49 protein-coding genes (1 of these 49 only partly in view) are annotated in these 54569 nt (G+C 67.5%); 29 read left to right on the top strand and 20 right to left on the bottom strand.

Annotation, left to right across the window (positions count from 1 at the left end):
* Positions 1-631 precede the first annotated feature (631 nt).
* The 3 genes from ABD231_RS01265 to ABD231_RS01255 form a co-directional block, all read right to left on the bottom strand.
* The gene (locus tag ABD231_RS01265) at positions 632-2212 is read right to left on the bottom strand and encodes an ABC-F family ATP-binding cassette domain-containing protein (protein ID WP_344144198.1); all 1581 of its coding nucleotides are present in this window, start codon (positions 2210-2212) and stop codon (positions 632-634) included.
* 161 nt (positions 2213-2373) lie between these two features.
* Positions 2374-3045 (bottom strand): FadR/GntR family transcriptional regulator, encoded by a 672-nt coding sequence (locus ABD231_RS01260; protein ID WP_344144195.1) that lies wholly within the window; start codon positions 3043-3045, stop codon positions 2374-2376.
* Between the two features lie 22 nt (positions 3046-3067).
* Entirely contained in the window at positions 3068-4033 is a 966-nt protein-coding gene (locus tag ABD231_RS01255; protein ID WP_344144193.1) for a helix-turn-helix transcriptional regulator, read from the bottom strand.
* Between the two features lie 66 nt (positions 4034-4099).
* Here ABD231_RS01255 and ABD231_RS01250 point away from each other — a divergent pair, with 66 nt between their 5' ends.
* The 4 genes from ABD231_RS01250 (at position 4100) to ABD231_RS01235 (ending at position 9152) form a co-directional block, all read left to right on the top strand.
* Positions 4100-4387, top strand: a complete 288-nt coding sequence (locus ABD231_RS01250) for a hypothetical protein (RefSeq protein ID WP_344144191.1) — start codon at positions 4100-4102, stop codon at positions 4385-4387.
* 9 nt (positions 4388-4396) lie between these two features.
* The gene (locus ABD231_RS01245) at positions 4397-4807 is read left to right on the top strand and encodes a DUF3052 domain-containing protein (RefSeq protein WP_344144189.1); all 411 of its coding nucleotides are present in this window, start codon (positions 4397-4399) and stop codon (positions 4805-4807) included.
* A gap of 393 nt (positions 4808-5200) precedes the next feature.
* Entirely contained in the window at positions 5201-8974 is a 3774-nt protein-coding gene (locus ABD231_RS01240; protein WP_344144186.1) for a multifunctional oxoglutarate decarboxylase/oxoglutarate dehydrogenase thiamine pyrophosphate-binding subunit/dihydrolipoyllysine-residue succinyltransferase subunit, read from the top strand.
* Position 8975: 1 nt separating this feature from the next.
* A complete protein-coding gene (locus ABD231_RS01235; RefSeq protein WP_344144184.1) occupies positions 8976-9152 on the top strand; it encodes a DUF6104 family protein in 177 nt (58 codons plus the stop codon).
* Positions 9153-9196: 44 nt separating this feature from the next.
* Here ABD231_RS01235 and ABD231_RS01230 read toward each other — a convergent pair whose 3' ends face one another.
* Entirely contained in the window at positions 9197-9553 is a 357-nt protein-coding gene (locus ABD231_RS01230; protein WP_344144182.1) for an ArsR/SmtB family transcription factor, read from the bottom strand.
* Positions 9554-9667: 114 nt separating this feature from the next.
* On the opposite strand from ABD231_RS01230, the gene ABD231_RS01225 reads away from it, so the two are divergent.
* On the top strand, positions 9668-10903 hold the full coding sequence (locus ABD231_RS01225; protein ID WP_344144180.1) for a sodium:proton exchanger: 1236 nt from the start codon (positions 9668-9670) through the stop codon (positions 10901-10903).
* A gap of 152 nt (positions 10904-11055) precedes the next feature.
* Here the strand turns inward: ABD231_RS01225 and ABD231_RS01220 are convergent, their stop codons facing one another.
* Positions 11056-11358, bottom strand: coding sequence for a WhiB family transcriptional regulator (locus ABD231_RS01220; protein ID WP_344144177.1), 303 nt, complete (start codon positions 11356-11358; stop codon positions 11056-11058).
* A 233-nt stretch (positions 11359-11591) separates the two neighbouring features.
* Here ABD231_RS01220 and ABD231_RS01215 point away from each other — a divergent pair, with 233 nt between their 5' ends.
* Complete coding sequence (locus tag ABD231_RS01215) at positions 11592-12128, top strand: CHAP domain-containing protein (protein ID WP_344144175.1); 537 nt, start codon at positions 11592-11594, stop codon at positions 12126-12128.
* Here ABD231_RS01215 and ABD231_RS01210 read toward each other — a convergent pair.
* From ABD231_RS01210 to ABD231_RS01200, 3 genes are all read right to left on the bottom strand, one after another.
* Positions 12101-12628 (bottom strand): GNAT family N-acetyltransferase, encoded by a 528-nt coding sequence (locus tag ABD231_RS01210; protein ID WP_344144173.1) that lies wholly within the window; start codon positions 12626-12628, stop codon positions 12101-12103. The genes ABD231_RS01215 and ABD231_RS01210 overlap by 28 nt on opposite strands.
* A gap of 1 nt (position 12629) precedes the next feature.
* A complete protein-coding gene (locus ABD231_RS01205; protein ID WP_344144171.1) occupies positions 12630-13598 on the bottom strand; it encodes a zinc-binding dehydrogenase in 969 nt (322 codons plus the stop codon).
* Positions 13599-13765: 167 nt separating this feature from the next.
* The gene (locus tag ABD231_RS01200) at positions 13766-14962 is read right to left on the bottom strand and encodes an NAD(P)-dependent malic enzyme (RefSeq protein WP_344144168.1); all 1197 of its coding nucleotides are present in this window, start codon (positions 14960-14962) and stop codon (positions 13766-13768) included.
* A 230-nt stretch (positions 14963-15192) separates the two neighbouring features.
* Here ABD231_RS01200 and ABD231_RS01195 point away from each other — a divergent pair, with 230 nt between their 5' ends.
* The 8 genes from ABD231_RS01195 to ABD231_RS01160 all read left to right on the top strand — a co-directional run bounded on the left by ABD231_RS01195 (position 15193) and on the right by ABD231_RS01160 (position 21721).
* On the top strand, positions 15193-16035 hold the full coding sequence (locus ABD231_RS01195) for a transporter substrate-binding domain-containing protein (protein WP_344144166.1): 843 nt from the start codon (positions 15193-15195) through the stop codon (positions 16033-16035).
* Positions 16032-16853 (top strand): amino acid ABC transporter permease, encoded by an 822-nt coding sequence (locus tag ABD231_RS01190; RefSeq protein ID WP_344144164.1) that lies wholly within the window; start codon positions 16032-16034, stop codon positions 16851-16853. Before ABD231_RS01195 ends, ABD231_RS01190 begins: the two co-directional genes overlap by 4 nt.
* 1 nt (position 16854) lies before the next feature.
* Positions 16855-17640, top strand: coding sequence for an amino acid ABC transporter ATP-binding protein (locus ABD231_RS01185; RefSeq protein WP_344144162.1), 786 nt, complete (start codon positions 16855-16857; stop codon positions 17638-17640).
* A 178-nt stretch (positions 17641-17818) separates the two neighbouring features.
* Positions 17819-18724: an ABC transporter substrate-binding protein gene (locus ABD231_RS01180; protein WP_344144160.1), complete on the top strand. Its 906-nt coding sequence runs from the start codon at positions 17819-17821 to the stop codon at positions 18722-18724.
* Positions 18724-19689, top strand: a complete 966-nt coding sequence (locus ABD231_RS01175; protein ID WP_344144158.1) for an amino acid ABC transporter permease — start codon at positions 18724-18726, stop codon at positions 19687-19689. The genes ABD231_RS01180 and ABD231_RS01175 overlap by 1 nt, the downstream gene beginning before the upstream one ends.
* Positions 19689-20459, top strand: coding sequence for an amino acid ABC transporter ATP-binding protein (locus ABD231_RS01170; protein ID WP_344144156.1), 771 nt, complete (start codon positions 19689-19691; stop codon positions 20457-20459). The genes ABD231_RS01175 and ABD231_RS01170 overlap by 1 nt, the downstream gene beginning before the upstream one ends.
* A gap of 75 nt (positions 20460-20534) precedes the next feature.
* Complete coding sequence (locus tag ABD231_RS01165; protein ID WP_344144154.1) at positions 20535-20927, top strand: ATP-binding protein; 393 nt, start codon at positions 20535-20537, stop codon at positions 20925-20927.
* The gene (locus ABD231_RS01160; RefSeq protein WP_344144152.1) at positions 20924-21721 is read left to right on the top strand and encodes an RNA polymerase sigma factor SigF; all 798 of its coding nucleotides are present in this window, start codon (positions 20924-20926) and stop codon (positions 21719-21721) included. Before ABD231_RS01165 ends, ABD231_RS01160 begins: the two co-directional genes overlap by 4 nt.
* A gap of 2 nt (positions 21722-21723) precedes the next feature.
* Here ABD231_RS01160 and ABD231_RS01155 read toward each other — a convergent pair whose 3' ends face one another.
* Positions 21724-22137, bottom strand: coding sequence for a hypothetical protein (locus ABD231_RS01155; RefSeq protein ID WP_344144149.1), 414 nt, complete (start codon positions 22135-22137; stop codon positions 21724-21726).
* A gap of 411 nt (positions 22138-22548) precedes the next feature.
* Here ABD231_RS01155 and ABD231_RS01150 point away from each other — a divergent pair, with 411 nt between their 5' ends.
* Positions 22549-22800, top strand: a complete 252-nt coding sequence (locus ABD231_RS01150; protein ID WP_132169366.1) for a WhiB family transcriptional regulator — start codon at positions 22549-22551, stop codon at positions 22798-22800.
* A 57-nt stretch (positions 22801-22857) separates the two neighbouring features.
* On the opposite strand, the gene ABD231_RS01145 is transcribed toward ABD231_RS01150, so the two are convergent.
* Positions 22858-24336, bottom strand: coding sequence for a sensor histidine kinase (locus ABD231_RS01145; protein WP_344144147.1), 1479 nt, complete (start codon positions 24334-24336; stop codon positions 22858-22860).
* An 85-nt stretch (positions 24337-24421) separates the two neighbouring features.
* Between ABD231_RS01145 and ABD231_RS01140 the strand changes: the two genes are divergently transcribed.
* Entirely contained in the window at positions 24422-25327 is a 906-nt protein-coding gene (locus ABD231_RS01140; protein ID WP_380160069.1) for a DUF2785 domain-containing protein, read from the top strand.
* On the opposite strand, the gene ABD231_RS01135 is transcribed toward ABD231_RS01140, so the two are convergent.
* Positions 25314-26288, bottom strand: coding sequence for an endonuclease/exonuclease/phosphatase family protein (locus ABD231_RS01135; protein WP_344144142.1), 975 nt, complete (start codon positions 26286-26288; stop codon positions 25314-25316). The genes ABD231_RS01140 and ABD231_RS01135 overlap by 14 nt on opposite strands.
* Before the next feature lie 84 nt (positions 26289-26372).
* On the opposite strand from ABD231_RS01135, the gene ABD231_RS01130 reads away from it, so the two are divergent.
* From ABD231_RS01130 to ABD231_RS01120, 3 genes are all read left to right on the top strand, one after another.
* On the top strand, positions 26373-26648 hold the full coding sequence (locus ABD231_RS01130) for a DUF3311 domain-containing protein (RefSeq protein ID WP_344144140.1): 276 nt from the start codon (positions 26373-26375) through the stop codon (positions 26646-26648).
* Positions 26645-28300, top strand: coding sequence for a monocarboxylate uptake permease MctP (mctP, locus tag ABD231_RS01125; protein WP_425554134.1), 1656 nt, complete (start codon positions 26645-26647; stop codon positions 28298-28300). Before ABD231_RS01130 ends, mctP begins: the two co-directional genes overlap by 4 nt.
* Positions 28301-28431: 131 nt before the next feature.
* Positions 28432-29058, top strand: a complete 627-nt coding sequence (locus ABD231_RS01120; RefSeq protein WP_344144138.1) for a DUF5317 domain-containing protein — start codon at positions 28432-28434, stop codon at positions 29056-29058.
* Here ABD231_RS01120 and ABD231_RS01115 read toward each other — a convergent pair.
* Positions 29020-30291, bottom strand: a complete 1272-nt coding sequence (locus ABD231_RS01115; protein ID WP_344144136.1) for an HD-GYP domain-containing protein — start codon at positions 30289-30291, stop codon at positions 29020-29022. The genes ABD231_RS01120 and ABD231_RS01115 overlap by 39 nt on opposite strands.
* Positions 30292-30296: 5 nt before the next feature.
* The gene (locus ABD231_RS01110) at positions 30297-31640 is read right to left on the bottom strand and encodes an HD-GYP domain-containing protein (RefSeq protein ID WP_344144134.1); all 1344 of its coding nucleotides are present in this window, start codon (positions 31638-31640) and stop codon (positions 30297-30299) included.
* Between the two features lie 338 nt (positions 31641-31978).
* Here ABD231_RS01110 and ABD231_RS42115 point away from each other — a divergent pair, with 338 nt between their 5' ends.
* The 3 genes from ABD231_RS42115 (at position 31979) to ABD231_RS01100 (ending at position 37350) form a co-directional block, all read left to right on the top strand.
* A complete protein-coding gene (locus ABD231_RS42115) occupies positions 31979-32053 on the top strand; it encodes a 50S ribosomal protein bL37 (RefSeq protein WP_369759046.1) in 75 nt (24 codons plus the stop codon).
* Positions 32054-32393: 340 nt separating this feature from the next.
* Entirely contained in the window at positions 32394-34898 is a 2505-nt protein-coding gene (locus tag ABD231_RS01105) for a helix-turn-helix domain-containing protein (RefSeq protein WP_344144132.1), read from the top strand.
* 7 nt (positions 34899-34905) lie between these two features.
* Positions 34906-37350: a helix-turn-helix domain-containing protein gene (locus tag ABD231_RS01100; protein ID WP_344144129.1), complete on the top strand. Its 2445-nt coding sequence runs from the start codon at positions 34906-34908 to the stop codon at positions 37348-37350.
* Positions 37351-37369: 19 nt separating this feature from the next.
* On the opposite strand, the gene rsrA is transcribed toward ABD231_RS01100, so the two are convergent.
* The 6 genes from rsrA to ABD231_RS01070 all read right to left on the bottom strand — a co-directional run bounded on the left by rsrA (position 37370) and on the right by ABD231_RS01070 (position 43283).
* Positions 37370-37648, bottom strand: coding sequence for a mycothiol system anti-sigma-R factor (rsrA, locus tag ABD231_RS01095; RefSeq protein ID WP_344144127.1), 279 nt, complete (start codon positions 37646-37648; stop codon positions 37370-37372).
* Complete coding sequence (locus ABD231_RS01090) at positions 37645-38268, bottom strand: sigma-70 family RNA polymerase sigma factor (RefSeq protein WP_344144125.1); 624 nt, start codon at positions 38266-38268, stop codon at positions 37645-37647. The genes rsrA and ABD231_RS01090 overlap by 4 nt, the downstream gene beginning before the upstream one ends.
* Before the next feature lie 127 nt (positions 38269-38395).
* Complete coding sequence (locus ABD231_RS01085; protein ID WP_344144122.1) at positions 38396-39037, bottom strand: alpha/beta hydrolase family protein; 642 nt, start codon at positions 39035-39037, stop codon at positions 38396-38398.
* Between the two features lie 787 nt (positions 39038-39824).
* Entirely contained in the window at positions 39825-40616 is a 792-nt protein-coding gene (locus ABD231_RS01080; protein WP_344144120.1) for an SOS response-associated peptidase, read from the bottom strand.
* A gap of 47 nt (positions 40617-40663) precedes the next feature.
* Positions 40664-42265 carry a hypothetical protein gene (locus ABD231_RS01075; protein ID WP_344144118.1) on the bottom strand — a complete coding sequence of 534 codons (1602 nt, stop codon included), beginning with the start codon at positions 42263-42265 and terminating at the stop codon, positions 40664-40666.
* Between the two features lie 163 nt (positions 42266-42428).
* The gene (locus ABD231_RS01070; protein WP_344144115.1) at positions 42429-43283 is read right to left on the bottom strand and encodes a hypothetical protein; all 855 of its coding nucleotides are present in this window, start codon (positions 43281-43283) and stop codon (positions 42429-42431) included.
* A gap of 268 nt (positions 43284-43551) precedes the next feature.
* Between ABD231_RS01070 and ABD231_RS01065 the strand changes: the two genes are divergently transcribed.
* The 7 genes from ABD231_RS01065 to ABD231_RS01035 all read left to right on the top strand — a co-directional run bounded on the left by ABD231_RS01065 (position 43552) and on the right by ABD231_RS01035 (position 53822).
* Positions 43552-45771: a sigma-70 family RNA polymerase sigma factor gene (locus ABD231_RS01065; protein WP_344144113.1), complete on the top strand. Its 2220-nt coding sequence runs from the start codon at positions 43552-43554 to the stop codon at positions 45769-45771.
* Positions 45772-46031: 260 nt separating this feature from the next.
* Positions 46032-47321: an aspartate--tRNA(Asn) ligase gene (aspS, locus tag ABD231_RS01060; RefSeq protein WP_344144112.1), complete on the top strand. Its 1290-nt coding sequence runs from the start codon at positions 46032-46034 to the stop codon at positions 47319-47321.
* A complete protein-coding gene (locus ABD231_RS01055) occupies positions 47322-48182 on the top strand; it encodes a phosphotransferase family protein (protein WP_344144110.1) in 861 nt (286 codons plus the stop codon).
* A 7-nt stretch (positions 48183-48189) separates the two neighbouring features.
* Entirely contained in the window at positions 48190-49446 is a 1257-nt protein-coding gene (locus ABD231_RS01050) for an ArgE/DapE family deacylase (RefSeq protein WP_344144108.1), read from the top strand.
* Between the two features lie 16 nt (positions 49447-49462).
* Positions 49463-52189 carry an ATP-binding protein gene (locus ABD231_RS01045; RefSeq protein ID WP_344144106.1) on the top strand — a complete coding sequence of 909 codons (2727 nt, stop codon included), beginning with the start codon at positions 49463-49465 and terminating at the stop codon, positions 52187-52189.
* A 137-nt stretch (positions 52190-52326) separates the two neighbouring features.
* Positions 52327-53043 (top strand): alpha/beta hydrolase, encoded by a 717-nt coding sequence (locus tag ABD231_RS01040; protein WP_344144103.1) that lies wholly within the window; start codon positions 52327-52329, stop codon positions 53041-53043.
* Positions 53043-53822 carry an alpha/beta fold hydrolase gene (locus ABD231_RS01035; RefSeq protein WP_344144100.1) on the top strand — a complete coding sequence of 260 codons (780 nt, stop codon included), beginning with the start codon at positions 53043-53045 and terminating at the stop codon, positions 53820-53822. The genes ABD231_RS01040 and ABD231_RS01035 overlap by 1 nt, the downstream gene beginning before the upstream one ends.
* Positions 53823-53846: 24 nt before the next feature.
* On the opposite strand, the gene ABD231_RS01030 is transcribed toward ABD231_RS01035, so the two are convergent.
* Positions 53847-54569, bottom strand: partial view of an aminoglycoside phosphotransferase family protein gene (locus ABD231_RS01030; RefSeq protein WP_344144097.1) — the 3' portion only. Its footprint extends 141 nt past the window's final position; only the last 723 of its 864 coding nucleotides appear in the window; the start codon falls outside the window, past its right edge; the stop codon is at positions 53847-53849.

The raw sequence follows: 54569 nt of genomic DNA, 5'->3' as shown, positions 1-54569 counted from the left end.
ATCCCATCAAAGACAGCGTCGTCAGTGCTCAAGCGAGTCATCCGCCAAGAGCCACAACCATCATCACTGTGCTCAAGGTGAGCCGGCCGGTCGACCTTGAGCACGGTTCGACCGTTTCGGCGGGGGTCAGATGGTTGATGGGTGCTCAAGTTGGGGCCGCCTTTGGCGGTCGAATGGTGCAGGCCGAAAGTTCTCGGCCGGGGACGTGTGCTGTTGCTCATCACCGCTTCCGGCCGACTACAAAGACAGGGTGGCTGGTCGCCGCGGTGGCTGGGGTGGATGGCGAGGCCGGTGACCGCGGCTCGACGTTGCCTTGGGTTGCCGGGCTTTGGTTGCTGTGCGGAAAGACTCGGGTTGCCAACTGGTCCGCCTCAGCCCCGATACACCTCATGGGTTCCCCCAACTCGAGGGATAACCACCGAGTCGGGGGGTTGCCCCCTGAGATTCTCGAGGGGCAACCCCCGAACTCAAGCGATAACCACCGAGATGGGGGGTTGCCCACCGAGATGGGGGGTTGCCCACCGAGATGGGGGGTTGCCCACCGAGATGGGGGGTTGCCCACCGAGATGGGGGGTTGCCCACGGAGGTGGGGGTTGCCGCGCGGCGTGGGGGGTGACCCGCGCGGCGTGGGTTAGAGGGGGTCGATGGTTTGGAGGGACTCGGGGGTTAGTTCGAGCCAGCGGGTGATGCCGATGTCGCGGAGGAACGGGAGGTCGTGGCTCGCGATGATCAGGGCGCCCTGGTACGACGCGAGGGCGTCCTTGAGTTGCGCGACGCTGGCGAGGTCGAGGTTGTTGGTCGGCTCGTCGAGCATCAGCAACTGCGGTGGCGGCTCGGCCAGCAGCAAGGCCGCCAGTGTCGCCCGGAACCGCTCACCACCGGACAGCGTGCTGACCAGCTGATCCGCAGCCCGGCCGCGGAACAGGAACCGGGCCAACCGCGACCGCCGCTCCTGGTTTTCGTGGCCTGGGGCAAGCAATGCCACGTTGTCCACAATCGACAGGTCTTCGCGCAGCAGGTCGAGCCGCTGCGGCAGATAGCGGAACGGCACGACCGGCAACGACCCACTGGTGATCGACTGCAGCAGTGTCGTCTTGCCCGCGCCGTTCGGCCCGGTCAGCGCGATCCGCTCCGGTCCACGGATCTCCAGGTCGACCAGCGCTCCGGTCCGCAACGAGTGCTCCTCGAGCCGCAGGACTACACGCCCAGCCGGTACGGCGGTCTTCGGCAGATCGACGCGGATCGTCTCGTCGTCGTGGACCTTCGCCTCCGCATCGGCCAGCGCATCTTGCGCCGACTCCAGCCGATCGCTGTGCATCCCGATGTGCTTCGCCGCCGACACCTGCGCACTTCGCTTCAGGTTGCCGGCCACGATCTTCGGGATCCCGCCCTTCTCGAACGCCCGCTGGCCGCGCGCCTGACGTTGGTCGGACTTCATCCGCGCCTCGATCAGGTCCTTCTTCTGCTTACGCAGATCGGACTCGGCCGCCCGCACCATCCGCTCGGCCGCCTCCTGCTCGACTGCGACAGCCTCCTCGTACGCCGACAGGTTGCCGCCGTACCAGGTGATGTCGCCCTTGCGCAGGTCGCCGATCTGGTCGACCCGGTCGAGCAGATCGCGGTCGTGGCTGACGATCAGCAGCGAACCGCGGAACTGATCGACGGCGTCGTACAGGTGCCGTCGGGCGCGCAGATCGAGGTTGTTGGTCGGCTCGTCGAGCAGCAGGACATCCGGACGCCGCAGCAGTTCTGCCGCGAGACCGAGCAGGATCGTCTCGCCACCGGACAACTCGCCGACCGACCGGTCGAGGCCGATCGACCCGAGACCGAGCTTGCCGAGCAACGCCTCGGCCCGCTCCTCGGCATCCCACCCGTCGCCGACGATCGCGAAGTTCTCCTCCGACGCGTCGCCGGACTCGATCGCGGTGATGGCACGCCGGACCGCGTCGATACCGAGCGCCTGGTCGACCCGCAGCGCGGTGTCCAGGGTGAGGTCCTGCGGCAGGTAGCCGAGTTCGCCGTTGACCCGGATCGTCCCGCGCTGCGGGTTGAGCCGGCCGGCGATCAGCCGGAGCAGCGTGGACTTGCCGGTGCCGTTGCGTCCGACCAGGCCGGATCGCACCGGACCGGCGACGAAACTCAGCCCGTCGAACAGCACGTCGCCGTCAGGCCAGGCGAAAAAGAGGTCAGTACAAGACAGGGAATGACTCATCAGGTGCTCCAAGAGGTCTTCAAGGAGACCGCACACATCCCGAGAACCGGGCAGCGGTCATCAACAGTCGAAGGAAGACCTCAGATGCGCAACCTGCACCCCTGTCGTAGGCAATGTGACCTGACTACTGTACGACGCCCGCCGAGCACGAACCAAGGTATTTACGGCGCTTGGCGCAGCCAGGTCTCGACACCGGCGATGTGCGCGGTCATCCAGGCACGCGCGGCTTCGGCGTCGCCGAGCTGGATGGCGTCGAGGATGGCGGTGTGTTCGGCCAGCGTGCGTTCGACCGCGCCGGCCTGGGTGACACCGCGCCAGATGCGGGCTCGCTGGGTCGCACCGGAGATGCCGTCGAGCAGTGAGCAGACCACCTGGTTCCCGGTCGCCTCGGCGATGCCACGGTGGAAGCGCAGGTCGTTCGCGACCAGGTCCTCGACCCCCGCATCCGGCGGCAGGTCGGCGCACAACTGCCGCAGCGATGACAACTGCTCGGCCCCGATCCGCGCTGCTGCCAACGCAGCCACGCCGGGCTCCAGCAACCGCCGCACCTCGAAGAACTGCAGCACCGAGTCGTCGCGGTGCAGGTCCACCATGAAGTTCAGTGCGTCGAGTAGGTGTGCCGAGTCCAGACTGGTCACGTACGTGCCGTCGCCGTGCCGGACATCGAGCACATTGACCAGCGTCAGCGCCTTGACCGCCTCCCGCAACGAGTTGCGCGACAACCCCAGCCGCGCGGCCAGATCCGCCTCTTTCGGCAACCGGTCACCCGGCCCGAGCTCCCCCGAGGTGATCATCCCTTTGATCTTGACGATCGCCTCATCCGTCAGCGCCATTGCGTCAGTATGCCGTCAGCGCCTAGCCCGTCCCAGCGATGCGGGCCAGAAGTGCGCCCCGGGTCGCCGTACCGGTCTTCGCGAGCACCGCCTTCACGTGGTCGTTCACCGTGTGCTGGGACAGCACCAGGCGGCCGGCCAGACCGCGTGAGTCGATCCCAGTGGCCAGTTCGGTGAGCACCTCCCGCTCCCGCGGGCTGAGCCCGTGCGCCAGACCGAACACCTCCAGCCGCTCAGCCGGAGTCGAGTCCTCGATGCTGACCACGATGTCTGCTTGCCCGGTCGCCCGGGCTGCGCGCAGGGTGATCCAGCGCCCGGCCCCGAGGTGCACCCGGGACCACGCTGGCCCGACGGGCGCCCCCTGCTCGGCAGCGATCAGCGCAGCCGCCAGGTTGTACGCCGCGGCCGGGATGGCCGGGATCGCCTCGTCCGGTGGATTCAGCTGCTCCAACGCCTCCAGCGCGGCCGGCGTCCGCACCCACACCGTCAACTCAGGACCCAGTACGACGATCGCCGGGCCGCCCGACGCCCGCTGCGGTGCCGCGGCAAAGGTGCGCGCCTGCGCCCGCCGCAGCCCAGTAGTCAGCACAGGCGCCAGTGCGGCAAGGCAATCCCGCTCTGTCCGAGTGAACGGAGTAGAGCGCCACAAGTCGAGCCAAGCCCAGCACCCGAACCGGTCCCAGCACGCCACGGTCAGGATCTCGGCGGACTCACCCCGGAACGCCATGACCGGCGTACCAGCGGCTCGTAGGTCGGTCCAGCGAGTCCCGCGCTCCAGATAGCGCCACCGCACCAGCCCCGGCAGGTCCTTCCACTGCAACCCCGGTACGTCGGCCAAGGGCGCCGTACCGACGCAGGTCACCGGATCGGTCAGCACCCAGACATGTCCGTCGAAGGGCACGACCGGGCGCACCGCGGCCAGCACCTGCTCCCGCAGCGCCTTCGCATCGAGCGCGCCGGAACACAGCCGCTCCACCCGGTCCAGCACACCCCGAGCGTAAATCCCCAGCTTGGGGGATGGGAACGCACCGCACCCGGCGCGCACGCTGGCCGCATGATCACACTGCACATCGAGAACACCATCGAGGACTACGCCGCCTGGAAGGGCGCCTTCGACCGCTACGACCGGGCTCGCCGCGAGCACAACGTGCTCAGCTACCGAATCAGCCGCCCGGCCGAGGACACCACGAAGGTCTTCATCGACCTCGACTTCGCCGCCCGGACCGATGCCGCGGGCTTCGTCCAGCTGCTCGAGAAGATCTGGCAGACGCCGCTCTCGCACGCGGTCTCCGCGGATCACGCTGTCCCCGAGGTCCGGGAGGTTCTGGAGGAGCGGCGTTAGCATCCGAAGATGACCGCCACGCCGGGCTACTCCGGTAAGCCGCTGGCCGTGAAGCTCGGGATCAAGCCCGAGCACACGGTGCTGGTCGACAACGCCCCCGAGGGGTTCACGATCGAGGGACTCCCCGCCGGTACGACGACAGTACGGCGGCCCGGGCGGTCGCCGTACCCGGTCGTGGTGATGTTCTGTCCGGATCGCGCTCGGCTGGCCGGGCGGCTGCCGGTGTTGCTGGAGCGGACCGAGACGGCCGGGATGATCTGGATCGCCTGGCCGAAGCGGTCGTCCGGCGTACCGACCGATCTGGACGAGAACGGGATCCGCGAACTGGCGCTGCCACTGGGTGTCGTGGACGTGAAGGTGTGCGCGATCGACGCCATTTGGTCGGGGTTGAAGCTCGTCCGACGCAAGGCCAATAGGTAGCAAGTGGACTGATCCGGGAGGTGAGCTTCACCACATCTTCACAATTCTTCACCGTTCACCCACGGCGGCGACATGGTTGCATACAGTCGCCATTCAGGCTCAGCAGGTGACCCCACGTGACCGGTGGCACGGCGGGAATCCCACCTGTACAACGAGTCCTGGAGTTGATCACAGACTCGGTCCGGACGTCCAGCGGGACCGGCGTACGGACCCCGCTGAAACACCTGCCAGGACAGTGTTTCAGGGCTCACACCACTTGGCACACTGGTCCGGTGATCCCGGGCTGTGGAACTTACCGCCGTGCTATTAGCCTTGCCCTCGGGAACCAACCCATAACTGCACAGGTCATAACCCGCGGTATCTGACCCGAGATCGGAAGAGGCGAACTGCCCAGTGGCCACCGAGCCATCAGACTCAAATCCCCTTGCAGCCTTCGGTGCGAACGAATGGCTGGTCGACGAGCTGTACGAGAAGTACCTGCAGGACCCGAAGTCGGTGGATCCCGCGTGGCTGGACTTCTTCAAGACGTACAAGCCCGGAGGTGACGCGAAGCCGGTGACGACTGCCCCGGCCGACGCTCCCCGACCGGATGCCGTGTCGGACAACAAGACACCGGAGGCCCCGAGTCGCGGCAGTGCGCCGTCCGTACCGGCCTCGAACCAGCCCGCAGCGGCCGCCGCCGCGGCTTCCGCACCGGTGGCCAAGCCGGCCGCTCAGCCCACGCCGGCCAAGGCCGTCGCCCCCACCGGAGGAACGGTGAACCAGCCGCCGAAGGCGCAGGCCAAGCCCGCGCCCGCCACCAGTACCGACGCCGAGCGGCAGATCCTCCGCGGCGCGCCGGCCCGGACCGCGCAGAACATGGAGACCAGCCTCACGGTCCCGACTGCGACCAGCGTCCGCGCAGTGCCGGTCAAGCTGCTGATCGACAACCGCATCGTCATCAACAACCACCTCAAGCGCGCCCGCGGCGGCAAGATCTCCTTCACCCACCTGATCGGGTGGGCGCTGGTGAAGGCGCTCAAGACGCTGCCCGAGATGAACGCGTCGTACGACGAGACTGAGGGCAAGCCGACGCACGTCCAGCCGGCCCACATCAACCTCGGCCTGGCCATCGACATGCAGAAGCCGGACGGCACCCGGCAGCTGCTGGTGCCGTCGATCAAGGCCGCCGAGGACATGACGTTCGCCGAGTTCTGGATGGCCTACGAGGACATCGTCCGGCGGGCCCGGGACAACAAGCTCGCGCTGCCGGACTTCCAGGGCACCACGATCAGCCTGACCAACCCGGGCACGATCGGCACCCAGCACTCGGTACCGCGGCTGATGACCGGCCAGGGCTGCATCATCGGCGTCGGCGCGATGGAGTACCCGCCGGAGTACCAGGGCGCGGCCGAGGAGACGATGGCCAAGCTCGCGGTGAGCAAGGTCATGACGGTCACCTCGACGTACGACCACCGGATCATCCAGGGCGCCCAGTCGGGTGAGTTCCTGCGCCGGATCCACCAGCTGCTGCTCGGCCAGGAGGGTTTCTACGACGAGATCTTCCAGAGCCTGCGGATCCCCTACGAGCCGATCCGCTGGGCCACCGACCTGCCGCACAGCCACGAAGAGGACATCAACAAGCAGGCCCGGATCCTCGAGCTGATCCACGCCTTCCGGGTGCGCGGCCATATCATGGCCGACACCGACCCGCTGGAGTACAAGCAGCGCAGTCACCCCGACCTCGACGTGGCCACCCACGGCCTGACGCTGTGGGACCTGGACCGCGAGTTCGCCACCGGCTCGTTCGGCGGCGACCGGCGGTTCATGAAGCTGCGCGAGATCCTCGGCATCCTGCGCGACTCGTACTGCCGGACCACCGGTATCGAGTACATGCACATCCAGGACCCCGAGCAGCGCAAGTGGCTGCAGGAGCGGATCGAGCGGCCGCACACCAAGCCGCCGCGCGAGGAGCAGCTCCGGATCCTGGCCAAGCTGAACGAGGCCGAGGCCTTCGAGACCTTCCTGCAGACCAAGTACGTCGGCCAGAAGCGCTTCTCGCTCGAAGGTGGCGAGACCACCATCCCGCTGCTCGACGAGCTCTGCGAGGAGGCGGCCGGCGCCGGCCTGGACGAGGTCGTCATCGGGATGGCGCACCGCGGCCGGCTGAACGTGCTGGCGAACATCGTCGGCAAGTCCTACGGGCAGATCTTCCGCGAGTTCGACGGCAACATCGACCCGCGGACCGTGCAGGGCTCCGGTGACGTCAAGTACCACCTGGGCGCGGAGGGCGAGTTCGTCTCCGAGTTCGGCGACAAGATCAAGGTGTCGGTGGCGGCCAACCCGTCGCACCTGGAGACCGTCGACCCGGTGCTCGAGGGCATCGTCCGGGCCAAGCAGGACATCCTCGACCGCGGCGCGGCCTTCCCGGTCCTCCCGGTCCTGGTCCACGGTGACGCGGCCTTCGCCGGTCAGGGCGTGGTGGCCGAGACGCTGAACCTGTCCCAGCTGCGCGGCTACCGCACCGGCGGCACCGTGCACGTGATCGTCAACAACCAGGTCGGCTTCACCACCTCGCCGGCCTCGTCGCGCTCGTCGATGTACTGCACCGACGTCGCGCGGATGGTCCAGGCGCCGATCTTCCACGTGAACGGCGACGACCCCGAGGCCTGTGTCCGGGTCGCCGACCTGGCCTTCGAGTACCGCCAGGCGTTCAACAAGGACGTCGTCATCGACCTGGTCTGCTACCGCCGCCGCGGTCACAACGAGGGTGACGACCCGTCGTTCACCCAGCCGCTGATGTACGACCTGATCGAGCAGAAGCGGTCGGTCCGCAAGCTCTACACCGAGGCCCTGATCGGCCGTGGCGACATCACGGTCGAAGAGGCCGAGCAGGCGATGCGGGACTTCCAGCAGCGCCTGGAGCGGGTCTTCACCGAGGTCCGCGAGGCGAAGAGCCAGCCGGACACCCCCGCGCCGTACGTGACCGTCCCGGTCTACCCGGACAAGCCGGAGGGCCCGGACGCGACCGCGACCACGCCCGAGGTGCTGAAGAAGATCGCCGACGCGTACACCACGCTGCCGGAGGGCTTCACCGTGCACCCGAAGGTGCTGCCGCAGCTGCAGCGCCGGGCCGCCGCGATCACCCAGGGCCCGATCGACTGGGCGTCCGCGGAGATGACGGCGCTCGGCTCGCTGCTGCTCGCCGGTCGTCCGGTCCGGCTCGCCGGTCAGGACAGCCGCCGGGGCACGTTCGTCCAGCGGTTCGCCGCGATCATCGACCGGGTCAACGGCCAGGACTACGTCCCGCTGCAGAACCTGGACGCCGAGCAGGGCAACTTCTACGTCTACGACTCGCTGCTCAGTGAGTACGCCGCCCTCGGCTTCGAGTACGGCTATTCGGTGGCTCGCCCGGAGGCGCTGACGCTGTGGGAGGCGCAGTTCGGTGACTTCGTGAACGGCGCCCAGTCGGTCATCGACGAGTACATCTCGGCCGGTGAGGCGAAGTGGGGTCAGAAGTCCGGTGTCGTGCTGCTGCTGCCGCACGGCTACGAGGGCCAGGGCCCGGACCACTCGTCCGCGCGGATCGAGCGCTTCCTGGCGCTGTGCGCCGAGAACGCGATGACCGTCGCCCAGCCGTCGACCCCCGCGTCGTACTTCCACCTCCTCCGCCGGCACACGCTCGGCGAGGAGCACAACCCGATGATCGTCTTCACGCCGAAGCAGCTGCTGCGGCGCAAGGAGGCGGTGTCGTCGCCGGAGGAGCTCACCCACGGCACCTTCCGGCCGATCCTGGGCGACGCCGAGGCGGAGGCCACCGCGGCCACCGTCGAGCGCGTCATCCTCTCGTCGGGCCGGATCTCCTACGACCTGCTGGCCGAGCGCAAGAAGGCCGAGCCGGACAAGATCAGTACGGCGGTCATCCGGGTCGAGCAGCTCTACCCGCTGCCCGCCGAGGAGATCGTCGCCGAGCTCGCCAAGTACCCGAACGTCACCGAGATCCGCTGGGTCCAGGACGAGCCCGCGAACCAGGGCCCGTGGCCGTTCATGGCCCTCAACCTGACCGAGCACCTCGGCGGCAAGCCCTTCTACCGGGTCTCCCGCCCGGCCATGTCGGCCACCTCGGTCGGCTCGATGGGCGCCCACACCGCGGAGCAGCAGACGCTGCTGAAGCAGGCCTTCAGCTGACGTGTACTTCACCGACCGAGGAATCGAAGAACTCGAGGGCCGGCGAGGCGAGGAAGACGTCTCGCTGGCCTGGGTGGCCGAGCGCCTCCGCGAGTTCGTCGACCTGAACCCCGACTTCGAAACCCCGATCGAACGCTTCGCCACCTGGCTCGCCAGACTGGACGACGAGGACGAATAACCCCCAATGCCCTTCGCCACCGGCGGAGGGCATTCGTCTGTTCGCTAGTCGGTGTGCGGAGGGCGGGTACGACGGGGTGGGTCGGGGGCCAGGGAGCCGTCGGGGGCGATGTGTTCGAAGATCTGGTCGACCAGGTTGAGGACGTGCGGGTCGTCGACGGTGTAGATGTGCCGGCGGCCTTCGCGGCGGGCGGTGATGATGCCGGCGAGGCGGAGTTTGCCGAGGTGCTGGCTGGCGGTGGCGATGCTGACGCCTACGCGGTCGGCCAGGGTGCCGACGTCGTACTCGCCTTGGGCGGCCAAGGAGACCAGGTGCAGGCGCACCGGGGCGGACAGCATCGCGAAGGTACCGGCGGCGGATTCCAGCTGGGCCTTCGTGGGTTCGGGGAACGAAGTCGTCATCGCGCAGTCATTGTGACCGCTGAACGGGCCGTCCAGGGGCGCGCCGAGCCGTGGTGACGACGCTCTCACACTTTCGCAATTGCGAAAGTATCAAAATGATGGCAGCCTGGAGACATGGTCAGAGCGCTTCGCCCAGTGCTGTTGCTGCTACCGGTGGCGGTTCCCGCCGTCGTGCTGCGGCTGACCGGCACCCATCCGCCGGCACTCGCCTCGATCCTGGTTTTCGGGCTCGCGGTCGTCGCCGCGTCGTTCGTGCTCGCCTGGGCGGCCGAGGCGGCGGAGGTGGACATCTCCGGCGGCCTGGCGATCGCCCTGCTGGCCATCATCGCCGTTCTGCCGGAGTACGCGGTCGACCTCTACTTCGCGCACAAGGCCGGCAGCAACCCCGACTACGTGCAGTACGCCGCCGCCAACATGACCGGATCGAACCGGCTACTCCTCGGCCTCGGCTGGTCGAGCGTCGTACTGATCAGCCTGTACGTCGCCTCGCGGCGGACCGGGGTCTCCATTCGCGAGCTGGTGCTGGAGTCGGGCTATCGCCGCGAGCTCGGGTTCCTCGCCATCGCCGGTGTGGTCGCGTTCGTGATCCCGGTGACCGGTGAGATCCACCTGCTGCTCGGTATCGCCCTGCTCGGGTTCTTCGCCTACTACCTGTACCGCGCCGCCGTCTCGGGCCACGACGATGATCCCGACCTGATCGGCCCGTCCGCGCGGATCGGCGGACTGCCGACCCGGCAGCGGCGGATCGCGGTGATCGGGATGTTCGTGGTCTCGGCCGGGATCATCCTGGCCTCCGCGGAACCGTTCGCCGACTCGCTGGTCGAGGGCGGTCAGGCGCTCGGGATCGACCAGTTCCTGCTCGTCCAGTGGCTCGCGCCGCTGGCCTCCGAGGCGCCGGAGTTCATCATCGCGATCCTCTTCGCCTGGCGCGGCAAGGGCGCGGCGGCGCTCGGCCTACTGATCTCGGCCAAGGTGAACCAGTGGACGCTGCTGATCGGCAGCCTCCCGATCGCCTACGGCCTCGGCGGCGGTCCTGCCGCTCTCCACCTGGACGGCCGACAGATCGAAGAGTTCCTGCTCACCGCGACCCAGACCCTGCTCGGAATCGCGGTCCTGCTCAGCCTCCGCTTCCCCCGCTGGGCCGCCTGGACACTGCTCGCCTTGTTCGCGATCCAGTTCGCCGTACCGGGTCAGACCGGCCGCTACATCCTGAGCGCGATCTATCTAGTCCTCGCCATCATCGCCACCACCCGCAACCGCCACCACCTGGCCGCGACCCTGCGGGCCCCCTTCCGCAAGCCCGCCGTACCGACCCCCGCCGACCGCACCCCCGACCTCGTCGACGCCTGACCCAGGACCCCGCCATCCGCAGGCCCCACCTGCCGCCCACCGCCCTTTGATGGGTTCACCCATCCGGTTGTGGGTTCTGTACCCGCATGCGGGTGGGGAACCCACAAGCTCGTGGGTCAACCCACGAGATGGGGATCGGCGGGAGGCGGGGGTTAGCTGGCCTGCTGTTCGGCGGCGACTTCGGGGATGCGGGTACGGCGTTCCTGGGGGCCGGGGCGGCCGCGGCGGCGGCCGGAGAGGAACTTCTCGCCGGCGGCGGTGCCGGTGAACTTGGTGCGGCGGGCCCATTCGCGGCATTCCTCGAGGACCGGGCACGAGGTCAGGCAGACCGCCTGCGCCTTGCGCTGCTCCCACTGGCTGGCGCTCTCGTCGTACGACGGGGCCTGGCCGACGCACGCGGCGCGGCTCATCCAGTTGTCGGCGGGGTCGACGATCACCGTCAAAAGCGGCCTCATGGGCACTCCTGCTCCCTCATCGATCGGGCGGATCGAATCCGCCGGGGGTTTCTCGGCGGTAGGAACAGCGTGCTCCACCCGCGTTGCCCCGGTGCGACGCCAATGTTTCCGGCGTGAAACGTAGACCAATTCATTCCGTAGTAATAAAACTACAAACAGTTGCGGTGAGTGGTGATTTAGTTACAGACTGATCAGAGCCGCGACAGTCCGTGACACCGAAGACAGGAGATCCGATGCGTCTTTCACGAGTTCTGGTTCAGTTGATGGGTGGCGTGCTGCTCGCCGTCACCGCCTCGAGCGCCACGGCGGTTGCGCCGGCAGTCGCGGATGTTCGCAGCACCGTCGTCGCGGCGGCCAACGGTGAGATCGGCCAGGGCGAAACGCCGCCGGGAAGTAACTGCAACCCCTACGGCCCGTGCCAGGCCTGGTGCGCGCACTTCGCGACCTGGACCTGGCGCCAGGCCGGCATCAACATCCCGAACTACGGTTTCACCGGCGACATCTACACCTGGGGCACCCGCAACGGCCGGTCGCATGCCACCAACACGGGGATGAAGCCCGGCGACATCGTCCTGTACGGCACGGGTCCGCAGAACACGAGCACGTCGGTACACACCGGGGTCGTAGTTGCGGTGGGCAACGGAACCATCACCACCGTCGAGGGCAACTCGAACAACGCGGTCCGCAAGCACGGCCCGTTCGACCCGACCAGGGCCAAGGCGGCCGGTCGGCCCGGCAACATCTACGGCTGGGTCTCCGCCGTCGGATGACCCGTCCGGACGAGGCGAATCTCCCACAGATCGAAGTACTCGTCGTGCTTGCGGGTGCCGTCCGGGGCGAATCCGTGCCGGCGGTAGAACCCGAGCGCCCGCTCGTTGTCCTCGAACACCCACAGGTACGCCGGATCCTTGCCGATAGCAACGTCCAGCAACCGCGTCCCCAGCCCGCTCCCCCACCAGGCCTGGCGCGTGTAGATCGCCTGCAACTCCAACGCCACCGGCGAATCCTCATCCCGCCCCGGACTCGTCCCCACGAACCCGACCACCCGGTCCCGCACCGGCGCCTCGGCAGGGTTGATCGCGAGCCAGCGCGTCTTCCCATCCTGGATCGCCTGCGACCAGCGCTCGATCCGCTGGTCGACGTTCGCGGTTCGCTGGGCAAGTACGTCGGCGGGGGCGAGTCCGGCGTACGCCTCCTGCCAGCATTGAAGGTGACACCAGGCGGCGGCTTCGGCGTCCTCGACCGTCGCCGGGCGGATCTCGGGAGTCATGTCAGACAGTGAAGACGATCTTCCCGAAGACGTCACCCGCATTCATCTTGGCGAACCCGTCCCGCGCGTCCGCCAGCGGCAGCACGGTGTCGATGTGCGGCGAGATCCCGGCGTTCGCCATGAACTGGACGAGCTCGGCCAGCTCGGTCCGGGTCCCCATCGTGGAGCCCTGCACCCGCAACTGCAGGAAGAAGATCCGGTTCAGCTCGGCCGACTTCGGCGCCTGCCCACTCGTCGCCCCCGAGATCACCACCGTCCCGCCCTGCTTGAGCGACTTCAGCGAGTGCGACCACGTGGCCTGCCCGACCGTTTCCATCACCGCGTCCACCCGCTCCGGCAGTCGCGCCCCGGACTCGAACACGTCGTGCGCACCGATCTCCAGCGCCTTCGAACGCTTCGCCTCGTCCCGGCTGGTCGCCCAGACCCGAATCCCGGCCGCCCGCGCCAGCGTGATCAGCGAGGTCGCCACCCCACCGCCAGCACCCTGCACCAGCACGGTGTCACCCGGCTTCAGGTCGGACTGCGTGAACAACATCCGGTACGCCGTCAGCCAAGCAGTCGGCAGACACGCCGCCTGCTCGAAGCTCATCCCAGCAGGCTTCGGTACGACGTTCCGCGCCGGAACCGACACCTTCTCGGCCAGCGTCCCGTCGTACCGCTCACTCAGCAGCGACCGCTTCGGGTCGAGCGTCTCGTCGCCCCGCCACTCCGGATCCGACACCACCGCATGCACAACCACCTCGTTGCCATCCGGATCGACCCCGGCCGCGTCACACCCGAGGATCATCGGCAGGTTCGCCTCGGCCAGCCCCACGCCCTTGAGCGACCACAGGTCGTGATGGTTCAACGCCGACGCCTTCACGTCGATCGTCACCCACCCGTCCCGCACCGCAGGCTCCGGCCGCTCCCCCACCTCGAGCGCCCCGACGGGATCCTCCGCATCAAACCGAGCAGCATAAGCAGCAAGCATCCAATCACCCTAAGCGCTCCCCCCACCCCCGTCAGCGACCAACCTCACCCGTACCGAAGGACTGTTGGTAGTGGACGTGGCGAGGCATCCGCACGGTGGATCAAGGCTCGGCTGGGCCGTGAGCTGCCCACTACTAACAGTCGGTCGGTACGCCGGAGGCGGAGCGGCTAGGGGCGGGCGACGTTGTCGGTGTGGGCTGCGGCGGCGACCGCGGCGGCTACTGCGGGCGCGACTCGGGGGTCGAAGGGGGACGGGATGATGTAGTCGGGGCGCAGGTCGCCGGGGGTGATCAGGCCGGCCAGGGCGTTGGCGGCGGCTAGCTTCATGCCTTCGGTGATGCGGGAGGCGTTGGCGTCGAAGGCGCCGCGGAAGATGCCGGGGAACGCGAGCACGTTGTTGATCTGGTTGGGGAAGTCCGAGCGGCCGGTAGCGACGACTGCGGCGTGCCGGTGGGCGATGTCGGGGTGGACTTCGGGGTTCGGGTTGGCGAGGGCGAAGATCATCGCGTCGGGGGCCATCCGGGCGATCGCCTCCTCGGGAACCGTCCCGCCGGAAACACCCAGGAAGACATCGGCGCCATCGAGCGCGTCCACCAGCCGGCCGGACAGGCCGCCGGTGTTCGTGTCGCGGGCCAGCGAGAGCTTCACCGGGTTCAGGTCGGCGCGGTCCTCGTGCAGCACGCCCTTCGAATCCACCACAGCCAGGTCGCCGACACCCGCCTGCAGCAGGATCCGGGCACACGCGACCCCGGCCGCCCCGGCTCCGGAGATCACCACGCGGATCTCGGCGATCGACTTCCCCGTGACCCGGAGCGCGTTCTGCAACGCGGCCAGTACGACGACCGCCGTACCGTGCTGGTCGTCGTGGAAGACCGGGATGTCCAGCCGCTCCTTCAGCCGGCGCTCGATCTCGAAGCAGCGTGGTGCCGAGATGTCCTCCAGGTTGATTCCGCCGAACGACGGCGCCATCCGCGCGACTGTCTCGACGAACTCGTCCACGTCGGTGCAGTCGAGCGCGATCGGCACCGAGTCGACCCCACCGAACTCCTTGAACAGCAGCGCCTTGCCCTCCATCACCGGCAGCGACGCGGTCGGCCCGATGTCACCGAGACCCAGTACGGCGGTTCCGTCGGTGACGACTGCGACCACGTTCGACCGCCAGGTGTAGCGGCGGGCCAACGACGGGTCCTCGGCGATCGCCGTACAGACCCGGGCGACGCCCGGGGTGTAGGCCTTGGACAGTTCGGCGGCGTCGGTGACGTGCACCGAGGACGTCACCTCGATCTTGCCGCCGACGTGCAACTCGAAGACCGGATCACCGGCGTAAGGATCGGAGACAACAGGCGAAACAGGCTGGGCGACCATGACAGAACCCCTCGGGAAGGTGTGTGTACAAGACTGAGTGCGCCCGACGTTGATGCGTCGAAACGGCGCTGTTTCCAGGGGGTCACCCGTGCGGAACCGAGTAAACCACAGCGCCTACTGGTCTGCTGTGAGCGGCCCCACACAGATAACGATCCCGGTCAGTCCGGGGCCGCGAACTGCCCGCTGTGCCAGGATTCGGGGATCCAGACCCCTGTCGAGGAGTAATCGCGATGAACATCGTCCGCACTCTCCGTACGCATCGCCGGATCACCGCGGCGGTCGCCGTTTCGGCGCTCGCGCTCGCACTCACCGCCTGTGGCGGCGAGTCCGGCAGCGGTGGATCCGGCGACAAGGCCAAGGCTGCCGGGATCGACCTGGTGAAGTCCGGCCAGCTGACGATCTGTACCCACCTGCCGTACAAGCCGTTCCAGTACAAGGACGGCACCAAGGTCGTCGGCTTCGACGTCGACCTGCTGAACCTGCTCGCCGAGGACCTCGGGCTGAAGACCGACGTGGTCAACATCGAGTGGGCCCAGGTCACCTCGGGCGCCGCCTTCAAGGCGAAGAAGTGCGATATCGGCATGGGCGCGATGACGATCAACGAGCCGCGCAAGGCCGCGCTCAGCATCACCGACCCGTACATGGACGCCACTCAGGTGCTGATGGCCAAGAAGGACTCCGGCATCAAGGGTCTGGCCGACCTGAAGGGCAAGAAGCTCGGCGCCCAGGCCGACACCACCGGTAAGGAGTACGCCGACAAGAACGCGGCCGCCAACGGTTACACGGTGATCCCGTTCAACGACCTGGCCCTGCAGGGCAACAACGTGAAGTCGGGCCGGGTGGACGCCGCGATCAACGACAACGGCGTGCTCTACGACTTCGTCAAGGACAACCCGGACATGGCCGTGGTGGCCGAGTTCGACACCGGCGAGCAGTACGGGTTCGCGGCGCTGAAGGACGGCACCGGCCCGAAGATCGTGGCCAAGTTCAACGAACTGCTGGCCAAGGCGAAGAGCGACGGCAAGTACAACGAGATCTACAAGACGTGGTTCGGGGTTGAGCCGAAGAAGTGAGTACTCCGGCCGACACCGTCGTACGTCAAGGGCTGAGTCCGCGCAAGCGGGCTCAGCGCTCCCGCCTGATCCAGTACGCCGTCCTCGTGGCCGTGGCCCTGTTCGCGCTGTTCAGCGCCGACTGGGGTCAGATCGGCTCGGTCTTCTTCAAGCCCGAGTTCATCAAGTCGACGTTCCAGGACGGCGTACTGCAGGCGCTGATCAAGACGCTCGAGTACACCGCCGGCGCCTTCGTCATCGGCCTGGCCGGCGGCACGCTGCTGGCGCTGATGCGACTCAGCAGCGTCGGCCCGTACCGGTGGCTCGCGACCGCCTACATCGAGTTCTTCCGCGGCCTGCCGGCGATCGTGGTCTTCATCGCGTTCAGCCTGCTGCCGCTGGCGTTCGAGGGTATGACGATCCCCTGGGACCCGTACGGCGTCGTCTGGCTCGCGCTCGGAATCGTCGCCGCGGCGTACATGGCCGAGGTGATCCGGGCCGGCATCCAGGCGGTTCCGAAGGGCCAGATCGAGGCGGCCCGCTCACTGGGCATGCCGTCCGGTTTGGCGCTGCGGAAGATCGTGCTCCCGCAGGCCTTCCGGATCGTGCTGCCGCCACTGACCAACGACCTGATCCTGCTGGTCAAGGACTCGTCGCTCGTCTTCATGATCGGTGTCGCGGCCGACGGCTACGAGCTGACCGGCTTCGGCCGGGACCTGGCCAACACCTATTCGAACCTGACCCCGATCGTGGTCTGCGGCTTCTGCTACCTGATCATCACCCTGCCGCTGGGCCTCCTGGTCCGCCGGCTCGAGGCGAAGGCAGCGAGGGCCCGCTGACATGGCTAGTTTGAATACCTCCCCCACCCCACCACCCCGGTCGGTAGAAATCAAGAACCTCCACAAATCGTTCGGCAGCAACCACGTCCTGCGCGGGATCGACTTCACCGTCGAGCAGGGCGAGGTCGTCTGTGTGATCGGGCCGTCCGGCTCGGGCAAGTCGACGCTGCTGCGGTGCGTCAACCTGCTCGAGGTGCCCCAGGAGGGTCAGGTGATCGTCCGCGGTGAGGAGATAACCGACCCGGACTGCCACCTGGACGCCGCTCGTGCGGGGATCGGCATGGTGTTCCAGCAGTTCAACCTGTTCCCGCATCTGAGTGTGCTGGCGAACTGCACGGTCGCCCAGACCACGGTCCTGAAGCGCAAGCCGGCCGACGCCGAGAAGATCGCGCGGGCCAACCTCGAGCGGGTCGGTCTGAACGAGAAGGTCGATGCGTTCCCGGCACAGTTGTCCGGCGGTCAGCAGCAGCGGGTCGCGATTGCCCGCGCGCTGTCGATGGACCCGGCGCTGATGCTCTTCGACGAGCCGACTTCCGCGCTCGACCCGGAGCTCGTCGGCGACGTACTGACCGTCATGCGCAAGCTGGCCCTCGAGGGGATGACGATGCTCGTCGTCACCCACGAGATGGCCTTCGCCCGGGAGGTCGCCGACCGCGTGGTCTTCATGGACGGCGGCGTCATCGTCGAGCAGGGCCCGCCCGCCGAGGTGATCGGCAACCCGCAGCAGGAGCGCACCCAGCTCTTCCTCCGCCGCGTCCTCGACCCCACCCACGTCCAGGACCTCTGACCCGTACTTCGTCACGCTGCGTGCCCGGTCTGTCGACGGGCCGCACGCGTGGGGTTCACATCGGCTACGAATAGGTCTCCATTCCGGAGTTGACGCTGCGTCGGGGGCATCACCCTGTGTCAAGATGCGGACCACACGGCGCCGGAAACCGGCCGGCACCCCGGTATTGGAGGACTAGATGTCTGTCCTGCGGAGGACGCTCGTTCTGTCGGGCGTTCTGGTTCTGGCGGCGGCGGGATGCGGTTCGGACTCGCTTGGCTCCGGCTCGAGCCCGAGTGCGCCGAACAGTGCGTCCTCGAGTACGCCGACCAGCGGTGGGCCGGACCTGAGCGGCAAGCTGCCCCCGAAGATCGCGGCGGCGAAGAAGATCGTCGTCGGCGTCGACGCGAGCTACCCGCCGAACGAGTCGCTCCAGGGCGGCAAGACCGTGGTCGGCATGGATGTCGACCTGTTCAACACCGTCGCGGCCAAGTTCGGCGTCACCGTCGACTGGCAGCCGGCCGGCTTCGACACCATCATCACCGGTGTCCAGAGCGGCAAGTACGACGTCGGCGTCTCGTCGTTCACGATCAACGACAAGCGCAAGCAGCAGGTCAACATGGTCAGCTACTTCAGCGCCGGCACCCTGTGGGTGACCGCGAAGGGCAACCCGAAGGGCGTCAATCCCGACGACGCCTGCGGCAAGACGGTCGCCGTACAGAAGGGCACCACGCAACTGGAGGACGACCTGCCGAAGCGGCAGGCCAAGTGCAAGGCCGACGGCAAGCCCGAGATCAAGCCGCTGGTCCGCGAGAAGCAGGACCAGGCGACCGCCGACCTCGTGGCCGGCAAGGCCGACGCGATGCTCGCCGACTCCCCGATCTCGCTGTACGCGGTCAAGCAGACCAACGGCGCGCTCGAGCAGCTCGGTGAGATCTACGACGCCGCGCCGTACGGCTATGTCATCCCGAAGGCGCAGACCGAGTTCGCGGAAGCGATCGTCGAGGCGCTGAAGTCGGCGGCGGCCGACGGCTCCTACAAGGCCGCACTGGCCAAGTGGGGCAACGAGTCGGGAGCGATCACCGACTTCGCGGTCAACCCCTGATGAGTGCGGAGACCACCTCAGACGGCACCCCGGCCGGTACGACGGACCGGCCGGGCGCCATCAACGCCGTACCGGTGCGGCATCCGGGCCGGTGGGTCGCGATCGCGGTGATCGCGGTCCTGGCCGCGATGCTGGTGCATCTGCTGGTCACCAACAAGGCGTTCGACTGGAGCTTCGTCTTCCAGGCGATGAACCAGTCGCCGGTGATCAACGGGTTCCTCAAGGGCACGCTGCTGGTCACCGTGCTGGCGATGGTCGTGGGTGTCGGCGGGGGCGTGCTGCTGGCGACGATGCGGTTGTCGGACAACCCGATCCTGTCCGGGGTGTCCTGGCTGTTCACGTGGTTCTTCCGCAGCATCCCGCGGTACCTGCTGCTGTTCTCGATGGGCACGCTCGGCGTGCTCTTCCCGCAGGGCATCGCGTTCGGCATCCCGTTCGACTGGAAGATCATCGACTGGCTCGGGATGTCCGGTGACTGGCGGTTCCTGACCCTGGACGCGAACCAGGTGTTCACCGGACTCGTTGCCGGTGTCATCGGTCTCGGGCTGTCCGAGGCGGCGTACATGGCCGAGATCGCCCGGGCCGGCATCATGTCGGTGGACAAGGGCCAGGCCGAGGCCGCCGAGGCGCTCGGGATGAGCAAGGGCAAGGCGATGCGCCGGGTCGTGCTGCCGCAGGCGATGCGGGTGATCGTGCCGCCGACCGGCAACGAGACGATCGCGATGCTGAAAGACACCTCGCTGCTGCTGGCCGTGCCGGTGATCGGCGAGCTGTTCTATCAGTTGCAGTCGATCGGTTCGACGTACTACAAGACGTTCCCGATCGCGGTCGCCGCGACGCTGTACTACCTGGCCGCGACCAGTGTGCTGATGGTCGGGCAGTACTTCCTCGAGCGGCACTTCGGCAAGGGCTTCGGTACGACAGCGCCGCGGGCTGCCCGTCCGGCCGGGGCAGGGGGTGCCTGATGCCACTCGTCCACGCAGTCAACGTGAGCAAGTCGTTCCATCACAACGAGGTACTGAAAGGCATCGACCTCGATGTCGACGCCGGCCAGGTCGTCTGCCTGCTCGGGCCTTCGGGTTCGGGTAAGACGACGTTCCTGCGCTGTATCAACCAGCTCGAGACGATCGACGGCGGCCGGATCTGGGTCGACGACGACCTGATGGGGTACTCCGACCGCGACGGCAAGCTGTATCGCCTGAAGGACAAGGAGATCGCGGCCCAGCGGCGCGAGATCGGCATGGTCTTCCAGCGGTTCAACCTGTTCCCGCACATGACCGCGCTGCAGAACGTGATCGAGGCGCCGGTCCAGGTCAAGGGTGAGTCGAAGAAGGCCGCCCGCGACCGGGCGCAGTCGCTGCTCGACCGAGTTGGCCTCGGCGACCGTACGGCGGCGTACCCGGCGCAACTGTCCGGTGGCCAGCAGCAACGAGTTGCGATCGCCAGAGCGCTGGCCATGCAGCCCAAGCTGATGCTGTTCGACGAGCCGACCTCCGCGCTCGACCCCGAACTGGTCGGCGAGGTCCTGTCGGTGATGCGCGAACTGGCCGCCGACGGGATGACGATGATCGTGGTCACCCACGAGATGTCGTTCGCCCGCGAGGTGGCCGACACCGTCGTCTTCATGGACGGCGGCGTGGTCGTCGAGGCCGGTCCGCCGGCCGACGTGATCGGCAACCCGCAACACCAGCGCACCAAGACGTTCTTGTCACGTCTGAGGTCCGAACACGACTGAGGATCTGGCGCCGTGCATCAAATGCGCTGAGAGTGGTAGATGTACGGCGCACACTCTTTATTCTGAGGAGACGACGTGAGCAGCACGGGGCAATCGGCCGAGGTCCGCCTGAGTATCCCGGCCGATGGTGCGTACATCGCCGTACCACGGTCGGTGGTGGGCAACCTTGCGGCCCGCAACGACTTCACCGTGGACGCGATCGACGATCTGCGGATCGCCGTGGACGAGGCGTGTTCACTGCTGCTCCCGCAGGCCACGGACGGCGTCCTGGACTGCGTCTTCGCGATCGACCCGCCGCAGCTCACGGTCCGCACGAGCGCCGTCGTACCGGCCGGCTGGACCCCGGACACGTCGTCGTTCGGCTGGACCGTGCTGACCGCACTGGTCGAGACCGCCGCCGTCGAGACGATCGACGGCCGGCTGACCATCACCGTGACGGCCACCGCCACCGCCACGGAGAAGGCGTGAGCGACGAAAGAGACCTGGGCGATTCCCAGGACCATCACTCCGATTTACGCACGCGGACGGCTGCCTTCTTCGCTGCGATGGCTGCAGCTGGGGCCGGTACGCCGGATCACACGGCCGCCCGCGATGGTCTGGTCTCGCTGCATATGCCGTTGGTCGAGCACCTGGCCCGCCGCTTCCGCAACCGCGGTGAGCCGTACGACGACCTCGTGCAGGTCGCGACGATCGGGCTGATCAAGGCGATCGACCGGTTTGACTCCGACCGCGGAGTCGAGTTCTCGACGTACGCGACACCGACGATTCTCGGCGAGATCAAGCGGTATTTCCGCGACAAGGGCTGGGCGATCCGGGTACCGCGGCGCCTGCAGGAGCTGCGGTTGTCGCTGACCGCGGCCACCGCCGAGCTGACTCAGGAGCTCGGTAGAGCCCCGACCGTGGCCGAGCTGGCGGTGCGTCTCAACCTCCCGGCTGACCTGGTGATCGAGGGGCTCGAGTCCGCAAACGCCTACAACACCTTGTCTTTGGACGCTCCCGATCAGAACGAGTCGGACGCGACCACGGTCCTGGACGGGCTGGGTGGCGAGGACGAGGCACTGGAGAGCGTCGAGTATCGCGAGTCGCTCAAACCCTTGCTGGCCCAGCTGGACACGCGGGAGAAGCGGATCCTCACACTGCGATTTTTCCGCGGCATGACGCAGTCCCAGATCGCCGAAGAGATCGGCATCTCGCAGATGCATGTCTCCCGGTTGCTGGCCCGCACGCTGACCGAACTGCGGGCCGGATTGCTCAAGGAATAGCGCTACAGGACTGGCGGATGATCTTTCTCGGGGTTGTCGGCAAGGGCTTCGGTGGATTCCTTGCGGAAGACCCCGACCAGTACGCCGGCCGCTGCCACTGCGAGCGCGATCGCGACCCCCAAGGTCGCGCCGCCCCAGAAGCTGTAGGCGATCAGGAGCTGGATCAGCTGGGCGAACACGGCTGGTCCACGGCTCCACGTCGACGCCCGGGACAGACCGCGCGCGACGACCGCCAGACCCCCGCCGTACAGCACGAAGAACACGGTCGTGGTCAGGCCGAGCACCAGGCGTGAGCCCTGAATCGTAAATGCTTCGGCAATTCCGAGAACGACGAGCACAAGCCCTTCCGCTGCGACCACCGCCGCGGCTAGCTTCAGTGCTCTAGGTACTACGGCAGCTGGGGAGTCGGTCGGCACTCCGCCAGCCTAGACGCTGTGCACCGAGGTTTTGGGTGGCGTAACCCCAGCCCTACAGGGATTCGAGGTTGTGCGTAACCAAAGCGTTGTCCGATCGGTTACTTGCAGTGAACGGGTGATTGCGAGTTCGCGCCTCTGTCCGGTTAACGGACGGGGAGCACCGTCACGCACCGGTTCGTAGTGTTAAGGAAGTGTTGTGATCTGATCGACAACTCCAGAACCCTTGTTTCACACGCCTGAGATTGGGAACATGGAGTCATTCGTGAAAGCGTTCACAACTTGCCGCGAACATTCAGACCCTCGCCCGACGGTCCCCTCCGTCGCGAGAAGTACGACGAGTACAGCACCCGCTGATCGGGCACAGACCTAACCGACAGCGTACTTCCACTACTGAGAGAGATGGGATTCGCCATGGATTGGCGCCACCGGGCCATTTGCCTCGATGAGGACCCGGAACTGTTCTTCCCCATCGGCAACACCGGGCCCGCGATCATGCAGATCGAGGAGGCCAAGCAGGTGTGCCGCCGGTGCGACGTGCGTGAGCAGTGCCTCGCGTGGGCACTGGAAGCCGGCCAGGACCACGGTGTCTGGGGCGGCCTGAGCGAGGACGAGCGACGTGCGCTGAAGCGCCGTAACGCCCGTCAGCGCATCCGCACCGCCTGAGTGTTCTTCGTCGAGGCCCCGCGGGATCCGCGGGGCCTTCGCCATTTCAGCACTGCGCTATTCCGGGACCGGAATGTCGAGTGTGACCTGGGTTCCGCTCTTGCCGTCGCGGCGGGCGCCGAACTCCAGCGTGCCGTCCAATTCACCCAGCACCAGGGTGCGGACGATCGACAGCCCCAGATTTCCGGACAGCTCGGAATCGAAGTTCGCGGGCAGACCCTGACCGTCGTCGATCACATCGACCCGCAATCGGCCGACGGATCGTTCGGCCAGTAACTCGATGGTTCCGGACGTTTCTTCTCCGTCACGGGTGCCGAACGCATGCTCGACCGAATTCTGCATGAGCTCGGTCAGGACCATCGCGAGCGGTGTGGCCTCGTCCGAATCCAGGACACCGAAACTTCCGGTCCGCCGGATCTCCACGGCTGTCGCGACGGTCGACACGTCGGCCACCATCGCCGCGACCCGGTCTGCCACATCGTCGAAGTCCACATGCTCGTCGAACGATTCCGACAGCGTCTCGTGGACGATGGCGATCGACCCAACCCGCCGTACCGCCTCGGCCAGTGCCTCCTGGGCTTCCGGCACGGTGATCCGCCGGCCCTGCATCCGCAGTAACGCGGCGACGGTCTGCAAGTTGTTCTTGACGCGATGATGAATCTCCCGGATGGTCGCCTCTTTGGTGACCAGCTCCCGCTCCCGGCTCCGCAGCTCGGTGACATCCCTGAGGAGGATGAGCGCTCCCACATGCTGACCGTCGGCGCGCAACGGGATCGCCCGCAGGAACAGGGTCGCATCGGCGTTCTCGATCTCGATCTCCTGCGCCGCGCGTCCGGTCAGCACGGTCGCGAGCACGTCGTCGACCTTGGTCCCGGTGTGCAGGAGCTCCGCGGTCACGTCCTTGAGCCGGCTGCCGACCAGGTCGGTGACGAGCCCCATCCGCCGGTACGCCGACAACGCGTTCGGGCTCGCGAACGTCACCATCGCGTGCCGGTCGACCCTGATGCAGCCATCCCCGACCCGGGGCGACGTGGACAGCAGCCGCTCCCCGCCGTACGGGAAGATGCCGTCGGTGATCATCCGGGCCAGGTCGGTCGCGCTCTGGAGGTAGGCGATCTCGAGCCGGGACGGGGTCCGGACGCCGAGCAGGTTGGTGTTGCGGGCGATCACCGCGATCACCCGGGAGCCACGCCGTACGGGGATCGTCTCGACCCGCACCGGTACGTCGTCGCGCCACTCCGGGTCGCCTTCGCGGCAGATCCGGCCCCCGTCGTACGCCTGGTCCAGCAGGTGCCGGCGGCCGCGCGGGATGAAGGAGCCGACGATGTCGTCCAGGTACGCCGTCGGTCCGGTCGTCGGCCGCATCTGGGCGCCGGCCCAGAAACCGAGGCCTTCGGTGTCGGGCAGCCAGAGGACCAGATCGGCGAACGACAGGTCGGCCAGCATCTGCCAGTCCGAGACGAGCAGCTGCAGGCGATCCAGGTCGGCCTGGTCCAGTGTTGTGTGGTTTCTGGCCACGTCACTCAAAGACGGCACAGCCCTGATGCTACCGACGGGGATACGACTCGACAGATGGGTGTAGACAGGTGTTTGATCTCAGACGGGCGGAAGGATGATCTTGGTGGAGTCGACGTACTGGCAGGACGTGATGGCCGCGGACTATGCGGTCCCTCACGACCGTGCGCTCAACGACCTCACCGAAGAGCTCGTCCGCGGCCTCGCGTCGACCAACCCGCAGGTGCGTGACGCACTGGCCTATCCCACTTTGGCGACCTGGCTCGAGCGCGGCGTGTACGACGACCTGCTGCCCGGCTTCGGTGACGGTCTCTGTGCCGGACTGTCGTACGGACTCGGCGAGGACGGCACGGACAGTGTCTTCCGGCGCTCCTTCACCGCACTGACGCTGGCTGAGGTCATCCACCGCGACAACGCCGAGTTCCTCGTCCACGACGAGGTGGTGATGCGCTGGGGCGACCGGCTGGCCACCTGGCTGCTGCGCGAGCGCGACTTGCGTGGCTACGTGCCGGACTGCGGCTGGGCGCATGCGGTTGCGCACGGTGCGGATGCGATCGGCGCACTGGCCCGGTCGCGGCACTGCGACATCGGCGTGCTTCGGGCACTGCTCGACGTACTGGCGGACCGGATCGTCAAGGACACGCAGTACCGCTGGGTGCACGAGGAGCACGACCGGGTCGCGCACGCGGTCATGACGATCCTGCACCGCAACATGCTCACCAGTGACGAGCTGGAGCGCTGGCTGAAGCCGATCGCCGCCACTGCGGCCCAGCAACCGCTCATGCACGAGACGCTGCCGGAGTGGCCGACTCCCCCGGTCTTCAACGCCCGCGGGGTCCTGCACGTGCTGCTGAGCCAGCTGGCGATCGGAGTGAAGGGCTTCCCGATCCCTGGTGACGACGAGCTGTTCGGACGGCCTATCGAAGCCCGTGCGGACCTGCTGCTGATGCTCACCGAGGCTGTGCAGGGCTCACAGCCCTACATCTACCGGCCGGCGACTAATCCGTCTTAGGTACTGCGACTGTTGCCACCACCGCGAGGTGGTCGGTGCCGGCGATCTCGTACGTCGCGAACTGGAGCGGCTGGATCGGCCGGGTGGCCAGGACGTGGTCGATCTGGGTCCGGGCGATGGCCGGCTGGTCGGACGGCCAGGTGCCCTTGAAGCCACCGCCCACGGACGGTCCGACGCTGTGACAGTTCGAGGCGAGTGCCCAGCGGAAGTCCGCGTGGTCCAGGGTCGCGTTGAAATCACCGGCCACGATCGTCGGCGGGTCCTGCGCGCACCAGCGCCGTAGCTGCATCAGATCGTGCTTCCACGGCGGCACGTCCTCCGGTAGCGGCGGGAAGCCGTGGTACGCGACCAGCCGCACCTCGCCCAGATTGCCGCCTGTCACCATCAGATTGCCGAAGCTGGTCGGAAGGTCCGGCTTGACCTGCACAGCGCCCAGAGAGGCCGCTACGAGCACGCTGGTGGCGCTCTCCACGGCTCTGGTGGGCTGTTCGGTGTAACCGGCGTACTTCAGGTCCTCGAGCTGCGCCCGGATCTCCTCGCGGACATCGACCTGTGCCTCCGGCAACGACACCAGGTCCGGTTTGCGCTCCCGGATGAGCTCCGCGACCGCACCGGCGTTGGCACCGCCACCCAGCACGTTGGCGACCATGATGGTCAGCACCCGGGTGTCCGCCGCCGGAGGCTTCGGATCACTCGTCACCCGCGGCAGGGTCAGCCCAGCACCGATCAGAGCCAGTACGGCGACCAGTCCGGCCGCTAGGCGCCAGCCCTTCCGGATTAGCATCAGCAGGGCCAGTACGAACACCAGGACCAGCCCCTGCGGCCGGAATGCGACCAGCTGGGCGAACGGCGTCACCTCGTCAAGACCGTACAGTTCCGGATACAGCGGGACGGCAACGATCACCACGAAGAGTACGGACAGCACGATCCGGCGTACCAGCCATGCCTTTTCGTTATCCACGCTCCACCCCGAACCTCTAGTCGCTTGTCCGGACGAAACGGTAGCGTGCTCCGTTGCGCCCGCTCTGTCCCGAGGAGGTTCGCAGTGTCCCGATTGTCCGCGGTGAAACCCGCGTACTGGATCGCCGGTGTACTACTGGCGGCCACGATCGTCGCCCCGCTCATTGTCTCGTCCTATGCCAAGGCCGAGCCGCGACTGTGGGGTTTCCCGTTCTTCTACTGGTACCAGCTGCTCTGGGTCGTCCTGTCGGTGTTCACCGTGGGGATCGCCTACAAGCTGGTGATGGGCGAGGAGCGCAAACGACGGGCTGCCCAGGGTCTCGGTGACCCGGACAAGCCGGCGAAGGGGGCAGAGCAGTGAACCACTCAGTCGACTGGGTGCAGTTGATCGTCGTCGTCCTGATCTTCGTCGCCGTCACGGTGATGGGCTTCATGGCGTCCCGCTGGCGGGCCGCCGCCTCGATGGACAACCTGGACGAGTGGGGTCTGGGTGGCCGCGGCTTCGGCACCTTCATCACCTGGTTCCTGCTCGGCGGCGACCTCTACACGGCGTACACGTTCATCGCCGTACCGGCCGCCATGTACGCCACCGGAGCCGTCACCGGCTTCTTCGCCGTGCCGTACACGATCGTGGTGTACCCGCTGATCTTCGTCTTCATGGCACGGCTCTGGTCGGTCTCGCACCGGCACGGCTACGTGACCCCGGCCGACTTCGTCCGCGGGCGCTACGGCAGCCGCTGGCTGTCGCTGGCGGTCGCGCTGACCGGCATCCTGGCCACCATGCCGTACATCGCGCTGCAGCTGGTCGGCATGCAGGCCGTCTTCGAGACGATGGGTCTCGGCGGCGACAACCTGCTGGCCAAGGATCTGCCGCTGCTGATCGCGTTCGCCGTACTGGCGGCGTACACGTACTCCTCGGGTCTGCGGGCACCGGCGATGATCGCGTTCGTCAAGGACGGCCTGATCTACCTGGTGATCGGTGTCGCAGTCATCTACCTGCCGCACGCACTCGGCGGCTGGGAGGCCATCTTCGGTGCGGCCGAGAAGAAGCTGACCACGCCGAACCCGGCCACCGGGAAGCCGGTCGGCTCGTTCATCCCCGGCGTGACCGGGCACTCGGCGTACTGGACGCTGGCGCTGGGTTCGGCGCTCGCACTGTTCATGTACCCGCACTCGGTGACCGCGGTGCTGTCCACCAAGAGCCGCAACGTCGTACGGCGGAACGCTGCGATCCTGCCGGCCTATTCGCTGCTCCTCGGTCTGCTCGCGCTGCTGGGCTTCATGGCCATCAAGGCGAACGTGAACATCACCGGCCTGGACGGGCTGCCGAACCCGCAGCTGGCGATTCCGCGGCTGTTCGACCAGGAGTTCCCGTCCTGGTTCGCGGGCATCGCGTTCGCGGCCATCGCGGTCGGCGCGCTGGTACCGGCTGCGATCATGTCGATCGCGGCAGCGAACCTGTTCACCCGCAACATCTACAAGGAGTTCCTGAAGAAGGACGCCTCGCCGGCGCAGGAGGCCAAGGTCTCCAAGCTGGCCTCGCTGCTGGTGAAGTTCGGCGCGCTGGTGTTCGTGCTCGGCATGGACAAGACGATCTCGCTCAACCTGCAGTTGCTGGGCGGCATCTGGATCCTGCAGACGTTCCCGGCGATCGTGGTCGGCCTGTTCACCCGCTGGTTCCACAAGTGGGCACTGCTGGCCGGCTGGGCGGTCGCGATGGTCTACGGCACCATCGAGGCCTACAACGTGGTGAACCCGGCGACCAAGAAGCACTTCGGCGGCTCGGTCACGAACATCCCGTTCACCGACACCACGGCGTACATCGGTCTGGTCGCGTTCGGGCTCAACCTGGTGATCGTGATCGTGCTGACGCTGGTCTTCCGGGCCCTCAAGGTCTCGGCCGGCGACGACGCCACCCACGTGTCGGACTACACCGCCGACCGCGGTGACCCCGGCGTACACGACCTGCCCGACCTGCTCGACGAGGACGGCGCCGCTCCGGCCAAGTCCTAGCTGTTCCCCGGCGGCGGCCCCTTGGCGGGCCGCCGCTTTCTTTGTTCTTACGTTACGTTTTGCCACCATATCGACACGCTGCGCGGTCAGCTTGCCCGAATTCGGGCTGTAGGGGCGGCAGAATCGCGAGCGTGTTGCTGGTCCTCCTCGTCATGGCGCTCGCCGCCCTCGCGGCGCTCGCCACGGGCGGACGCTTAGGGCGGCTGGCCGACCACGCCCTGACCGGCCTGCACTGGCTGGCCGCAGCCGCCATCGGCCAACTCCTGGGCTCCCTCTTCGGCGGTACGGCGTACCCCGTAGGCCTGATCGGCTCCGCGGTCTGCATCGCAGTCTTCCTCCGCGAGAACCTCCGCCAGCCCGGCGTAGGTCTACTTGCCCTGGGCTTCTTCTCCAACGCCGCCGTAGTAGCCCTGAACGGCGCCATGCCCGTCTCAGCCGCCGCCCTGACCCGAGCAGGCCTGTCTCCTCAGGTCGCCGGCCCTCGCCACGAACTCGTCACCGCCACAACCACGTGGCCCTGGCTGGGCGACGTCGTACCGGTAGCCCTCCCCGGCCTAGGCCAAGCCGTCAGCCCCGGCGACATCCTGATAGCCGCCGGCGCAGGCCTGTTGCTCTACACCGGCATTGGCGGCTCCGGCCGAGTAGCCACCGACGTGGCCCCCGCCTGGGACGACCTGGAACCCTCAAGAGCGAACCCAGCCATCCGGATCCGCCGTCGTTCAGAACCGGAATCCCCGCCCGATCACCCGACGAAGTGAATCCACCACCACCGGGTCATACTCTGCCCCGATCCCCAACCCGATCGACTCCATAGCCTTGTCCGGCGACTGCCCGCCGCCCTCCCCCACCAACTGCTCATAAGCCAACGCCACATTCACAATCCCGCTCTCCACCGGAATCTCAGCGTTGTTGGCCCGCCCATGCCGATAAGGATCATTGGAGTGCCGCACAATCTCCGCCACATGATCCAGCACCCCCGACCGCTCAATAACGGACGCCCCAATCTCCGCCGCCCGCTGCCGCTCCTCCCGCGTCCGCAACAACGACGCCCCACCCGGCGACGGATCCGCCAACGCCAACTGCCCCACCCCAGACAACAAAGCGGCGTACTCCAACGCCTCCATCCGAGCAGGTATCAGGCCGAGGTCGTTGCCCATCGCCACCGCCAACTGCGCCGTCCGCGCGTTCTGACCTGGACTGCTGAAGCCGGCGATCTCAGTACTGCGCGCCATCGACCGCACGGTGGTCCGATAGGTCCGCTGAGCCGAAGCGAACCGCCGAAACGCGAACTGCGTCAGCAACAACGGCACGATCACCAGTGGCACCGCCCACAAGCCGATCAGCGACGCCCCGGCCGCAAGGAGGATGCCCCCGAGCCCCATCGCCATCCCGATCTGACCCATCACGACCAGCTCGTCGCGTAGCGCTGCAGGGAAGGGCCGGTTGTAGGCCTCGGTGATCTGTCCGGCTCCGACGAGCGCGTCCACTACTCCGGCGGTCAGCACAGCCAAGAACATTCCAGCGACCAGCGGAACGGCCTGCGTCCAGCGGCCGTTCCAGACGAATCCATCCGGGATGACAGCCCAGAAGGCCGTCGCCGCACAGGCCACCGAGATCACCCGCCGGCTCGACACGACCAGATCCCACGACAGGCCTGCGATCGCTCGGGGCGCGATTCCGGCCAGCGTCGCGATCCAGGTCACCGCGACGACCTGCGCGACATCCGGCGGCAGACCAACGTCCGTCCCGCGCAGCAGGGCGTAGGCCAATGAGGCGCTGGTGGCGATCGGGGCTCGGTTGCGGCTGCGGTCCACCTTGAACTGGACCATCTCGCCCGCAGCGATCAGCAGCCCGAACGTCAGCGCGAACGGCCACTCGGTGAGACCGTGCTGGCCGGTGATGAACAGGGCGGCAACACCGAGCACACAGCCGGCGATCACGATGACCGCGCCGCTGCCCAGTCGCTTGTCCTGTGAATCACGGTCGGTCATGAACGTCATTCAGGTCCCGCCGCAGAGCCCGCTGCGCCACCACTACTGCCGAGGCTCAGGTCGTCATGGTCGATACTCACTGCCGCGCTCCCGTCCGGTGCCGGCTGATCGGCAGCGGCAGCCTGCCAGCCCTGGGCACGAATCACCTGCACGAACACGTCCACAAGCTGGGGATCGAAATGCGTGTAGCGATCCTCGAGCAGGATGGCGAGTGTCTCCTCCACCCCGCGCGCCGGCCGATACGAACGCGTCGAGGTCAAACTGTCGAATGCGTCGACGATGCCGATGATGCGCGCGAAGTACGGGATGTTGGTTCCGCTCAGCCCCGCCGGATAGCCGGTCCCGTCGTACTTCTCGTGATGGTGAAGAACTGCCGACTTCACTTCTTCCAGAAATGGGATATTTCCGATCAACTCGACACCGCGGGCCGGATGGAGCCGGATCGCATCCATCTCGGCGTCGTCGAGGCGGCCGGGCTTACGAATGATCCTCGTCGGGACGCCGACCTTGCCGACATCGTGCAGCAGCCCTGCGTGCTCCAGCGCCTGCTGGCGGTCCTCAGGGAGCCTCAGCCGCCGGCCGACCATGCCGACACCGGCGCTGACCCGCTCCGAATGCCCGCGGGTGTACAGGTCCTTGGTCTCGATGACCTGGATGAATGCACGCATGGTGGCCGCCTGGGCATCCTTCTCCGCCTCGTACTGGGACAACGCCCAGCGGGCCAGGGCGACCAGGACCAGGAACGCGGCAAACGGCCCGAGCCCCCCGAGCCACGGCACGGCGAGGAGCAGGCCGACACAGCTGTAACCCAGCATCGGCACGAACGTTGGCGCCACAACCCGGACGATGAAGTCCAGGGGCCGCGACTTGCCCTCGCTCCAGATCATCAGACAGACAAGCGCCGCGTTCACCACTTGATGAGCGATGGCAGCACCCAGGCTCGCGACGATCACCCGCGGCATCGAGTCGAGCGCGGCGGCACCGAACGGTGCGCCGACGAGGGTGTAGACCAGACTGCCTGCGGCTGCGGCCGGAACGCGCTGCGCAAAGGCGAAGATCTTGCGGATCACGGGGACCGGCGATCGAGCAGCGGCGACGTACCCGAACACCGAGGCGACGATCGCGGCCCACGGGCCGGCGAGCACATACACCGCGGTGAGAACGACAGAGTCCAGGGACATCCGGTCGTCGCGAGTCAACCCGAACTTGAAGAAGCCGGCGGCCAGCATGATCAGACACAGCCCCGCCAGCAGGCCGAAGTCGTCGATATGCCGTAGCGCCAGGACCATCAGGAACAAGGCAAGCGCTGCGATACTGGAGACGACCAAGCGAACCACTGTGGTTCTCATGGGCCACCTCGCCTGCGCATGCCCATCAGTATGCCGTCACCACAGCCAAGATGCAGTAGCCGCAATCGGTCGCCCGCGTAAACCTCTCAGCGCGACGTCACCACTCCCACGTGTCAGCACCAAACATGATCCACCTCCGATCAGCGGTCGCGGTCTTACTCATCGCGATTACGAGGAGTAGGGGGGCTAGACAGCACATCGCTGACTCAACTGAATTTTGCTCGCACCGGCTGCGCCGAAACACTGTAAGCCAGACCGTGACCCGATGCCGGACACGATCAAGTCTGCGTGGTATGAGAGACTGTGACTCTTTGCAGTTGTTTCTAGGAGGCTTTGAAATGGGCAAGACCGGCCGCAAGCGTCGTGCGCGCAAGAAGAAGGGCGCGAACCACGGTAAGCGCCCCAACGCCTGACCCCAGGCGACTACGCAAAGCGAGGACCCCGGCCCCAAGCCGGGGTCTTTGCAATTTGGTCACAACGCAGGCCAGACCACCTTTCACAGAGGTCCTGTATTCGGAGCGTCTCCACACGCATACCGAAAGCGATCATCAAACGCCTGTTGGGCTATTCTTTTGCACGAATTCGTGCGAGAACCTAAGGCGCCCGGGCCGACCCCGAAGAGGCCCCTCGGAGAGCCCCTCGGCGACCCGGGTGTGGATAACTCCAGCGAACCGTCGGCGGAGCCTCCTATTGTTAGCCCCGGACCACCCGCCCTGGCCGTCACCCAGGAGTGGGCTGATTGCAGGAGGGAGGTTGGGTCAGCTGACCGGCGAGAGCTTGAGTGATCTGCTACGCAAGTACCGGGGACGCGCCGGACTGACCCAGGCCGCACTTGCGGCCAAGGCCGGATTGAGCGACCAGGCCATCAGCGTCCTGGAACGCGGCACCCGCACCCGCCCACGCATCGACACCGTCCGCGCCATCATCCAGGTACTGGGTCTGGACCAATCCGAATCAGACCACTTCCTGGCCGTTGCACGAGGCAAGAGTCTGCCCGCTGAACCCGAGCCGGCTCTGGGCACCAACACGGCACCGACGCCTTGGCAACTGCCACCAGCCGTACCGGACTTCACCGGCCGATCCGCCCAGATCGACACAATTCTGGATGCTCTGCGCGTCACCAACGGCACGCCACGTACGTCGGTCGGCCTGGTGGCCGTGACCGGTATGGGCGGAATCGGCAAGACCACGCTCGCGGTCCAGGCCGCCAGCAGACTGGTCGAGAGCTACCCGGACGGCCACCTTTACCTCAACCTCCGCGGATACGGCCCTGGACGTGCGATCTCGACCGCAGATGCGGTGCGCCAGCTCCTGCGCTCCCTCGGCGCGGACCAACGGCTCGTTCCGGACGACGTCGATGAGGCCGCCGGCCTACTGCGATCGCATCTGGCCGGCAAACGCGTCCTGCTCGTCCTTGACAACGCCGCGGACGTGTCCCACGTCACGCCGTTGCTACCAGGCAGCCCTGGCTCCGCGGCGATCATCACCAGCCGCGGTTCCCTGACCAACCTGCCCGGCGCTCGCCAGGTCCGGCTCGACGGGCTGTCGCAGTCGGAATCGGTCGACCTCCTGTCTGGCATCGTCGGCCATGCACGTATCGCTGCCGAGCCCGCGGCAGCCGATGCATTGGCATCCTTAGCCGGCCGGCTCCCCCTTGCCGTCCGGCTGATCGGCGCACGCCTCGCCGCCCGACCCAGCTGGACGATCCAGCACCTCGTCGACCTCCTCGCCGACGAAGACCACAAACTCGACACCCTTGGTTCCGACGAAACCGGCGTCCGCGCCAACATCACCAGCTCCGTCGAGTTCCTCCGAACCAGCGACCGCCCCCTGGACCGCGAGGCCGCGGAAGCGTTGCCCCTGCTCAGCATCCCCGATGGCCCCGACCTGCTCGTCGCGGTCGCAGCCGCCGTCCTCGAAGTACCGGCGCGCGCGGCCACCGCGATCCTCGAACGTCTGGCTGACGTAAACCTGCTGGAATCCGTCGCCCCCGAGCGCTATCGCTTCCACGACCTGATCCGCTTCTACGGTAGGGAGCTCGCCGAGGAGAAGCTCACCACGTCCGATCGAACGGAAGCATTGGAACGGCTGCTGCGCTTCTACATCGGCTGCGCCTGGCAATGCCAAGCGCTGACACACCCGGACAATCCACGGCTGGCGCTGGCCAGTGTTCCACTACAGACCTTCCCTGCACTGAGCGAGAGACGTTCCGCCCTCCAGTGGTTCGACGCTGAGCAACGCAATCTGATGGAGCGATTCGCCCAGCTGTCGCGCCTGTTCACGGGCTCGGCCCTCCTGCCCGAGCTGGCGCTGGCGCTGTTCGGGGAACATGAGACGCGCCGTCGTTGGGTGGAAATGCAAGAGATGGCGCAGGGCGCGGTCGAAGCGGCCGCCGACCTCGGCCTGCCCCTGATGGCCGCCTGGCTGCAGCACGACCAGGCGATTCCAACGGTCGAGAACGGACAGCTTGAAGCAGCGGTGCCCCAGCTCTCCAGGGCACTGGCCATGTTCCAGGACGCGAGCGATCTAACTGGCCAGTCAAGGTGCAGCTCTGCGCTGAGCTACGTATTCGCGAGCCTCAGCCGCGTCAACGAGGCTCTGGAGCTCGGCGAACAGTCCATGAAGCTCAGCGAGATGCTCGGCGACGCGGTGCTGGAGGGTGTCGCGCACACGGCACTGGGCGTGCTTTATAACCAGTCCGGTGATTTCGTACGCGCGACGTCAGAATTCGACCGGGCCATCCAGCTCGCCGAGTCAGCGGGCCAGTGGCACTCGGGTTTCAAACGCCGGCTCAGCGCGAGCGTTTCGCACCTGCGAGTCGGACGTCACGACGACGTCCTGGGCTATCTCGGGGACGCTTTCGTACCGGAGTTCGACGACGAGGCGGCGTGGGTCGAGCGCAACCACATCCTCGCGCTGGCCCACGCTGCCAAGGGCACCTATCCGAAGGCACAGCAGCATGTCGAGGTCGGCCTGCATCTCGCCCAGCAAATCGGCAATGCCAGACGCGAGGGAGATCTTCTGTTTCGTCTGGCCGAACTGCAGGCCGTCCAGGGCGACCGCTCCAGCGCGGTCGCGAGCGCTGAGGCAGCGGCAGGCGTACTTGCCCGCATCTCGCCACCTCGCGCCGAGCTCGCCGAGCGCCTGATCGACCGTCTGCGATCGGATCACTCCTTCGCTTACGGTTCCATCTCCTATCCGCGCTTCGCGTTTCGTGCCGACGAGAGCGATCCGAAGGGAGGTGGGTCCGCTGAGTGAGGAGAGCTTGAGCGATCTGTTGCGCAGGTACCGGGGACGGGCTGGGCTGACCCAGGCTGCGCTTGCGGCCAAGGCCGGATTGAGCGACCAGGCGATCAGCGTCCTGGAACGCGGCACCCGCCGCCGTCCTCGGATCGACACCATCCGTGCCCTCATCAAGGTGCTTCGCCTGGACAAAGCCGAAGCCGCGGAGTTCCTGGCCGTTGCGCGGGGCAAGAGTCAGTCGGCCGAAGCTCAGGAGCCTGAGGCCGCGTCTGGCGCCGAGGCTTTGCCGATGCCTTGGCAGTTGCCACCTGCGGTCTCCGATTTCACCGGGCGGACTGCTCAGATCGAGGCGATCCTCGATGTATTGCGGGTTCCGGACGGCGTACCTAGCACCTCGGTCGGTCTGGTCGCGGTGACCGGTATGGGTGGGATCGGGAAGACCACCTTGGCCGTCCAGGCCGCTCACAAGCTCGTCGACAGTTATCCCGACGGCCACCTCTATCTCAATCTCCGCGGCTACGGGCCTGGCAAGCCGGTGTCGAGTGCCGATGCGCTGCGGCAGCTGCTGCGTTCCCTGGGGACCGAGCCGCAGCTCATCCCCGATGAGGTCGAGGAGGCTGCAGGGCTCCTGCGCTCGCAGCTGGCTGGTCGGCGTGTGTTGCTGTTCCTCGACAACGCTGCTGATGCCGCGCACGTGATGCCGTTGCTGCCAGGCAACCCGGGGTCGGCGGCAATCATCACCAGCCGCGGGTCGTTGGCTCCGCTGCCAGGTGCACGGCAGGTGCGGCTCGACGCCTTGTCGCAGTCGGAGTCGGTCGAGTTGCTGTCGGGCGTGATCGGCCAAACACGTATTGCTGCAGAGCCTGAGGCAGCTGAGACCTTGGCGTCGTTCACCGGTCGTCTGCCACTGGCCGTTCGGCTGATCGGCGGTCGTCTCGCGGCGCGCCCGAGCTGGCCGATCCAGCACCTTGTTGCGCTCCTCGAGGACGAGGACCGCCGCCTCGACACTCTCGGATCCGACGAGACCGGCGTACGGGCCAACATCGCGAGCTCCGTCGACTTCCTGCAGAACAGCGACCGGACTCTCGATCGCGAAGCAGCAGGAGCCCTGCCGCTGCTGAGTATCCCGGACGGGGCCGACCTGCTGACCAGCGTCGCGGCGCACCTACTCGACGTACCGGCGAGGAAGGCCAATGCGATCCTCGAGCGGCTCGCCGACCTCAACCTGATGGAATCCGTCGCGCCCGACCGCTACCGGTTCCATGACCTGATTCGCGCCTACGGCCGCGAGCTCGCCGACGAGACGCTGTCCGAATCGGCGTCCAACGCGGGCCTGGAGCGGCTGCTGCGCTTCTACATCGGCTGTGCTTGGCAGTGCCAGACGCTGACGCACACGTCCAGCCCTCGGATCCCGCTCGCCAGTGTCCCGCCGCTGCGGATCCCCGCGCTGGCCACTCGCCATTCAGCGCTCCAATGGTTCGACGCCGAGCTGCGCAATCTCATGGACCGCTTCGCCCAGGCCACGACAGTCCTGGCGGGCTCCACTCTGTTGCCCGAGCTGGCCCTCGCCATGTTCGGGTATCACGAGTCGCGCCGGCGCTGGATGGAGATGGAGGAGATGGCTCGTGGAGCGGTCGAGCTGGCGACGAAGCTCGATCTGCCGCTGACGGCGGCCTGGCTGCAGCACGATCACGCCATTCCGACCGTCGAGAACGGACGACTCGAGGCGGCCATTCCCGACCTGTCGAAGGCGCTGACGATGTTCCAGGATGCCGGCGATCTGACCGGGCAGTCGCGGTGCTGCTCATCGCTGACCTACGCCCTCGCGGGCGTCGGCCGCATCGAGGAGGCGCTCGAGTACGGCAAGTTGTCGTTGGAGCTCAGCGAGAAGATCGGCGACCTGGTCCTGGAGGGTGTCGCCCACACGGCCCTGGGTGTTCTCTACAACCGGGTTGGCGATCGTGTCCACGCGGACCTGAACTTCGATCGCGGCATCGAGCTTGCCCGACAAGTCGGAGACATCCGTTCGGTCTACAAGCGCAACGCGAACGCCGCGTTCTCGCATCTCGTGGCCGGTCGCTGGGAGGACGCCCAGAAGTACAACTGGGAGGCCGACCGTATTGCGGAAGAGACCGGCGACGACGTCAATCGCACCGAGTCGCATCAGACCCGCACACTCATCTTCGCCGCGCAGGGCAAGTATGCGGAGGCTATTCACGAGGCCGAGCTGGGAATCCATTTCGCCCGGCGATCTGCCGACGCCATTCGCGAAGGGCGGCTTTACCTGGAAATGGCCCGGGTCCAGGCAGCGGCAGGTGACCGCACGGCCGCCATTCTCAATGCAGCCCAGGCGGTCAGCAAGCTCGCCCGGATCTCGCCGGTGCATGAGCAATACGCCAGGCAGTTGCTGGAGCAATTGCGGCGCGGTGACCCCTACACCTACTCGTTCACCGATCACGCCATCTGAACCGGTCCACGGGAGCGGTTCAGTCGGTGGTGATGATGGTTGTCTCTACCTGGATCTGGGTGAGGCGGAGGAGGATTTTCTGGCGGAGGGCATCGGGGGCGTGGTCGGAGCCGCAGGAGCGGTGGACCAGTTTCTTGATGCAGCGTTCGAGGTCGTACTCGTCGAGGCAGGGGGCGCATTCCTCGAGGTGCTGACGGATCTCCTCGGTGCTGGCGCCTTCGATCTCGTTGTCGATGAAGACGTAGACCCGCTGGAGGATCTCGTTGCAGTCGACGTCGTGGTCCTCGCCGCAGCTCACGACTCCTCCTTCTTCGCGGTCGCTTCGTCGTCCGTGGCGGCGATCAGGCCGCGGTCGCGGGCGTAGTCGGCCAGCAGTTCGCGCAGCTGGCGCCGGCCACGGTGCAGGCGTGACATCACGGTGCCGACCGGCGTACCCATGATGTCGGCGATCTCCTTGTAGGCAAAGCCCTCGACGTCGGCGAGGTAGACGGCCAGCCGGAAGTCCTCGGGGATCGACTGCAGCGCCGACTTCACGTCGGAGTCGGGCAGGTGCTCGAGCGCGACCGCCTCGGCCGACTTCAGGCCGCCGGGGGTGTGGGACTCGGCGGCGGTGAGCTGCCAGTCCTCGATCTCCTCGGTCGGTGACTGTGTGGGCTGGCGCTGCCGCTTGCGGTAGCCGTTGATGAACGTGTTGGTCAGGATCCGGTACAGCCACGCCTTCAGGTTGGTGCCGGGCGTGAACTGGTGGAACGAGCTGTACGCCTTCGCGAAGGTGTCCTGGACCAGGTCCTCGGCGTCGGCCGGATTCCGGGTCATCCGCATCGCGGCGGCGTACATCTGGTCGAGGAACGGCAGCGCCTCGCGCTCGAAGCGCGCGGTCCGCTGCTCGGGTGTCTCGGTGGTGGTCGGTGTCGGCATCGTGATCGAGAATACCGGGGCCAACCTAGTGCTCTGTCCAGTCTTCCGCGCCGGAGCCACCGTCGTTGCCGTCATGCTCATCACAACAAGCCCTGGTACGGCGTAATTCCCGGCTAGCGGGCGACCACTATCCGGACACTTCCCGGACGACCCACTCGAACACAGCTTCGACCAGAAGGTCGTAGGACTCGTCCTGGCTGAGCTCGGCCTTCTTCGGCACCTTGAAGGAGTGGTCGGCATCCGGGACCACGGCCATCTCGGTCAGCGGCGGAAACTCGTCCGGCGTACCAAACGTGTCCCGCTCCCCCTGTACGACGAACGTCGGCAGCCCAGCGCCCTGCAACTCGGCCACCCGCGACTTCTCCGGCTTGCCCGGAGCGTGCAGCGGAAAAGCCAACGCCAGTACGCCGGATGCCCCGAGACTGCTCGCGGTTCGGCAGGCCACCCGCGCACCCGCACTCCGGCCACCGATCACCAGCGGCGTACGGATCCGCAACTGCCCGACGATCGCGATCCACGCCTCGTCGAGGATCTTCGGCGCCGGCGCAAGCTTCTTCCCGGCCCGCCGCCACGGCTGCTCGATCAGAAACACGTTGATGTCCTGCTTCGGCAACCGCGCCGCCAGCGCCGCCAGATCAGGCGCCTCGATCCCCCCACCGGCCCCATGACCGAGCGCCAGCGTCGCCACCGGCCGCCGAGCCCGGTGCGCCACGATCCGCGCTTCCCCGTGCGGCGTCCCCACAATCCGTTCGTCGGTCACCCGCCCCATCCTGTCATCCGCACCCACGAACCCCGACCTCCACCGCGCGGGTCGCCCACCTTGAGCCCCGATCAACCATCCGCGGGCCAACAACGTGGTCGATGCGAGCCCAAGGCGACTCCCGCCGAAGAACCTTGAGCACGGATCAACCATCCCCGCGGGCAGATCGTGGTCGAGCGGTGCCCAAGGTGATGGGAGTGCCGCGAGTGGGATCACCGTGCAGCGGGCAACCGCCGGCCGAGCTGCGCTCCCGGCTGGCCGACCATCGGCGTACCGACGAACGGGTAGTAGTGGGCCACCCACTATCGGTGGCAGGCGTGCGGGTCGCCCGGATGAGGCATGCGGAGCGACCAGTACTCGATCTTCGGCACGCCCTGGGCAGAGCGCGGGCGTCTGCGGCCGACCGCATTCCCGCGGCATTCACTCGCCGCCGCCATTTGATGGGTGAACCCATCCGGTTGTGGGTTCCCCAGCCGCATGCGGGTCCAGAACCCACCAACTCGTGGGTGAACCCATCAGGCGCGCACGGAGTGCAAGGAGCGCACGCCCAGCGCGATGAGCGAGATCTTGTGCGCGGTCAGCGGCGACGGGGCCGGCGGTGTGCTCGCGGGCGGCACGGCGCGGTAGGCACGCGAGCGGCGGCGGGTACGGCGCGGTGGCGCGCGGGCGGCGGCTGGTACGGCGCGGCGGTGAGTGCCGAGGTCTCGGATGTGGGCGTGCGGCAGGCGACTAGCGCGGGAACTGGTACGGCCTGATGGTTACCTCCGCCAGCCCACCCTCGCCGGGGGGGCTGGGGTTAGAAGAGCGTTGTGCCGTCTTCGCCGCCGACTGGCGGGGAGCCGTCTGGTGGGAGGGGGTCTAGGAGGTGGGGGCCGTTGTTGCGGACGGAGCCTACGGCGGTGGAGACGGCGTAGGCCTCGAGGCGGCCGGGGGCGGCTGGGACGAGTAGGCCGAGGAGGTCGTCGGGGTCGGACGACAGCGGGTCCAGCCAGGCGTCGTACCGGTCGCGCTCGACGAGTAGGGGCATGCGGTCGTGGATGCGGCCTAGGTCGTCGGTGGCGGAGGTGGTGAGGACTGTGCAGGTCCAGAGCCAGGCTTCGTCGGACTCGGCGTCGGCGACCGATTTGTCGCGCCAGATCTCGTAGAGGCCGGCCATGGCGAGGATGCCGCCGTCGGCGGGGTGGATGAAGTAGGGCTGCTTGACGGGCTTGCCGTCCTTCTTCTCCTCGGCCGTGTACCACTCGTAATAGCCGTCGGCGGGGAGGATGCAGCGGCGGGTGGCGAAGGCCTTTTTGAAGGCGGGTTTCTCGGCCACCGTCTCCATCCGGGCGTTGATCAGCCGGGAGGCGATCGAGGTGTCCTTGGCCCAGGACGGCACCAGCCCCCACTTGACCGTGGTGAGCTTGCGGATCGTCTCGTCGGGGACCTCGCGGTTCTTCCGCTCGACGACCGCGATCACCTCGTTGGTCGGGGCGACGTTGTAGTTCGGCTCGGCCTCCTGGACCGATTCGCGCACGTTACCCACCTCGATCTCGAACTCCTCGACGAGATCGGACGGGTTCCGGCTGGACGCATACCTACCGCACATACAACGCAGCCTAACGAGCCGCCCCGACACTTTCGGCCGTACGACGCTCAGGACGCGGTGAGCCGGTCTCTGAGCTGTGCAAGGTAGAGGGAGCTCGGGTCCAGTCCGAGCTCGTTGGTCCCATCCTCGTAGCCCTTCGTGTGGGTGTACCAGTTCTCTCCGGTGACGATGCCCTGCGTGCCGATGGCGAAGTTCTGGGCGGTCGGCGGAGCCTGCACGCACAACTGCCGGCCGGAGTCGACGGTGCAGTTCCAGGCCACGCTGTTCACCGAGGACCAGCCGTGCCCGTCTCCCTTGTCCCCGCGATTGTGCAGGCCCAAAGCCCAGAGGTTGTCGCTCTGGTTCGACAGCTCCTTGATGTTGTCGTACAGGAGTCCTTGGCTCCACCGGTGGTGGCCGCCGCTCTCGTTGCGCCCGTTCACGCTGGATCCGTTGAGCCACACGTTGCCCGAGCAGGTCGTCGTTCCGGTGGCGATGAAGGCGTGCCGTGCGTCGTTCGCCTCCAAGTCCCGGAAGAGGATCTGCTGGGCATCTCCAGCGGCGCAGAAGCTGTACCGTTTTCCCCCGACGACCCTGGAGCGGGGTTCCATCGCCCGTGCCCCCTGAACGGTGACCCGCGTACTGCGCTGCACCCACACGGCGGATTTCGAGAAGTGCAGCAGGGAGGCGTCCTTGACCCACACATCCTCGGCGCGGGAGATGACGATGCAGCTCTCCGGGTGGGTCTCGTCGTAGGGGCCCTGGTGGGCCATGTCGATGCGGAGGTTCTCGATGCCGACGTTGCGCACGAGCCCCGTCTGGTCCCAGGCGTAGACGTAGGACTTGGACAGCGAGTGCCGGAGATCGTTGAAGACCGGGGCGCAGATGACGATGTCGTTGCCGTCGATCTCCTGGATGTACCGGTTGTACATGATCGGGTACTTCCCGGCCTCCCAGCTCGGCTTGTCCTTGACGCCCCCATTGTTGATCGCGTCGCGCCAGGTCGGGGTGTCCGGATGGACGATAATGATGTTGTCGCCGACCTTGAGGTTGGCCGTCGATCCCACCGTGAGCCGGCGTTGCCCCGCCTTGACCAGGGTGGAGGTGACGTCGGTCCGGGGGCCGGCTAGCTCCGCAGAGTCCCAGTCACCGGCTGCACCGTCGACCCAGAGAACCGTGTTCCTGACCCCAGCCGTACCGGTGATGACCGTGTTGGCCGACGGGTCCTCCCACTGGCCCTCGCCCCGCAGTACGACGCCGGAGCGCTTCATCTTGAGCACGCCGCCGACGGGGTAGTTCCCGGCCTTGAGGAGCAGCGCACCCCTGAACCCATTGGCATCAGGCTTCCTGGCGCCAACGTCGTCGAGCGCAGCCTGAATGCGGGCGGTGCTGTCTGTTTCGCCTTTGATCGGACCGATCTTCGTGACGACCGGGACGTCAGGCAGTTTCTCCGCGCCGTTGCGGTAGCCGGCCCAACTGAAGTCCGGGATCACCTTGCCGCGCCCATCCGGCGCGTAGACAAGCCGGCCGTCGGCACCTGGCTTGACCAGCTCATTGGTCCAGCTGTCCGCCCGCGCTTCGCCTGGCAGCAGTGTCACGCCGGCCAGGGAAGCGACCCCGGCCCCACCGCCGATCTTGAGCAGGTTGCGGCGAGAAATCGATTCGGACACGGCAGGTTCCCCCCAGGCGGACTGTCAGTTCAGTACGAGCCTACGGCGGCAGGAGGTCGTGCCGACGGCAACAAGCGACGGGGGATCGCTCACCCCGTGATGAGCGATCCGCCGCCGGCCTGATGCGCCCGGGCGCCCCCCTGTTGGCGCCCGGACGCGAGTCCTATGGGCGGGCCAGTTCGTCGAGTACTCGCTCGGCCATGGCTTCCGAACCGGGGAGTCCCTCGATCCAGACGCGGGCCAGTTGCGGTACGTCGGTGTCCAGCCGCCACTGGGTGATCAGGGCTCGTACCGTCTCGACCTGGTCCGGCAGGTTCTTGTCGCGGCCGACGAGCGCCGCCGCGCGGCGTGAGCCGACGCGGCCCAGTACGTCACCGCCGCAGAACACGATCCGCAGGCACTCCGCGACGTCGACGAGGCGGAGTTCGCGCTCGAACGGCGAGGTGCCCGGGGGATTGAGCGGCTCGACAACCACCAGTGCGTGGGTCTGCGGTACGGAAGTTCCACGGAACTCCGCCTCTCGGTAGAGCTCTCCCAGGCGGGACCGCAGGTGCGCCAGGCTGGACAGCCCGGTCAGCGGGTCCTCGCAGGACAGCGTGTGGAGATAGATCAGCGAGGCCTCGGCCCAGCTCGAACTGAGTGCGCGTACCGCGGCGAAAGCCGGCTCGCCCCCGGCGATCGAGCGGTACAGCGCACTCAGCCCATCAAGTGCCTCGAGCAGTGAGACTCCGTCGGCCGCCAGACGGCGTCCGACCTCGTCACTCGCAGGCACGACATCGGCACCGTCGTGCAACGCCTCGGCAATCGCGAGATAGGCGCTGTGGTCGGTACCTGAACCCCCGTGATACCCCCCGTGCTTTTTCGCTCCGTGCGGGTCCCTCCTCCCGAGCGGTGCACCTGATGACCCCAGATCAGGGGACGACGCTCCCGGCGTACTCCGGGCGGGCGACCCCGCCAGGTTGAGGGACTTCGGCGGGCGCAGGTCGAACCGTCGGCGGATGTCCGCGAACAGTGACATGGCCCTCCTCGAGGCGTCCCTTCAGTCTCCCGACCGGGTGGCCGGAAGCGTCGTTCCAGGGATGAGACAGCCGGGCGGGAACTTCATGACGCGGATTCGCAAAACTTTTTTCGCGTAACTTCCCCGCTGGTCATCTCGTCAGGAAAGGGGCAGAGTTCCGGGTCAGAAACAGGTGCGTCGAGGCGTCCCACGTGGGAGCCTTGTCTCCGGCAACGATGTGACAGACGGTGACAACGTGAGTCAGTAGAGTGAGAGCACGGGGAGATCGATGGAGACGCCGGAAGGGCCGAGCGACGGCGAGCTGATAGCGCGCGTCCGCAACGGCGACCTGGAGGCGTACGGCGAGCTGTTCGGCCGGCACCACCATGCGGCCGAGCGGATGGCGCGGCAGCTGGTACCGGCCGGGGACGCCGACGACCTGGCCAGTGACGCGTTCGCCAAGGTCCTGGACGCGCTGCGCGGCGGCGGTGGCCCGGACATCTCTTTCCGCGCCTACCTGCTCACGACAGTACGGCGGGTGCACGTCGACCGGATCCGGTCCGGCAAGAAGGTGCAGACGACCGACGACATCGCGGCGTACGAGCGGGAACCGGAGACCTTCGACGACCCGACTGTCACCGGTTTCGAGAGCGGTGCGGCGGCCAAGGCGTTCGCCAGCCTGCCGGAGCGTTGGCAGGCAGTGCTGTGGCACACCGAGGTCGAGGGTGAGAAGCCGGCCGCTATCGCTCCCCTGCTCGGGCTGACCGCCAATGGCGTGTCCGCACTGGCGTACCGGGCGCGTGAGGGTCTCCGGCAGGCCTATCTGCAGCAGCACCTGGCGGATGTGGCCGGGGACCGTTGCCGCTGGACCACTGAGCGCCTGGGTGCCTATGTGCGCGGCGGACTGACCAAGCGGGAGAACCGCAACGTCCGCGAGCACCTGGACGACTGCGCCAAGTGCACCGCGGTCTACCTCGAGCTGGTCGAGGTCAACAGCGCTCTGCCGGCACTGCTCGCCCCCGCACTGCTCGGTACGGCGGGTCTCGGCTACCTGGCCGCTGCGTCCGGCACGAAGATCGGACTGGTCGGTTTCTTCGTCACCGCGTGGCGCAAGGCCACCGAGAACAGCACCCGGACCGCAGTCGGTGCCGGTGCGGTCGTCGTCGTCGCAGTGGCTGCGATCGTCGCGGCCATGGCGCTGACCGGCAACGACACTCCCCCGGCCGCGATCAACAAGCCGCCGGTGTCGGCGCCGACGCAGCCCCCGGCGAAGCCACCGACTGTGCCCCCGGCCAAGCCGCCGACGCAGCCACCGCCGGTGAAGCCGACGACTGCGCCGACCACGGCACCCACAACGGCTCCGACAACAGCCCCGACCACTGCGCCGACGACGCCGACGCCAACCACGCCGACGCCGACTCCGCCCACACCGACGACACCTGTGCTTGACGAAGGCCTGCTGACGATCACCATGCCGCCGACGCCGCGCAGCGGAGGTAGCGCACCAGCTGAGGCGGCCGGCGGCATGACCTTCATCATCACGATCAAGGCGCCGGCGGCTAACAAGGAGCCGGTGGTGATCGGTCTCAAGTACGGCAAGTCGCTGTCCTGGCCCCTCACCGGCAACCCGCGCGGCTGGACCTGCAACAAGGCCACGGGCGACTGTACGGCGACCAACTCCGCCAAGCCGGAGCCGATGACTGTGTCGTTCGCGACGCCGACCGGTGGTTCGGTCGCGGACCGCACCTTCACGGTGTCCGCCAAGACAGGCCGGTTCTACGACGACGACTCGCGGACGCTGGAAGCCCCGCCGCGCACCGACGAGAACCTGCTGAAGATCACCAAGGGTCCGAACGACGTAGATGTCCACCACCGGGTGCTGACGGTGGCTCCGGGCCTCGACCGTCCGTCTGTGACGCTGAAGATCACCTATGGCTCGAGCCTGCAGTGGCCGATCGCCAAGAACCCGCTGGGCTGGAAGTGCTCCGCCAGCACCAAGACCTGTACGTCGCTCACACCGCTCAAGCCCGTGCCGCTGCGTGCCGTCTTCAACGTGCCCGAAGGCGGTTCGCCGAGCGCCCGGACGTACACGGTGAGTGCCACGGCCGGACTGGTCAGTGACGTCGATTCCGAGACCCTCCCGGGGATTCGGAACGACGAATCGCTGCTGCAGATCCTCACGCCGTCACCGCACGACGACCCGAACCCGTTCGTCTACAACCGGTTCCTGAAGGTCAACGGCGTCACCGACCGCCGGGTGACCCTGGACATCTCCTGGGGCCGCAACTTGTCGTTCCTGAGCGCGCTGGACCACGGCTGGACGTGCTCCCGGTCGACCGACGTACGGCGTGCGACCTGCTGGACCGACAACTACCGCAAGGCGTTCAACTCGGAGTGGAGTGCCTGGCCCGGCAAGGGCACGGCGAACACCGTCACCGTGCACGCCCGGGTCGGCGGCCGCGAGGACACCGACTCCGTACAGATCCCGCCGGCAAGTGGCAGTCGCTGAAAACTGATTGCCCTGTTGGCCTATCCTGGTTGTTGTTCGCGCTGACGGAACCAAGTAGCGCCGTACGCCACGTCCGAGAGAGCCGCCGGTAGCTGTGAAGGCGGCACGTGGAGCGGTCGCGAAGACACTCCCGAGCGAATGCACGGCAAGAGGCCAGGGCTGGTTTCGCTACCGGCTCTGGTGAAGGTGTGGTGGCACCGCGAGATTCCCCTTCGCCCACACCTCCGGGGTTCGAGTACAGACCTGGAGGTGAAACAGTGATGCGAATTCTCAACCAAGAGATCCCCTCAGCAGTAGGCCAGACCGTGACGGTGGCCGGCTGGGTGCACCGAAGACGACGGCTGGCGGCCGTCAGTTTCCTGATCCTGCGCGACCGGTCCGGCCTCAGCCAGATCGTCGTGAAGGAGGCGGAAACCCAAGCCCAGCTGGACGAACTCGGCGAGGAGACCGTGGTTCAGGTGACCGGCACGGTCGCCGCGAACCCACAGGCACCCGGTGGTGCGGAGCTGGTCGACCCGGTGATCGAGCCGCTCACCGAGCCGGCCGTGACTCCGCCGATCGAGCTGTGGCGACCCACAGTCGGAGCCGGACTGCCCGTCGTACTGGACAACGCACCGGTGGCGCTACGGCACCCTGCGGTGCGGGCGGGCTGGGAGATCGCGGCAGCGGCGCTGCACGGTTTCCGGAGCGCTCTGGACAGTCAGGGCTTCACGGAGATCCAGACACCGAAGATCGTCGGTACGGCGACCGAGTCCGGAGCCAACGTGTTCGCGCTGGACTACTTCGGCGGACCGGCGTACCTGGCGCAGTCACCGCAGTTCTACAAGCAGACGATGGTGGGGGTGTTCGAACGCGTCTACGAGGTCGGACCGGTCTTCCGGGCCGAGCCACACGACACTGTGCGGCACCTGGCCGAGTACGTGTCGCTCGACGCGGAGTTCGGGTTCATCCAGGACCACCGCGACGTTCTCGCCGTACTGCGCTCTGTCCTGTCCACCATGCTGTCGTCGGTGGGCGAGCGGGCGTCGGCCGCGCTGGAGCGGCTCGGAGTCGAGCTACCGGAGATCCCTTCGGAGGTCCCGGTCTTGCACTTCTCCGAAGCACTCAAGCTGGCCGGTGCGAACCCGGACGAGCCGGACCTCGCACCGGCCGACGAGCGTGCAATTGGCGAGTGGGCGCTGCGGGAACACGGCAGCGCTTTCGTCGCTGTGGAGGGCTATCCGATGGTGAAGCGGCCGTTCTATACCCACTCACAGCCGTCTGACCCACGCTGGTCGAACTCCTTCGACCTGCTGTTCCGCGGCGTCGAGCTGGTCACCGGCGGCCAACGCCTACACCGCTACAGCGACTACGAGGCCGCACTGGCAGCTCGTGGTGAGTCGGCGGACGCACCGGCGTACAGCTCGTACCTGCAGGCGTTCAAACACGGCATGCCGCCGCACGGCGGTTTCGCCATCGGTCTCGAGCGCTTCGTCGCGCGCCTGACCGGAGCCGAGAACATCCGCCAGGTCACGCTGTTCCCGCGCGACCTCCACCGGCTGACACCGTAGATGGACACCACCGAGTCAGTCGTCGCCGAACTAAACGTTGCCCTGGGCACCGATTATCAGCTGGTGCGGCGACTGACCGGTGGTCTCCAGTCGGGCGCCTTCGAACTGACCGGTGGCGCGGTCCTCAAGTGGACCGACAATCCGGACTGGGCGCCACGCGTCCACCGTGCGGCCGATCTGGTCCGTCGGGCCCGCGCCGTCGGCTACCCGACACCGGAGTGGCTGGCGGTCGGCACTACCGCGGCCGGCTCGCCGTACCAGCTGCAGGCGTTCGTCACCGGTACGCCGGTCCGAGACGGGGCTCTGGTCGACGAGTCGATCGCGCGGCAGCTGATCGCGGCCTGTGAGCTCCAGCGCGACCTGGTGCCCGACGACGTGGTGAACTGGTCGGGCTACGTGCATGGCGTGGTGTTCGAGGGCTGGGACGGCCTGTGGGAGCGGGTGCGCGAGTACGGCGGTGAGCCGGCCGACCTGATCGAACGGTACGGCGTGCTGTGCCGTCCGTACCGGGATCATCCGCTGCCCGCCGATGACCTGGTGCACGGTGATCTCAACATCGGCAATCTGCTGGTCGCGGACGGACTGCTGACCGGCATCATCGACTTCGAGGCTGCCGGGTCGGGATCACGTGCGTACGACCTTGTCTCGCTGGCGGCGTCGGCTGCGCGCGACGGTGCGCCGGACGGGATCGACGAGTTGTTCGTGGAAGCCGCGCTACGCGCAGGTGGGCGGGCAGCGGTGGCGGTGTGTGCGGCGTCGATCTACGCGAGTGTTGCTGAGTTCGCCCACGGGCGGGCGGTGGTGATGGAGGAGCTGGTGGCTGCCGGGGCGCGGCGCGTGCTCGAGTTGATCGATGCATGATGGGCGCATGCTGAGTGAGGTTGAGCAGAGAGTCCTGGCGGCTGTTGACGACGAGCGGGTGGTTGCGGAGCTGCGGGAGTTGGTGCGGATTCCTAGTGTGGACGGGACTCCGGCTGAGGGTGAGGTCCAGGCCTGGTGTGCGGAGCGCTTGCGGGCACTGGGGCTGACTGTCGATCACTGGGAGATCGATCTGCCGGCTCTGACTGCTGACCCGGCGTTTCCGGGGTGGGAGGTTGAGCGGGAGCGCGCGTGGGGTTGTGTGGGCGTGCTGGGCGGGGACGGTACGCCGGGACTGATCTTCAACGGGCATGTGGATGTCGTACCGCCGGGTGACCTCGCGCAGTGGCCGGACCGGGATCCGTTCTCGGCGCGGGTCGAGGACGGCGTGATGTGGGGCCGCGGCACCTGTGACATGAAGGGTGGCGTTGCGGCCTTCCTTGGTGCGGTGGCGGCGATTGTTGCGGCCGGTGTGGAGCTGCGGAAGCCGTTGGCCGTGCACACCGTGTTCGGTGAAGAGGACGGTGGCGCGGGCGCGTTCGCGACGCTCCAGCGCGGGCACACCGGTGAGGCGTGTCTGATTGCTGAGCCGACGGCCGGTGCGGTGATCCCGGCCAACGCCGGCTCGCTCACCTTCCGGCTGGAGGTCCCAGGGCTCGCGACCCACGGCTCGACTCGCTCCCGTGGTGTCAGTGCGATTGAGAAGTTCACCGTGCTGCAGAGCGCGTTGCAGGCGCTAGAGGCGGAGCGGAACCGCGACCCGCACCCGCTGCTCGTCCACCTCGACCTGGCGAACCCACTGTCGGTCGGCACCATCCAGGCCGGTGACTGGGCCAGCACCGTGCCCGACCTGCTCATCGCAGAGGGCCGGTACGGCGTGCGTCTGGGCGAGTCCGTCGAGTCCGCGCGAGCGGCTTTCGAGGCAGCGATCGCGGAGTCCTGCGCCAAGGACGACTGGCTACGCGACCACCCGGTCACGGTCACCTGGCCCGGAGGCGAATTCGCCTCCGGTCTGCTCCCCGACAACGACCCCCTGCTCCCCGACACCCTCCAAGCAGCCACCGACGCCGGCGGTACAACGCCGCCCGTCAACGGCGCGCCGTACGGCTCAGACCTCCGCCAGTACGCGGCGGCCGGCATCCCCACGCTCCAGTACGGCCCAGGCGACGTGCGCTACGCCCACGCGGCGGATGAGCACGTCCGCCTCTCCGAAGTGCTCCACACCGCACGTGCCTACGCCCTCCTCGCCCTCCGTCGTTGCGCCTGAATGGTAGAAACGCACCATGCAGCCGTTGCGCGGGCGTTCGGAGGAGCTTGGGCGACTGCTCGAGGCTCTGCGAGAGGCTGAGCACGGTACGGCGTCGCTGGCGGTTGTGAGCGGGGAGCCGGGGCTCGGGAAGTCGGCGTTGCTGGCTGCGGCGGTTGAGCAGGCGGAGCGGCAGGGGTTTCTGGTCGCGCAGGCGACTGCGCAGCAGACGGATGACATCAGCCCGCTCTCGTCACTCGCTCCGGCGCTGCGAGCTGGCCGCGAGCCGCTCATCGACACCGAGCACTTCATGGAACTGGCGGCGCTCAACACGCAACCCCTCTGGCTGGCTGAGCGGTTGGCCGCCTTCGTCGGTCGCCGGTTGGACGGGGTCAAGGCGCTGGTCGTTCTGGACGACGCCCAGTGGTCTGACCCGCTGACGGCCTTCTCCCTACGCGTCCTTATCGCCCGGCTCGCCAGCCACCAACTGCTGTGGCTGATCGCCACCCGACCGGCTCCTGGCGGTGTGGCCGACCAGCTGGTCAATGCGGTTCAGACGCAGGTCCCCGTGCACACCATCGAGCTAGGTCCGCTCAGTGCAGAGGCGATCCAGGACATCGCGAAGGACCGACTCAACCGTCCCGTCGAGTCAGGCCTCGCCCTCCAGCTCGCTGGGGTCCAGGGCAGCCCGTTCCTGGCCGAGCAACTGATCGCCGGCCTCTATCTCGACAACACCACGCCAGGCGCTCCCGGCCTTGAGCACACAGCGCCAGGCGCTTCGAGCCTCGGCAGCGCCGCAGCGGGCACCCCAGCGAGCGTTACCCCGGTGGGCCCGCTCCTCACGGCTCCTGCCTCAACCGGACCGCTGCCGCCCGGGCTGGTTGAAGGGGTTCGGCGCCGCAGCACGGGGCTCTCGGAGAATGCTCGAACGCTGGTCCGGACGGCGGCGGTGTTCGGCAGCGAGTTCCGGCTTGAGGATGTTGCTGCGCTGATGTCCGAGCCGGTGGCCAAGTTGGCGACCGCGCTGGATGAGGCGATTCACGCCGGCCTACTGACCGACGCCGGTTCGGCACTGCGGTTCCAGCACGAGCTCCTGCGCTCGGCGACGCTGGCCGACGTACCGCCGTCCGCTCAGCGGGCTCTGCATGGCGCCATCGCCGCACAGCTGATCGCAGCCGGCCGTGGCGCGGCTGTCGCGGCACCGCATGTGCTGGCGGTCGCGCAGCCCGGTGACACCGCGGCTGTCAGCACGCTGCGGCAGGCCGCGCAGGAGCTGATCGCGACCATGTCCACCACGGCAGCCGAAGTGATCCAGCATGCGTTCGAGCTGACCGCGGTTGACGACCCCCTGCGCGCCGAAGTCGGTGTCGACGTCGTCGCCGTCCTGCTCGCCGCCTACCAGTACGACCGAGCCGCCGCCTTCGCCGACGACCTGCTCAGCGGTACGGCGCTCTACCACGGACCGGTGACCCCGGATCTGCGCGCGACCGTCCGGCTGCATCTGGCACCACGCCAGTGGGTCACCGGCCGTCTGCAGCGGCAAGACCTCTTCGCCCCGGGTGCAGCACCGCACTTGACCGAGCGCCTCACCGCCTACCGCACTTTGCTCGCACCGGACGAAGTGGCACCGACGGAATTGCTCCCCCGCCTGACCGACCCGGTGGCCCGCGCGATCGTCCACACAGCCGCAGCCGAAGCTGCGAGGGCAGCGGGCCGTTACGCCACCGCTCGCGACTACTACGTCAAGGCTCGCGAGACACCGTCAGACCTGGGCAGTCTCCCGGACACCGTGCTCGAGGTCGGTGAGCTCTACTGCCGCGCCGAGGCCGACGAACTCCCCGCAGCGCTGCAGCGCAGTCGTGAGCTCATGACCGCCGGTGATTGGCAGACCGCGGCCCATCTGAGTGTTCTGCATGCCCGCCTCGAGTACGCGGCCGGCAACCTCGACCTGGCCGAGAAGGAGGCCAAGGCCGGTCTCTGGTGGATGAAGGACCTCCACGACACCGCACTGGTCCCGGCCTCCCATCAAGTGCTCGCTCTGATCGCGCTGCTGCGGAACCAGCCCACCAAAGCCCGCGAGCTCGCTGGAACCGACAGCACCATCAACGCGCTGCTGGCACTCGCCGATGGCGACGACAAGGCGGTCACCCGGCTGCGCGACGTACCGCATGAGTTTCCGGAGCGGATCGACGTACTGGTGCGGGCTGACGCAGAAGACCTGCTGGCTGCTCAGGTCGCCGTCAGCCCGTCAGTTGCCGCGCTGGGCGCACACGAGCTGGTCGCTGCAGGCAACGACCTGAAGCGGCTCGCTGCGGCCACAGAGCAGCTTCGAACCACAGGCAGACCGCTACTGCGAGCACTGGCCGCCGACCGCTACGGCCGGGCCGAGCTGGAGAGCGGTGACCGCGCAACCGGAGTTGCCACGCTGGAAGAGGCACTGGACACGCTCACCAAGCTGGGCGCCACCGCACCGGCAGGGCGGATCCAGGCGGTGCTCCAGGCGGCCGGCGTACGGCGTCGTCGGTGGGCCGCCGTCCCGGCTCGGGCCGAGGCCGGGTGGGAGGCCCTCACTCCGATGGAGCGCCGAGTCGCACTCCTGGTCGCGGAGGGGCACACCAACCGGTCAGCGGCCGAGGAGCTGGTCATCTCGGCCAGCACCGTCGGTACGCATCTGCGGTCGGTCTTCGGCAAGCTAGAGGTGAACTCGCGGGTCCAGCTGACCCGTCTGGTGCTGGAAAGGTTCGCCCCTCCCCCGAACGCATGAGTTTTGGGTGCACCGGCACCCCAGCAGGCCTCATGCACTCCCCAGAAGTTCAGTTGATCGGTCGATCCGGCGGAGCGGCGGTCCGCGGCAATCTTCAGGTCATCACCTACTGAACTTCCTGAAGGAGTGCGAGACAGATGACCGACAAGACTCCCACCGTCGTCCTGGTGCACGGAGCGTTCGCCGAGAACGCGTCCTGGACCGGCGTGATCGCCGAGCTCACCAGCCGCGGCATCCCGGCGGTGGCACTGTCCAACGAGCTGCACGGCGTCGCGTACGACGCCGGCCGGATCGCCGCCCAGGTTCGGGAGATCGACGGCCCGGTCGTCCTGGTCGGGCACTCGTACGGCGGCGCGGTGATCACCAACGTGGCGAACGCCGCCGACAACGTGACCGCCCTCGTGTACGTCGCCGCCTTCGTCCCGGACGAGGGCGAGAGCCTGCAGGACCTGCTCGGTAGCTTCCCCGCCAACGACTTCGCCGCCGGACTGGTCCCCCACCAGCTGCCGACCGGTGACGGTGCCGAGGAGACCTTCCTGAGCATCGACCAGGCCAAGTTCCACGACCTGTTCGCGGCCGACGTCGCGGACGCCGAGCTGCTCGGCCGGACGCAGCGTCCGATCGCCGCCGCGGCCTTCGCGGAGAAGTCCGGTCCGGCCAGCTGGACCCGGCTGCCCGTCTACCAGCTGATCGCCACCGGCGACCAGGCCATCCACCCGGAGGGCCAGCGGACCATGGCGGCCCGCGCCAAGGCCACCACGATCGAGGTCGACGGCTCGCACGCAGTCGCCGTCTCGCAGCCCAAGGCTGTCGCCGCCTTCATCGCGACCGCAGTCGAGGGTGGTGCGAACTGATGAAGCTCCTGCGCCTCACCGCCGCCGTCGCAACCGTCCTGCTGGCAGTCACCGGAGCCACCACGGCCGCTGCGACTCACAAGCCGAAGCCCAAGCCCACCATCGTCCTCGTGCACGGAGCGTTCGCCGACGGCGGTAGCTGGTCGGAGGTGACCAAGAAGCTCCAGCGGGACGGCTACACGGTCGTCTCCCCCGCCGTACCGCTCCGAAGCGTCGCCACGGACACCGAGTACCTCAACGGGGTCCTGGCTGGCATCCCTGGGCCGAAGGTCCTCGTCGGACACTCGTACGGCGGTGCTGTGATCACCGAGCTCGCCGGGGCGGCCGACGTGAAGTCGCTGGTCTACGTGGCGGCGTTCATCCCGCAGGCCGGTGAGACGATCGGCGCTCTGAACGCGCAGTACCCCGGTAGCGAGATCGGACCGGACACCACGAACGTCATCAGCTACCCAGGTGGGGCGGACCTGGTGATGAAGCCGGATGCGTTCCGGTGGGTCTTCGCCGCCGACCTGCCCAGCCGCCAGGCCGCCGTACTCGCCTCGTCGCAGCGTCCGGTGTCCGCCTCGGTCTTCACCGAGGAGATCAAGACCAGCGCCCCGGCCGGCCTCCCCAAGTACGCCGTGATCCCGGGCAAGGACCGTGCGATCCCCCCGGCGGGTGAGCGGTTCATGGCCGAGCGGGCGGACGCCACGATCGTCGACGCACCTGGCGCCTCGCACCTGGTGATGCTCTCCGAGCCGAGCCTGGTCACCCGCACCATCGAGCAGGCCGCTCGCTGAGTCACCTGTCGGCCGGGCCACCCCTCACCGGGTGGACCGGCCGACGACGCGTTCCAGGGCCAGCTCCCCCGCCGCCCGCCAGGTCGGCTTGCCACCCGGCAGCCCCTTGTCGCCGTTGTTCGCCATGGCCAGCACGAACAGCGCCTTCTGCACGGCGTGACCCCGGGCGCGCCGGAAGGTCGCATCATCGACCGGATAGCTCTCGAAGAACCGTTTCGCCGCACCATCCGGCAGCAGGGTCCACGCTGCGGAGATGTCGATGGCAGGGTCGCCGCTGCCCAGGTCGCCGAAGTCGATGATCCCGGCCAATCGGCCATCTGCGACCACGAGGTTCGCAGGGTGCAGATCCGTGTGCACGAGCAGCGGTGGGCCGTCCCAAGCCGGTGCGGCGACAGCGTCCGCCCAGATCTCCCGTACGGCGTCCCCCGGCTCCACATTGTCGAAGAAGTGGTCGATGTGTCCCAGCTGGAGCATCCCGGTGCGCGGAGTCGGCGGTACGTCGGCCGGTGCGGGGACATGCAGTGCGCGCAGGAACTCCGCCAGCGTTGTACCGGATTCGTCCGCAGTCACGAACTCACGGTCCGCTGGCTCACCGTGCACCCACTGGGTGATCAGCCACGGGTATGGGAACCGCTCCGAGGGCGCCCCACGCCGTACCGGGGTCGGCACTGGTAGCGGGAGCCGGTCAGCCATGGCCGGGAGCCACCGGTACTCGAGTTCGAGCAGCTGCGGCGCACCGGCTTGGCG

Origin of the sequence: Kribbella yunnanensis, from assembly GCF_039529655.1 — a bacterium.
GTDB classification, from domain to species: domain Bacteria; phylum Actinomycetota; class Actinomycetes; order Propionibacteriales; family Kribbellaceae; genus Kribbella; species Kribbella yunnanensis.
This window is presented reverse-complemented; position numbering and strand designations above follow the sequence as displayed.

What these genes read in the sequence shown, in the direction of transcription:
- ABD231_RS01230 (WP_344144182.1), bottom strand. Translation starts at nt 9,553, where the DNA reads ATGACGACTTCGTTCCCCGAACCCACGAAGGCCCAGCTGGAATCCGCC.
- ABD231_RS01080 (WP_344144120.1), bottom strand. Translation starts at nt 40,616, where the DNA reads ATGTGCGGTAGGTATGCGTCCAGCCGGAACCCGTCCGATCTCGTCGAG.
- ABD231_RS01220 (WP_344144177.1), bottom strand. Translation starts at nt 11,358, where the DNA reads ATGAGGCCGCTTTTGACGGTGATCGTCGACCCCGCCGACAACTGGATG.
- ABD231_RS01210 (WP_344144173.1), bottom strand. Translation starts at nt 12,628, where the DNA reads ATGACTCCCGAGATCCGCCCGGCGACGGTCGAGGACGCCGAAGCCGCC.
- ABD231_RS01150 (WP_132169366.1), top strand. Translation starts at nt 22,549, where the DNA reads ATGGATTGGCGCCACCGGGCCATTTGCCTCGATGAGGACCCGGAACTG.
- ABD231_RS01090 (WP_344144125.1), bottom strand. Translation starts at nt 38,268, where the DNA reads ATGCCGACACCGACCACCACCGAGACACCCGAGCAGCGGACCGCGCGC.
- ABD231_RS01195 (WP_344144166.1), top strand. Translation starts at nt 15,193, where the DNA reads ATGAACATCGTCCGCACTCTCCGTACGCATCGCCGGATCACCGCGGCG.
- ABD231_RS01170 (WP_344144156.1), top strand. Translation starts at nt 19,689, where the DNA reads ATGCCACTCGTCCACGCAGTCAACGTGAGCAAGTCGTTCCATCACAAC.
- ABD231_RS01045 (WP_344144106.1), top strand. Translation starts at nt 49,463, where the DNA reads ATGCAGCCGTTGCGCGGGCGTTCGGAGGAGCTTGGGCGACTGCTCGAG.
- ABD231_RS01245 (WP_344144189.1), top strand. Translation starts at nt 4,397, where the DNA reads ATGACCGCCACGCCGGGCTACTCCGGTAAGCCGCTGGCCGTGAAGCTC.
- aspS (WP_344144112.1), top strand. Translation starts at nt 46,032, where the DNA reads ATGCGAATTCTCAACCAAGAGATCCCCTCAGCAGTAGGCCAGACCGTG.
- ABD231_RS01115 (WP_344144136.1), bottom strand. Translation starts at nt 30,291, where the DNA reads ATGACCGACCGTGATTCACAGGACAAGCGACTGGGCAGCGGCGCGGTC.
- ABD231_RS01110 (WP_344144134.1), bottom strand. Translation starts at nt 31,640, where the DNA reads ATGAGAACCACAGTGGTTCGCTTGGTCGTCTCCAGTATCGCAGCGCTT.
- ABD231_RS01035 (WP_344144100.1), top strand. Translation starts at nt 53,043, where the DNA reads ATGAAGCTCCTGCGCCTCACCGCCGCCGTCGCAACCGTCCTGCTGGCA.
- ABD231_RS01070 (WP_344144115.1), bottom strand. Translation starts at nt 43,283, where the DNA reads ATGTCACTGTTCGCGGACATCCGCCGACGGTTCGACCTGCGCCCGCCG.
- ABD231_RS01215 (WP_344144175.1), top strand. Translation starts at nt 11,592, where the DNA reads ATGCGTCTTTCACGAGTTCTGGTTCAGTTGATGGGTGGCGTGCTGCTC.
- ABD231_RS01040 (WP_344144103.1), top strand. Translation starts at nt 52,327, where the DNA reads ATGACCGACAAGACTCCCACCGTCGTCCTGGTGCACGGAGCGTTCGCC.
- ABD231_RS01260 (WP_344144195.1), bottom strand. Translation starts at nt 3,045, where the DNA reads ATGGCGCTGACGGATGAGGCGATCGTCAAGATCAAAGGGATGATCACC.
- ABD231_RS01180 (WP_344144160.1), top strand. Translation starts at nt 17,819, where the DNA reads ATGTCTGTCCTGCGGAGGACGCTCGTTCTGTCGGGCGTTCTGGTTCTG.
- ABD231_RS01050 (WP_344144108.1), top strand. Translation starts at nt 48,190, where the DNA reads ATGCTGAGTGAGGTTGAGCAGAGAGTCCTGGCGGCTGTTGACGACGAG.
- ABD231_RS01175 (WP_344144158.1), top strand. Translation starts at nt 18,724, where the DNA reads ATGAGTGCGGAGACCACCTCAGACGGCACCCCGGCCGGTACGACGGAC.
- ABD231_RS01205 (WP_344144171.1), bottom strand. Translation starts at nt 13,598, where the DNA reads ATGCTTGCTGCTTATGCTGCTCGGTTTGATGCGGAGGATCCCGTCGGG.
- ABD231_RS01225 (WP_344144180.1), top strand. Translation starts at nt 9,668, where the DNA reads ATGGTCAGAGCGCTTCGCCCAGTGCTGTTGCTGCTACCGGTGGCGGTT.
- ABD231_RS01200 (WP_344144168.1), bottom strand. Translation starts at nt 14,962, where the DNA reads ATGGTCGCCCAGCCTGTTTCGCCTGTTGTCTCCGATCCTTACGCCGGT.
- ABD231_RS01250 (WP_344144191.1), top strand. Translation starts at nt 4,100, where the DNA reads ATGATCACACTGCACATCGAGAACACCATCGAGGACTACGCCGCCTGG.
- ABD231_RS01085 (WP_344144122.1), bottom strand. Translation starts at nt 39,037, where the DNA reads ATGGGGCGGGTGACCGACGAACGGATTGTGGGGACGCCGCACGGGGAA.
- ABD231_RS01065 (WP_344144113.1), top strand. Translation starts at nt 43,552, where the DNA reads ATGGAGACGCCGGAAGGGCCGAGCGACGGCGAGCTGATAGCGCGCGTC.
- ABD231_RS01265 (WP_344144198.1), bottom strand. Translation starts at nt 2,212, where the DNA reads ATGAGTCATTCCCTGTCTTGTACTGACCTCTTTTTCGCCTGGCCTGAC.
- ABD231_RS01185 (WP_344144162.1), top strand. Translation starts at nt 16,855, where the DNA reads ATGGCTAGTTTGAATACCTCCCCCACCCCACCACCCCGGTCGGTAGAA.
- ABD231_RS01055 (WP_344144110.1), top strand. Translation starts at nt 47,322, where the DNA reads ATGGACACCACCGAGTCAGTCGTCGCCGAACTAAACGTTGCCCTGGGC.